Source organism: Streptomyces tropicalis, from assembly GCF_029269835.1.
GTDB classification, from domain to species: Bacteria; Actinomycetota; Actinomycetes; order Streptomycetales; family Streptomycetaceae; genus Streptomyces; species Streptomyces tropicalis.
Window position 1 is genome coordinate 1 of sequence record NZ_JARJBB010000022.1, and the last position, 57,671, is coordinate 57,671.

Consider the following 57,671-nt stretch of genomic DNA (forward strand, 5'->3'; position numbering starts at 1 on the left):
AGGCGCCGTACAGGGCGCGTTCGCGTTCGACGAGCAGGGGGTGCGGGTCGCTCGCGGTGACCAGTTCCCGCAGGGGGTGGCGGGCCAGGACCGCGCTCACCTCCGGCGTCAGCCCCGCAGCCAGCCGGGCCGGCGCGGGTCGGCTCTCGTCCCGCAGCGCCGCCACCGCCGCGCGCACCGCGGCGCGTCCGCGGTCCCCTTCCGGGATCCCGGCGGCCGCCCGCTCGTACAGGCGCGCCCCCTCCTCCAGGACCAGCTCCGTGTCCTGGCCCGCGGGGATCTTGATCCGGGCGTGGTGGCGCCAGGTCGTGACCGGGTCCGACCACGCCTCGACCGTGTACGTCCAGTCGCCGGGCTCGCCGGCGGTCACGGTGGCGCCCCAGCGGTCGGTGCCGGGGGCCAGCTCGCGCATCGGGGTCCACGGGCCCTCGCGGCCCTCCGGGTCACGCAGGACGACGTTGGCGGCGACGGCGTCGTGGCCCTCGCGGAAGACGGTCGCCGAGACCTCGAACTCCTCCCCGGCCACCGCCTTGGCGGGCCGGCGGCCGTGCTGCACGACCGGGCGGACGTCGAGGACCGGGATCCGTCCCACGGCGGTGCGGGGGGCGGCGGAGGATCGCTCCGCGGCCGGCGGACCGGCGTCCCGGGGGCGCGCGGAGGGCGCTCCGGGGCCGGGGGTGCTCGTGGTCGGGGGTGCTGCCGGGTGGTGCGTGGCGGGCATGACCGCTCCTGTCCGCGTCAACGAGGGTGTGGGCGGATGTGTGTGGGGAGGTGGGTCCTGCGGGTCAACCTGTGCGGCGTACCGGTGGAGCCTTCCCACCCTATTCGGGTGAGCAATCCGGCACTTTGTTAACTACCCGCGCGTATGTCTACGGACAAGTCCGGCCCGGCGCGGAGTGTGACGGAGCGTCGGCCTCCGGACCGCCCCGCGCAGCGGGTCCCGGCGCAGGTCCGTCCGGGGCACCCGGCGCCGCCCGTGCCGCCCCGCCGCCCGCGCCGGCGGTCCCCGCCGGGCTCCTGAACTGGCACAACTCGTCGACGCATCCGGCAGGTCGGGGGCGCGTAAACCCATTCAGGGGCGTGCACCGATGCCTTGCACGCCCCTAGTTCCGGTCCGATGCCGTCCCGGCACACCCACCGGCCCACCGCAGCAGGAGGGACGGGAGCGCAACCGGGGACATTCGGATTCTGTCCGAATCTCGCCCCGCGCACGGCGGGGGCGCGGACGGTCGCCCTCCGCCACTCGGCGTACCGGCACTGCCCCCCGCGGCGCAACGGGGGTGCGACGCGGTGGGGATGGGACGGCCGGGGCGCGCCGCCGGCGTGGGCCGGCGCCGCGCCGGTCACCCCGGCGCGCCCCGACCGCCGTCCGGGCGCCGGGCCGTTCCGGCCGAAGCCCGCCCCACGGCCCCGGCTCCCAGCGGTGGCCCCGCCGGCACCGGTACGGTGCTGAGTGACGGGACGCACAACGTCGTGCGTCCATCCAGCAATGCGCCGAGGTGGAATGTGAAGGCGATCCGTCGGTTCACCGTCCGTCCCGTTCTCCCCGAACCCCTCCGGCCGCTCAGCGGGCTGGCGCGCAACCTGCGCTGGTCCTGGCACGCCGAGACGCGCGACCTGTTCCAGTCCGTCGACCCGGAACGCTGGGTCTCCTGCGGCGGCGACCCGGTGCGCCTGCTCGGCAGCGTGCCCCCGGCACGGCTCGCCGAGCTGGCCCAGGACCGCCGCTTCCTGCGCCGCCTCACCGCGGCCGCCGACGACCTGCACGACTACATGAGCGGCGACCGCTGGTACCAGACCCGGTCCGCGCGGGCCGAGGAGCTGCCCGCGGCCGTCGCCTACTTCTCGCCCGAGTTCGGGGTCACCGCCGCCCTGCCGCAGTACTCCGGCGGCCTCGGCATCCTCGCCGGCGACCACCTGAAGGCGGCCAGCGACCTCGGTGTGCCCCTGATCGGCGTGGGGCTGCTCTACCGGCACGGCTACTTCCGGCAGACCCTGTCCCGGGACGGCTGGCAGCAGGAGCACTACCCCGTCCTGGACCCCAACGAGCTGCCCGTCTCCCTGCTGAAGGAGGCCGACGGCTCCGCGGCCCGGATCTCCCTCGCGCTGCCCGGCGGCCGGTCCCTGCACGCCCGCGTCTGGCGGGCCCAGGTCGGGCGGATCCCGCTGCTGATGCTCGACTCCGACATCGAGGACAACGACCTCGGCGAACGCGCGGTGACCGACCGGCTCTACGGCGGCGGCAGCGAGCACCGGCTGTTGCAGGAGATGCTGCTGGGCATAGGAGGGGTCCGTGCGGTGCGCACGTACTGCCGCCTCACCGGCCACCCCGAGCCGGAGGTCTTCCACACCAACGAGGGGCACGCGGGCTTCCTCGGCCTGGAGCGCATCGCGGAACTGTGCGACGGCGGGCTGGACTTCGACGCCGGTCTGGAGGCGGTGCGCGCGGGGACCGTCTTCACCACCCACACCCCCGTCCCGGCGGGCATCGACCGCTTCGACCGCGAGCTGGTCGCCCGCCACTTCGGCGCCGGTGCGGAACTGCCCGGCATCGAGGTCGAGCGGATCCTGCAGCTCGGCATGGAGACCTACCCGGGCGGCGAGCCGAACCTGTTCAACATGGCCGTGATGGGGCTGCGCCTGGCCCAGCGCGCCAACGGCGTCTCGCTGCTGCACGGGCGGGTCAGCCGGGAGATGTTCTCCGGGCTGTGGCCGGGCTTCGACCCCGACGAGGTGCCGATCACCTCGGTCACCAACGGCGTGCACGCCCCGACCTGGGTCGCCCCGGAGGTCTTCCGGCTCGGGGCCCGGCAGATCGGCGCCCAGCGCACCGAGGACGCGCTGTCCGTCGGCGGCTCGGACCGCTGGGACACCGTCGCCGACATTCCCGACCAGGACATCTGGGACCTGCGCCGGGATCTGCGCGAGCAGCTCGTGACCGAGGTGCGACGGCGGCTGCGGGCCTCCTGGCGGCAGCGCGGGGCGGGCACGGCCGAGCTGGGCTGGGTCGACGGCGTGCTCGACCCGGACGTGCTGACCATCGGGTTCGCGCGGCGGGTGCCGTCGTACAAGCGGCTGACACTGATGCTGCGGGACCGGGACCGGCTGATGGACCTGCTGCTGCACCCCGAGCGGCCGATCCAGATCGTGGTCGCCGGCAAGGCGCACCCGGCGGACGACGGCGGGAAGCGGCTGGTGCAGGAGCTGGTCCGGTTCGCCGACGACCCGCGGGTGCGGCACCGGATCGCGTTCCTCCCGGACTACGGCATGGCCATGGCGCAGAAGCTCTACCACGGCTGCGACGTCTGGCTGAACAACCCGCTGCGGCCGCTGGAGGCGTGCGGCACGTCCGGCATGAAGGCCGCGCTCAACGGCTGCCTCAACCTGTCGGTGCTGGACGGCTGGTGGGACGAGTGGTTCCAGCCCGACTTCGGCTGGGCGATCCCCACCGCGGACGGACTGGCCACCGACCCCGACCACCGCGACGACGTGGAGGCGGCCGCCCTGTACGACCTGCTGGAGCAGCGGGTCGCGCCCCGGTTCTACGAGCGGGGCCGCGGCGGGCTGCCCGACCGCTGGATCGAGATGGTCCGGCGGACGCTGACCCTGCTCGGGCCGAAGGTGCTGGCCGGCCGCATGGTCCGCGAGTACGTCGACCGCCTGTACACCCCGGCCGCGCACGCCCACCGCGCGATGGAGCCGGACGCGGCGCGCGAACTCGCGGCCTGGAAGGCGCGGGTGCGGGCGGCCTGGCAGGGGGTGAGCGTGGACCACGTGGAGACCACCGCCGCTCCGTCGACCGCGGAACTGGGCAGCACGCTCGGGCTGCGGGTCCGGGTCGGCCTCGGCGAACTCGGCCCGGGAGACGTCGAGGTGCAGGCCGTCTCCGGCCGGGTGGACGAGGAGGACCGCATCGCGGACGCCTCCACGGTCCCGCTGAAGCCCGTCGGCGGACCCGACGGCGAGGGCCGCTGGACCTACGAGGGCCCCCTCGCCCTGGACCGCACCGGCCCCTACGGCTACACGGTCCGCATCCTGCCGTCCCACCGTCTGCTGGCCTCCGGCGCGGAACCGGGCCTGCTGACGGTGCCGTCGGAGGAGGCGGGGGAGGGAGCCGGCGTCCTGATGCGCTGACCGCGGTCCGTCCGCCGGACCCGCGTGACGGACTTTGTCCACCGGGACCTGCCGGCGCGGCCGCGGTGCGTGGGACCCGGGCCTGCGCACGCCGGCCCGGGTCCCGTGCGACCTCGGTCCGCGTCCCGGCGGCGGGGTCGTGCGCACGCCCGTCCGGTCGGAGCGTCAGTCTTCGGACACGTCCGCGCACAGCCTGCGGAGCGCGGCGCCGCAGCGCCGGGCGTACGCGTGCTGCAGGCCCCGGCCCGCCGCACCGCCCGCGCGGGTGTACCACTTGGCCGGGCGGCTGAAGGCGGACACGGTCAGCCAGACCGTGCCGTCGCCGGTGCGGTCCACCACGAAGGACTCCTCGCCGCACTCCGGGTGGCCGGGCAGGGTGCCGTACGCCCACCCGGCGCGGCGCGCCTCGCCGGACGTCCAGACCACCCGGCAGGGCGCCTTGATCACGCCGGCCAGGGTGAGGGTGACGTCGACGCCGGGGGCGGCCCGCTCGGCGCCCGCGTCGACACCGACACCGATCGCACGGTGCATCTCCCAGGTCAGCAGGGCCTCCGACGCCCGCCGGAACACCTCCTCGCCCTCGCCGATGCGGGTGCGCACGTGCAGGTGGTGGTATCCGGGCGGGCAGGTGGAGGGGGCGTCGCGGGTCGCGCCCACCTCCTCGTAGGTGAAGTCCTCCGAAGACATGGGCCCCAGCGTAAAGCGGCACCCGGGGACGTTGCCGTCCCGGGTGCCGCTTGTCCCGACCAGCGTGTCGTCAGGCCACGTTCACCGCGGACCAGGCCTTGCCGACCGCGTTGTACTCGGTGCTGCCGGAGCCGTACAGGTCCTTCGCCGCGTTCAGGGTCGCCGTGCGGGCGGCCTTGTAGTCCGTGGACGAGGTCATGTACGTGGTGAGCGCCTTGTACCAGATCTGCAGCGCCTTGTCCCGGCCGATGCCGGTGACGGTGGAGCCGTCGGACGTCGGCGAGTCGTAGTCGACGCCGTTGATCGTCTTCTTGCCGCTGCCCTCGGACAGCAGGTAGAAGAAGTGGTTCGCGACGCCGGACGAGTAGTGCACGTCCAGGCCGCCCACGCTGGAGGACCAGGCGTCGGCGGAGCCGCCGTCCTTGCTGGGCTTGTCCATGTAGCGCAGCGGGGTGCCGTCGCCGTTGATGTTGATCTTCTCGCCGATGAGGTAGTCGCCGACGTCGGTGGTGTTCTTGGCGTAGAACTCGACGCCGGTGCCCATGATGTCGCTGGTGGCCTCGTTCAGGCCGCCGGACTCACCGGTGTACTCCAGGCCGGCGGTGTTGGAGGTGACGCCGTGGCTCATCTCGTGGCCGGCGACGTCGAGCGCGGTCAGCGGGTCGTTGTCCCCGGATCCGTCGCCGTAGGTCATGCAGAAGCAGCCGTCGTCCCAGAAGGCGTTGACGTACGCCTTGCCGTAGTGGACGCGGGAGTAGGCGCCGACGCCGTTGTTCTTGATGCCGTTGCGGCCGAAGGTGTCCTTGTAGAAGTCCCAGGTCTCCTGGGCGCCGTAGGCGGCGTCGGCGGCGGCGGTCGCCGCGTTCCCGTTGGTGCCGTCGCCCCAGGTGTCGCTGGACTGCGAGAAGAGCGTGCCGGTGCCGTTGGTCCCGTGGTTCAGGTTGTACGTCTTGTGGCCGCCGCGCGAGGCGTCGGTGAGCGTGTACGACGAACCCGACTGGCTCGACGTCAGGTTGACCTGGCCGCTGTAGTGGGTCTTGCCGACCCCGGTCTCGATGCCCTGGTACTGGAAGAGCTTCTTGCCGGTGGCGGCGTCGGTGATGACGTGCAGCTGGTTCGGGGTGCCGTCGTCCTGGAGGCCGCCGACGACGGTCTCGTAGGCGAGGACGGGCGTGCCGGTGGCCGCCCAGATCACCTTGCGCGGGGCGCGGTCGGCGCTGGACCTGGCCGAGCCGGCGGCCTTCGCCACGCCCAGGGCCTGCTTCTCGGCGGTGGCCGCGGCGATCTGGGGCTTGAGCGAGGCGAGCTTCAGGGGCGCCGTGGTCGCTCTGGTCACGCCCTCGGCCTTGCCTGCCTTCGAGGTGTGGACGATCAGGTCGCCGCCCAGGACCGGCAGACCGGCGTAGGTGCGCTCGTAGCGGGTGTGGACGGTGCCGTCGACGTCCTTGACGACGTCCTTGACGACCAGCTTCTCCTGGCCGCCCAGGCCTATCTTCTGCGCGGTCGCGGGTGCGCCGGCCTGCGCCTGCTGGATCAGCGTGGTGCGGGCGGCCGCGGAGAGCGTGGCCGGTGCGGCGGCCAGCGGGCTGCGGCCGGGGGCCGGCTGCGCGGAGGCCGTGCTGGTCAGGGCGGTGCTCAGGAGGGCTCCGGCGGCGACGGCGGTGGCCACGGCCAGAGTGGTGCGCTGGTGACGCGCGTAGCGGGGGGTCACACAAGCTCCTTGTGGGGGGAAGTCCGGTCGGTGTGGGGCCGGCCGGAACGGTTGTGGAGGTTGCTGTGCTCGTGCGGCGGTTCAGGAAGAGTGACACCCCAGGCGCGTACATGTCAGGGGGGTGAAGTGATGTTGACCAAAAAGGATCTGTCCGGTTTATGTTTCCGACATGTGAACGGGCGCCGCCCCGGGGTCCTTTCGACCTCCGGAACGGCGCCCTGTCGTACGGGCCCTGCGGGCTTACGGGAAGGTGATCTTCCAGTCGTCGATGTAGCCGGTGTCGTACGACGCCACGTCCTGGACGCGCAGTTTCCAGGTTCCGTTGGCCGTTTCGGTGGACGCGTTGACCGTGTAGGTCTGGTGCACGTCGGCCGCCGAGTCGGAGCCGCTGGAGTTCTTCAGCCGGTACGCCTTGCCCGACGGACCGACCAGGTCGACGACGAGGTCGCCGCGGTAGGTGTGGACGATGTCGACCGAAACCTGAAGGTTCGACGGGGCGTTGCCGGTGCGGCCGGTGACGGCGATCGACGAGGTGACCGCGGGACCGTTGTCGGGGATGGACACGTCGCTGCTGTTCTCGAACGTCGTGCCACCGCCCCCGCCGCCGCCACCGGAGCGCGAGCCGACCGCGATGGCCGCCCAGGCGTCCTGCACGGCCTTGTACTCGGCGCCGGTGGTGCCGTACAGCTCGCCGGCCGCGGCCAGCGTGCCGGTGCGGGCGGACGCGTAGTTGGTGGTCGAGGTGAACTTGGTGGTGAGCGCCCGGTACCAGATCTGCAGGGCCTTGTCGCGGCCGATGCCGGTGACCGGGAGACCGTCCGCCGTCGGCGAGTTGTAGCTGACGCCGTTGATCACCTTGGCGCCGCTGCCCTCGGACAGCAGGTAGAAGAAGTGGTTCGCCGGGCCGGACGAGTAGTGCACGTCCAGGTTGCCGAGGCCGGAGTACCAGCTGTCCTTGGACCCGCCGTCCTTGCTGGGCTTGTCCATGTAGCGCAGCGGGGTGCCGTCGCCGTTGATGTTGATCTTCTCGCCGATGAGGTAGTCGCCGACGTCGGAGCTGTTGTTGGCGTAGAACTCGACGCCGGTGCCCATGATGTCGCTGGTGGCCTCGTTCAGGCCGCCGGACTCGCCGCTGTAGTTGAGGCCGGCGGTGTTGGACGTGACGCCGTGGCTCATCTCGTGGCCGGCGACGTCCAGCGAGGTCAGCGGGTCGTTGTTCGCCGAGCCGTCGCCGTAGGTCATGCAGAAGCAGCTGTCGTCCCAGAAGGCGTTGACGTAGGAGTTCCCGTAGTGGACGCGGGAGTAGGCGCCGACGCCGTTGTTCTTGATGCCGTTGCGGCCGAAGGTGTTCTTGTAGAAGTCCCAGGTGACCGCGGCACCGTAGTGGGCGTCCGCGCCCGCCGTCGCCGCGTTCGACGTGGTGCCGTTGCCCCACGTGTCGCTGGACTGCGAGAAGAGGGTGCCGGTGCCGGAGGTGCCGTGGTTCAGGTTGTAGGTCTTGTGACCGCCACGGGCGCCGTCGGTGAGGTTGTACGTCGACCCGGACTGCGTGGTGGTCAGCGTCACCTGGCCGCTGTACTGGGTGTTGCCGACGCCGGTCTCGATGCCCTGGTACTCGTAGAGCTTCTTGCCGGTGGCCGCGTCGGTGATGACGTGCAGCTGGTTGGGGGTGCCGTCGTCCTGGAGGCCGCCGATCACGGTCTCGTAGGCGAGGACGGGCTTGCCGGTGGCCGCCCAGATCACCTTGCGCGGGGCCATGCCGGCGCCCGGCTTGGTGGCGCCCAGCGACTTGGCCTGCTGGAGGGCCTGCGTCTGGGCGGCGGCCTTCGTCACCTTCGGGGTGAGGGACGCGACCTTGACCGACGCGTTCGTCGCCCTGGTGACGTGCTGGGTGCGCCCGTTCGCCGTGTCGACGACGAGGTCGCCGCCGAGCACCGGCAGGCCGGCGTAGGTGCGCTCGTAGCGGGTGTGCAGGGCGCCGTCGGCGTCCTTGACGATGTCCTTGACGACCAGCTTCTCCTGGGCGCCGAGGCCTATCGCCTTCGCCGTCCGCGCCTTCGCGCCGTCGGCGTCGCGGAGCAGCTCCGCGCGCTGCGACGGCGTGAGCTTCACGGCGAGGTGGGCCGGGTTGGCCCTGCCCGCGGGGGCCTTGGCCGGGTCGGCGCTCGCGGCGCCCGACTGGACGGCCACGGCGACCAGGGCGGCGACGCCGGCCAGGGCGATGCCGGCCGTGCGGCGGTGGGTGCTGTGGGAGGTGCGTCTGCGAGAGGAACTGCTTCTCAACACTGACTCCTTCTGCGTGGCCGCGGGTCACACGGCCAGGGGGATCCGGACGGAGGTGGGCCGTCCGGGCAGAACTGGGGAATGCGGAACCAGATGCGGCAGTGCAGGCCGGGCACGGCGATGGAAATGTGGGGGTGCTGTGGGGTTGCTGTGCCGGTGGCCGTGGGAAGAGTGGCAGGAGATCGCGTGTCCTGTCAGGAGCGCGTCAGAAAGTTGGCCGGAAATCGTTCGTTGTCCGGTTGTTCATGTTCGGTATACGAACGGGTCACGGATCAAGGGGCGGCGTGGCCACCGGCCGTCCCGGAGGGGGCCGCACCGTCCGCGACGGGCTCCGGACCCGGATCCCCGGCGTCCTCCCCGTGCCAGGTGCGCCACAGCGCCGCGTACGCCCCGCCGGCCGCCACCAGCTCGTCGTGCGTGCCCAGTTCGCACAGCCGGCCGTCCGCCATCACCGCGACCCGGTCGGCGTCGTGGGCGGTGTGCAGGCGGTGCGCGATCGCGATGACGGTCCGCCCGCGCAGCACCGCGGCCAGAGCGCGCTCGGTGTGCCGGGCGGTCGCCGGGTCGAGGAGCGCGGTGGCCTCGTCCAGGATCAGCGTGTGCGGGTCGGCCAGCACCACCCGGGCCAGGGCGAGCTGCTGGGCCTGCGAGCCGTCGGTGCCGGCCCCCTCCCCGCCCAGCTCGGTGTCCAGGCCCTCCGGAAGCTCCCGCACCCACCCGTCGGCGCCGACCGCGGCCAGCGCCGACCACAACGCCTCGTCCCCGGCGGCCGGTTCGGCGATCCGCAGATTGTCGCGGACCGTGCCGAGGAAGACATGGTGCTCCTGGGTGACCAGGACGACCTGGCGGCGCAGCCGCTCCGGATCCAGGCCGGCGATCGACACCCCGCCCACCGTCACCGACCCGGCGCCGGGCGTGTCGACGCCCGCCAGAAGCCGGCTCAAAGTGGTCTTGCCCGCCCCGGACGGGCCCACCACGGCCAGCCGCTCCCCGGGGCGCACGGTCAGGTCGACCCCGCACAGCACCTCCGCGCCGCCGGGTGCGTAGGCGTAGCGCACACCGGCGACCTCGATCCGGTCGTCCGCCGGCTCCACCGCGCACGCGGCCGGCGCGGCGGTCCCGGAGGACCGGGCCAGGCCCTCCACACGGGCGAAGGAGGCGCCGCTGCTCTGCAGTTGCTCGACCCACATCAGCACCCGGTCCAGCGGCTCCGCGAGCTGCCGCAGGAACAGCGCCGCCGCCACCACGGCGCCCAGGCTCAGCACCCCCCGCGCGTGCAGCACCCCGCCCACCAGCAGCACGGCCGCCACCGGCAGCACGTACGCCACCTCCACCACCGGGAAGAACACCGTGCGCAGGCGCAGCGTGTACATGCGGGTGCGCCGGGACTCCTCCAGGGCGTCCCGGCTCGCCGCGGTCCGCCGCCGCTCCAGCCGGAACGCCTCCACGGTGCGCGCCCCCGAGGCGGTGGCCGCCAGCGACTCCGCCACCTCGGAGGTGGCCGCCCCCTCGGTCAGGTAGCCGTCCATCGCCCGGCGCAGGTACCAGCGCAGCCCCCACCAGATCGGACCCAGCCCGAGCACCCCGGCCAGTCCGAGCAGCGGGTCGATGGCGAACACCGCGGTCACCACGAACAGCGCCTGCACGGCGTTGACGAGCAGCTCCGGCGCGGCGTCGCGCAGGGTGGTGCCGATCGCGGCCACGTCGGCGGTGCCGCGGGCCGTCAGGTCGCCCGTGCCGGCCCGCTCCACGACCGCGGCGGGCAGTGCCAGCGCCCGCTCGACGAACTCCTCGCGCACCCGGGCCAGCGTGCGCTCCCCGAACCGGTGCCCCACGTACCGCGCCCATCGCGCCAGCAGCAACTGCACCACCGCGCAGGCCAGGATGGCGGGCGCCGTCCGGTCCACCACGGCCACCCCCTGTCCGGCCCGGACCGCGTCGACGATCCGCCCGAGCAGCCAGGGCCCGGCCAGCCCCGCCGCCGCGGCCAGTGCGTTCAGCGCCAGCATGGCCGCGAAGGCCCGCCGGTCCGCCCGCACCAGCCGCAGCGTCGCCCGCCGCACCTCGGCCGCACCGGCCACGGGCAGCCGTCCCGGTGTGTTCCGCCCCGGTGCGGACCGGCCCGGCGTCATCGGGCGGTCTCCGTGTCCCGTGCCACCAGCGCCCGGTACTCCGGCTCCGACGCGAGGAGTTCGCGGTGGGTGCCGGTGGCGGCGACCTTGCCGTCCACCAGGTGCAGCACCACCTCGGCCCGGTCCAGCACCAGGGGCGACGTGGTGGTGACGAGCGTGGTCCGGCCGTCGCGCGCCGCCCGCAGCCGGTCCGCCACCGCCGCCTCGGTGTGCGCGTCCAGCGCGGAGGTCGGCTCCACCGCGAGCAGCACCTCCGGACCCGCCAGCAGCGCCCGCGCCAGCCGCACCCGCTGCCGCTGGCCCCCGGAGAGGCTGCGGCCCTGCTCGGTCACGGCCGACCCGAGCCCCTCCGGCAGGCTCCGCACGACGTCGTCGGCGGCCGTCGCGTGCAGCGCCCGCGCCACCGCCGCCGCGTCGTGCTCCCGCCGGCCCGACACCAGCTCGCCGAGGGGGCCGGCGAACAGGGCCGCCTCGTGGTCGGCGACCAGGATGCGCGCCCGGACCTCGGCCAGCGGCACCTCGGCCAGCGGCACGCCGCCCCAGGTCACCGCCGTCGGCGCGTACCTGCCCAGCCGGTCCACGACCGCGGCCGCGTCGGCGGGGCGGGCGCAGACCAGCGCCGTCAGCAGGCCCGGCCGCACCCGCGCGCCGGACTCCGGGTCGTACAGCACCGAGGGCTCCGCCGGCGCCCGCCGGCCGGCCGGGTCGGGGGCGGGCGTCAGCCGCAGCAGCCGGACCACCCGGCGGGCGGCCACCACCCCGCGGCTGATGTCGTACCCCATCTGGACGAGGAACTCCACCGGCGCGGACAGGACCGCGACGTACCCGTACACCGACACCAGCTCGCCCACGGTGATCGCGCCGAGCGCGGCGAGCCGGGCCGCCTGCCAGGTCACCACGGCGAGGAACAGCGAGGGCAGTCCGACCGAGGACGACTGGATCCAGCTGGTCACCGAGCCCACCCGGTAGCCCTGCGCCCGCAGCCGCTGCGAGTCGCGGCGGAAGGCGTCGGCGACCAGCGCCTTGCCGCCCAGGCCGTTGAGGACGCGCAGGCCGCCCGCCAGGTCGCCGATCCGGGCGGTCAGCAGGCCCTGCCGCTGCCGGTACTCGCCCTCCGCCCCCTGGAGCCGCCCGAGGAGCGGGCCCACGACCAGCGCGATCGCCGGCACCCCGAGCAGCACCACCGCGGCCAGCTGCGGCGACACCGAGAGCAGCAGCCCGGCCACGACCGCGCACGCCACCACCGATCCCAGCCCGGGGCCCACCACGGTCAGCGCCTGGCTGATCGTCTTCACGTCGCCCACGCCGATGGTGACGACCTCCCCGGCCCCGCCCGGCAGCGCCGCGCCCAGCCGCACGGCCTGCTGGACGACGACCTTGACGGTGCGGAAGTTGGCGTCCATCCGGACCCGCGTCATCGTGCGGTGCCGCAGGACGCTCACGCCGGCGGCCGCCGCCCCCGCCGCCAGCAGGGCGCCGGTCCAGCCCGTGAGCGCGGCCGGGTCGCCGGGTGCCAGGCCGTCGTCGACCGCGCGGGACAGCAGGTACGGCGTCACGGCCAGCAGGGCCATCCAGGCCCCGCCCAGCACGGCTCCGGCCAGGCACCGGCCCGGCTGCCGCCGCACCAGCCACCACAGATAACCGGCTCCACCGCGGCACTCCGGGCTGCCGGGGTCCTCGTACGCGTCGATCATCCGTGCCCCCGTCGTCGTCCCCACCGGTCCCGGCGGTCCTGGCCGGTTCCCGCCGGTCTCCTGCCGGCCCTGCCCGCTCCCGGCCGGATCCCACGGCTCCGTGCTGCTCCCGGCCGGTCCGTGCCGCTCCTCGCGGGTTCCGGCCGGTCGCTGCCCGCTCCGTGCCGCTCCTCGCGGGGCCCGGGCCGGTCCCGGCCCGGTGGCGCGGGTGCCGCGGCGCGTCCGTCCCGCGCCGGCCGCTTCACGCGAGGCTGTCGCGCCAGGCGCGGTGCAGGTCCGCGAACCGGCCGGTACCCGCGACGAGTTCGGCAGGGGCGCCGTCCTCCACGATCCGGCCGTGCTCCATCACCAGCACCCGGTCGGCGATCTCCACCGTGGACAGCCGGTGCGCGATCACCACCGCCGTCCGGCCCGTCAGGACCGTGGTCATCGCCCGCTGCACGGCCCGCTCGCCGGGGACGTCCAGCGAGCTGGTCGCCTCGTCCAGGATCAGCACCGCCGGATCGGCCAGCAACGCCCGTGCGAAGGCGACGAGCTGGCGCTGGCCCGCGGAGATGCGGCCGCCGCGCTTGCGGACGTCCGTGTCGTAGCCGTCCGGCAGCGCGCGGATGAAGTCGTGCGCCCCGATCGCCTTCGCGGCCCGCTCGATCTCCTCGCGGGTCGCGTCCGGGCGGCCGACGGCGATGTTCTCGGCGACCGTGCCGGAGAACAGGAACGCCTCCTGGGTCACCATGACCACCCCGCGCCGCAGTTCGGGCAGCGTGAGGTCGCGCAGGTCCACCCCGTCCAGCAGGACCCGCCCGGCCGAGGGGTCGTAGAAGCGGGCGACGAGCTTGGCCAGGGTCGACTTGCCCGCGCCGGTGGACCCCACCACCGCGACGGTCTGCCCCGCCGGGAGGGTCAGGTCGAACCGGGGCAGCACCTCGCCGCCGGTGCGGTAGCCGAAGGACACGCCGTCGAGGACGACCTCGCGGCCGGGCTCCCGGGACCGCAGGGCGGGCAGCGGCCGCGGCCGGGAGGGCTCGGGCACGGACGGCGTCTGCGCCAGCAGCCCCGCGATCTTCTCCAGGGAGGCCGCCGCCGACTGGTAGGCGTTGAGGAACATCCCGAGCCGGTCGATCGGGTCGTACAGGCGGCGCAGGTAGAGCACCGCGGCCGCCAGCACACCCAGTGCCAGGGAGCCGTCGGCGACCCGGTACGCGCCCCAGAGCACGATCAGCGCGACCGCCGTGTTGGCCACCAGCCGGGAGCCGACCACGTACCGCGCCATCTCCAGGAGCGTGTCGCCGTTGGTCCGCTCGTGGCGCTCGTTCAGGACCCGGAAGGCGCGGTCGTTGACGGCCTCGCGGCGGAAGGCGCGCACCGGCCGGATGCCGTTCACCGTCTCCACGAACTTCACGATCACCGCGGCGATCGCCGTGGACCGGACCGCGAACACCCGCCCCGCCCGCCGCCGGTAGCGCCGCACGAGCAGGTACAGCGGCACGAAGGACGCCACCGCCACCGCGCCCAGGCCGGTGTCCAGCCACAGCAGCATCCCCGCGATGTACACGAAGGACAGCACCACCGTGACGAGTTCCTGGAGTCCCTCGTCGAGCAGTTCGCGCAGCGACTCCACGTCGGTCGTGGAGCGGGAGATGAGGCGCCCGGAGGTGTAGCGCTCGTGGAAGTCGACGCTGAGCGCCTGGGCGTGCCGGAAGATCCTGCCGCGCAGGTCCAGCAGCACGTCCTGGTTCACCCGGGCCGCGGCGACGATGAACGCCCACTGCAGGACGCCCGAGGTCAGCGCGCACAGCAGATAGCCGGCCGCCACCGCGACCAGCGGCCCGCGGTCGTGACCGCGGAGGGCCGGCACGGCGCGGTCGATGGCGTACGCCACCAGCAGCGGACCCGTCTGTACCGCCGCCTGCTGGAGCAGCAGCAGGACCGCGGTGCCGGCCACCCGGGCCCGCCGGGGCGCGAGCAGCGAGCGCAGCAGCGCGCCCGTGGCGCCCGGGGCACTCGGCAGGAGGTCCCGGTCGAAGGGGTCGCCCGCGGTCCCGGGCAGCGGCGGTCTCCGGTCGCCGCTGGTGGGGGCGGAGGTCGTGGGGGCCGTCATCGCCGGTGGTCCTCCTCGTCGCCGGAGAGCTCCGCCCCGCCCGACATCAGGTGGGCGTACTCGGCATGGGTGCGCAGCAGTTCGTGGTGGGTGCCGACGGCGGTGATGCGGCCGCCGGAGAGCAGGGCGACCCGGTCGGCGAGCAGGACCGTGGACGGGCGGTGCGCCACGATCAGGGCGGTGGTGCCGGCGAGGACCCGGCGCAGCGCGGCCTCCACCGCGGCCTCGGTGTGCACGTCCAGGGCGGACAGCGGGTCGTCCAGGACGAGGAACCGGGGGCGGCCGACGACGGCCCGGGCCAGTGCGAGCCGCTGCCGCTGACCGCCCGACAGGCTCAGTCCCTGCTCGCCGACCTGGGTCCCGGCGCCCTGCGGGAGCGCGTGCACGAAGCCGGCCTGCGCCACGGACAGCGCGCGCTCCAGCTCCGGCCCGCCCGCGTCGGCGCCGGCGCCCATCAGCACGTTCTCCCCGACGCTCGCGGAGAACAGGGTGGGCTCCTCGAAGGCGACGGCGACCCGGGCGCGCAGCTCCTCGCGGCTCAGGGCGGTGATGTCCTCGCCGTCCAGGGTGATGCGGCCCGCGGTCGTCTCGAACAGGCGCGGGACCAGGGCGGTCAGGGTGGTCTTGCCGCTGCCGGTCGCGCCGACCAGGGCGAGGGACTCGCCGCCGCGGATGTGCAGGTCGACGCGGTCGAGCACCGGAGGGGACCCGGCCGGGGCGTCGGGGTAGCGGAACCGGACGCCGTGGAAGCGGAGTCCGTCCGGCTCCGCGTCCCCGCCGGCGACCTCGGTGCCGGTGCCGTCCGGCTCCCCGCGGTCGTCCCGCTCCCCGCCCGCGCCCGGCTCCCCGTCCGCCGCCGTCTCCGGTGCGGCGTCCAGCACCTCGAAGTACCGCTCGGTGGCCGTGGCCGCCTCCTGACTCATCGCCAGCAGGAAGCCGATCGACTCCACCGGCCAGCGCAGGGCGAGCGCCGTCGACAGGAACGCCACCAGCGTGCCCGCCGACAGGTCCCCGTCCGCGACCTGCACGGTGCCCACCACCAGGGCGGCCGCGACGGCCAGTTCCGGCAGGGTCACGATGACCGCCCAGATCGACGCCAGCAGCCGGGCCTTGTGCAGCTCCGTCCCGCGCAGCGTCCGCGACAGCTCGTGGAACGCCCGCGCCTGGCTGCGGTGCCGCCCGAACCCCTTGATCACGCGGATGCCGAGCACGCTCTCCTCGACCACGGTCGTCAGATCGCCGACCTGGTCCTGCGCCCGCCGTGCCGCGGCCGCGTACCGCTTCTCGAAGACGGCGCAGCCCACCATCACCGGCACCGCGGGCCCGAGGACCACAAGGCCCAGCGTCCAGTCCTGGAGCAGCATGATCACCACGCCCACTGCGATGGTCACGCCGTTGACCAGCAGAAAGGTCAGCGGGAAGGCGAGGAACTGCCGCAGCAGCATCAGGTCCGTCGTGCCACGGGAGAGCAACTGGCCCGACGCCCACCGGTCGTGGAAGGCGATCGGGAGCCGCTGGAGGTGCCGGTACAGGGCCGCCCGCATCTCCGCCTCGACGTGCGAGAGCGGACGCGCCACCAGCCACCGCCGCAGCCCGAACAGCAGCGCCTCGGTCACGCCGAGCAGCAGCAGGTACAGCGCGCCGAGCCACACCCCGTGCGGGTCCCGGCCGCTCACCGGCCCGTCCACCAGCCACTTCAGGACGAGCGGGATCACCAGCCCCACGCAGGAGGCGACGACGGCGACGAGGGCGGCGGTGAACAGCCGCACCCGCACCGGCCGCACGTACGGCCACAGGCGCAGCAGCGTGCGGCCGGCCGAACGCCCGGCGGGGGTCCCGGTGGAGACAGGTGTGGTGGACATCGACAGCGAGCCTACGGACCGGCACTCGCCCCGCCCACCGAGTTTTGGACGGTCCCACCTCCGCCGCAGGTCCTACGACCGCGCCCACGACCTGCACCGTCGCCCGGCTCGATCCGCCCGCCCGGCCGCGGGGCCGTACCCCGGCATCGCCCGATCGGCGGATGGCGCCCCGAGCGGGTCGGCGGGTCCGTCAGCCCGTCACCCTGAGCAGCAGCACCGACCGCTCCGGCACGGTGATCGCGCCGCCCGAGCGGTGCCGTACGCCCGGTGCCCGGTCCTGCTCCTCCCGCGAGGTGTCCACGACCACCTCGTACCCCTCGGCCCACGGCGGCCCCGGCAGCACGAAGCCGGCCGGGCGCTCCCCGGCGTGCAGCACCGCGAGGAAGCTGTCGTCGAGGACGGCGTCCCCGCGTGCGTCCCGTCCGGGGATGTCCCGTCCGGAGAGGTACAGGCCGAGGGTGGCGGCCGGCGCGTACCAGTCCCGCTCCGTCATCTCCGTGCCGCGCGGGGTGAACCAGGCCAGGTCCCGCAGCCCGTCCGCGGAGTGCGCCCGCCCCGAGAAGAACGCCCGGCGGCGCAGCACGGGATGGTCGCGGCGCAGCCCGATCAGCCGCGCGGTCAGCTCGGACAGCGCCCGCCAGCCCGGCTCCCGGAGCAGGGTCCAGTCCAGCCAGCCGATCTCGTTGTCCTGGCAGTAGGCGTTGTTGTTGCCGTGCTGGGTGCGGCCCAGCTCGTCGCCCGCCACCAGCATCGGCACGCCCGTGGACAGCAGCAGCGTGGTCAGCAGGTTCCGCAGCTGGCGGCGGCGCAGCGCCCGCACCCGCTCGTCGCCGGTCTCGCCCTCCTCCCCGCAGTTCCAGGAGCGGTTGTCGTCCGTGCCGTCCCGGTTGCCCTCGCCGTTGGCGTCGTTGTGCTTGTGCCCGTACGACACCAGGTCCCGCAGCGTGAAGCCGTCGTGCGCGGTGACGAAGTTGACCGACGCGTAGGGGCGCCGGCCGCCCCAGGCGTACAGGTCGCTGGAGCCGGACAGGCGGTAGCCCATCTCCCGGACGTCCGGCAGGGCGTGCCGCCAGAAGTCCCGCACCGTGTCGCGGTAGCGGTCGTTCCACTCGGTCCACAGCGGCGGGAAGGCGCCGACCTGGTAGCCGCCCGAGCCGACGTCCCAGGGCTCCGCGATCAGCTTCACCCGGCGCAGCACCGGATCCTGAGCGATGACCGCCAGGAACGGCGACAGCATGTCCACGTCGTGCATGGAGCGGGCCAGCGCGGCCGCCAGGTCGAAGCGGAAGCCGTCCACGCCCATCTCCGTCACCCAGTACCGCAGCGAGTCGGTGATCAGGCGCAGCACGTGCGGCTGGACCACGTTGAGGGTGTTGCCGCAGCCGGTGTAGTCGGCGTACCTGCGCGCGTCCGGCTGGAGACGGTAGTAGCGCTGGTTGTCGATGCCCTTCAGGGACAGCGCCGGTCCGTACTCGCCCGCCTCGGCGGTGTGGTTGTAGACGACGTCGAGGATCACCTCGATGCCGGCCGCGTGCAGCGCGCGCACCATCCGCTTGAACTCGCCGACCTGTTCGCCGGTGGTGCCGGAGGCCGCGTAGGCGGCGTGCGGGGCGAAGTAGCCGATGGAGTTGTAGCCCCAGTAGTTGCGCAGGCCCCGGCGCAGCAGGTGGTCCTCGTGCGCGAACTGGTGCACCGGCAGCAGCTCCACCGCCGTCACACCCAGCCGCACCAGGTGCTCGATCGCCGCGGGGTGCGCCAGCCCGGCGTAGGTCCCGCGCAGTTCCCCGGGGATGCCCGGGTGGAGCCGGGTGAAGCCCCGTACGTGCAGCTCGTAGATCACCGAGTCCGCCCAGGGCGTCTTCGGGCGCCGGTCGTCCGCCCAGTCGTCGTCGTCGTGCACCACGACGCCCTTGGGCACGTACGGCGCCGAGTCCCGCTCGTCGCGCACGGTGTCCGCGACGGACTGGTCGGGCCAGTCCCGCAGGTGCGCGTACACCTCCGGCGGCAGCGCGAACTCCCCGTCCACCGCGCGGGCGTACGGGTCGAGCAGCAGCTTCGCCGGGTTCCAGCGGGCGCCGGTCCACGGGTCCCAGCGGCCGTGCACCCGGTAGCCGTAGCGCTGCCCGGGCCGCACGCCGGGCACGAAGCCGTGCCAGATCTCGTGCGTCAGCTCGGTCAGCCGGACCGCGGTCTCCTTGCCGTGCGCGTCGAAGAGGCACAGCTCGACCGCCTCCGCGCCGCCCGCCCACAGCGCGAAGTTGGTGCCCGCCACCCCGTCCGGGCCCACCCGGAACCGGGCGCCCAGCGGCGTCGGCGTTCCCGGCCACACCGGTGCGCCGGGCGGCGGCACGGCACGGCGCGCCCCCCGCACGACGGCGGCCGGGCGCTCCTCCCCGGTGGCGCGCCCGCCCGCCACCGCCTCCTGATCGGCTGCGCTCGACACCTGTCAGCCCCTTTTGTTCGGCTCGTCGGCCCCCGGGCACCCCGGCGGGTGCCGGGGACCGGCCCGCCCCGCCCCCCTCGCGGGCGCGGGCACGGCCGGCTTCCGGCACCGGCACGCCCCCTGCGGCTCGCTCACGGGGCTCGGCTCCCCGGTGTCGTCTCCCCACTGTTCTGCCCAGAGCGTGGGCCGCACTCACGTTTCCCGGGAGCGTGCCCGGTCGTTGGACAGGCCGTGAGGCACGTACAAGGGCGCGCACGGCGCGCGGGGGCCGCTCTGGCCGCCGTACTGACATGGGCAGGGCTCCTCGCCGGGGCCGCCGGCTGCACCTCCGGGGGCCCGGACGGCCTCGGGGACGTCTTCGGCAAGCCGCCGGCGGCCGAGGACGTCATCCGGGTCACCCCCGGCGACGGCGGCAGGGGCGTCCCGGCCGGCGAGCGGCTACGGGTGCAGACCGGCGACGGGCACCTGGAGTCCGTGAAGGTCGTCCGGTCGGTGGACGCCCAGGACACCCCGGTGGCCGGGCGGCTGACGGCGGACGGCCGGGAGTGGCGGCCGGACGACGACCGGCTCTCCCTCGCCGCGCGGTACACGGTCGACGCGGTCGCCGTGGACGGCCACGGCCGCCGCTCCGCCCGCCACACCACCTTCACCACCTACGTCCCCCAGCAGCGCTTCATCGCGTACGTCACCCCGGAGAACCGCTCCACCGTCGGCACCGGCATGATCGTCTCGCTCGAGTTCAGCCGGGAGATCACCGACCGCGCCGCCGTGGAGCGCGCCGTCCACGTCACCGCCAGCCCGGCGGTCGGGATCCGGCCGCACTGGTTCGGCAAGGACCGGCTGGACCTGCGGCCCGAGCACTACTGGCGGCCCGGCACCCGGGTGAGTGTCGAGCTGCGGCTGCGGGACGTGCAGGGCGCGCCCGGCGTCTACGGACTCCAGGACCGCAACTGGTCCTTCACCGTCGGCCGCAGCCAGGTCTCCCTGGTCGACGCTGCCGCGCACACCATGGAGGTCCGGCGCGACGGCGCGCTGGTGGCCACCGTCCCCATCACCGCCGGGGCGCCGAAGAGCACCACGTACAACGGCAAGATGGTGGTGATGGAGATGCTGGAGGTCACCCGCATGAACAGCCGCACGGTCGGCTACGGCGGCGAGTACGACATCCCGGACGTCCCGCACGCCATGCGGCTCACCGAGACAGGCACCTTCGTGCACGGCAACTACTGGTCCCACGACGTCTTCGGCCGGACCAACGTCAGCCACGGCTGCGTCGGCCTGAAGGACGTCCGGGGCGGTGCGTCGGACACCCCGGCGGGCTGGTTCTTCGACCGCAGCCTCGTCGGCGACGTCGTCGAGGTCGTCCACAGCGACGACGCGGTGGTCTCCCCCTCCAACGGCCTCGGCGGGTGGAACATGGGCTGGCGGGAGTGGACGGCGGGCAGCGCGGTCAAGTAGCCGTCGGGAGCGCCGGGTTGGAGACCCGGGCGACCGTTGGATTTGGGACTGAACGGTGACACACACCGGGCGCCGGAGCCCCTGACCGTGCGGTTAATATGCGGCCAAGCGCGCGTGACGCGGGCGGACGGCGTGGGGCTGCGGGCCCGACCGGGCCCGGCGAGGGGAGAAGACTTGAACGTGCGACCGATATCGGGGGCGTCGGTTGACGCGCGGAGGGGCCGCCACGGCCGCCGCGGACTCGCACTGGTGGCCGGAGGGCTGCTGCTCGCGGTGACCGCCTGCGGCGGGGGAGGGTCCGGCGACGCCAAGGCCAAGGGCTCCGGCTCCGCGCAGAGCAAGCAGTCGCAGGCCGTCGTCACCATCGCGCCGAGGACCGGGGCGAAGTCCGTCGACACCAGCGGCGCCCTGAAGGTCCGGGCGAGCAAGGGCCGGCTCACCCGGGTCACGGTCCAGGACGCCAAGGGCACCGCCGTACCGGGCGCGATATCCGGCGACGGCTCCACCTGGACGCCGTCCACCCACCTGGCCGCCGCCACCGCGTACACGGTGCACGCGGTCGCCGAGGACTCCGCCGGCCGCACGGCCGCCGAGGACTCCCGCTTCACCACCCTGACGCCGCGCAACACCTTCATCGGCGACTTCACCCCCGAGGACGGCTCCACCGTCGGCGTCGGCATGCCGTTCTCGCTCCGCTTCACCCGGGGCATCACGCACCCGGCCGACGTGGAGAACGCCGTCCGCGTCACCACCGAGCCGAAGGTGCCCGTCGCCGGCCACTGGTTCGGCAACGACCGCCTCGACTTCCGCCCCGAGCACTACTGGAAGCCCGGCACCAAGGTCACCGTCCGGCTCGCCCTCGACGGCGTCGAGGGCCGGCCCGGCGTCTACGGCAAGCAGGACAAGACCGTCTCCTTCACCATCGGCCGCAGCCAGGTGTCCGTCGTCGACGCCGCGAAGCACACCATGAAGGTGACGCGCGACGGCAAGGTGATCAGGACGCTGCCCGTCACCACCGGCAAGCCCGGCTACTCCACCTGGAACGGGCAGATGGTGATGAGTGAGAGGCTCACCGAGACCCGGATGAACGGCGAGACGGTCGGCTACGGCGGCGAGTACGACATCAAGGACGTCCCGCACGCCATCCGCCTGACGACCTCGGGCACCTTCATCCACGGCAACTACTGGGGCGGCGACGCCTTCGGCAACTACAACGCCAGCCACGGCTGCGTCGGCCTGCGCGACGTGCGCGGCGGCTACGACGGCTCGGCGCCGGCCGCCTGGTTCTTCGACCACTCCATGATCGGCGACGTGGTCGTGGTCAAGAACAGCCACGACCGGACCGTCGCCCCGGACAACGGCCTCAACGGCTGGAACATGTCCTGGAAGGAATGGACCGCCTAGGACCGCCGGGGGAGACCCCGACGCGCTGACGGGCCCGGTGTGACCGACCGCACCGGGCCCGCTGGCGTTAGTGCCCGTTAACCTGCCTGCATGACCGCAACTCTCGAAGTCGCCGAGGGCGTCGGCACGCTGCGCCTGAACCGCCCGCCCATGAACGCCCTGGACATCGCCACCCAGGACCGGATCAAGGAACTCGCCGAGGAGGCCACCCGCCGCGACGACGTGCGCGCCGTGGTGATCTACGGCGGCGAGAAGGTGTTCGCGGCCGGCGCGGACATCAAGGAGATGCAGGTGATGGACCACGCGGCGATGGTGGTCCGGGCCCGCGCCCTGCAGGACTCCTTCACCGCCGTGGCCCGCATCCCCAAGCCCGTGGTCGCCGCCGTCACCGGCTACGCCCTCGGCGGCGGCTGCGAACTGGCCCTCTGCGCCGACTACCGCATCGCCGCGGACAACGCCAAGCTCGGCCAGCCGGAGATCCTGCTCGGCCTGATCCCGGGCGCGGGCGGCACCCAGCGGCTGTCCCGGCTGGTGGGCCCCTCCCGGGCCAAGGACCTCATCTTCACGGGCCGTCAGGTGAAGGCCGACGAGGCGCTCTCCCTCGGTCTGGTGGATCGCGTGGTGCCGGCCGCCGAGGTGTACACCGAGGCCCACGCCTGGGCCGCTCGCCTGGCTCAGGGGCCGGCCATCGCGCTGCGCGCCGCGAAGGAGGCGGTCGACACGGGTCTGGAGACGGACATCGACACCGGCCTCGCCGTCGAGCGGAACTGGTTCGCCGGCCTGTTCGCCACGGAGGACCGCGAGCGCGGGATGCGCAGCTTCGTCGAGGAGGGCCCCGGCAAGGCGAAGTTCCTCTGACGTGCTCCGCACGCACCGCATCCCGTGCGAGCGATCGCGCCTGAGGTGACGTCGGGCGCGGACTCCCGGCGGGGCGGGTTAGGGGAGCCTTAAGCCGACCTTAAGCCTGCCTCGCCGGGGGAGTCCGTCGCAGGCCCGCGACGAGGCCGTCGGCCCAGCTCGGCCGGGCTGTCCGAGGATCCGAAGTGCCGTCGGCATATGCCGATCGGAAGGCGCGCAGTGGGGGCGCTCGGGGGGCGCATTCCACCGGAACGGCCCCGGAGGGTGCGGGGGGCGGCCATGATGGGGGCATGGCGGGGCTGGAGGGCATCGAGCAGCCGCGGGGACCGGCTCGTGCGATCGCGGCACGCTGGTCGCCCGCGGTCGAGGACGAACGGGCGCTCAAGGCACTGGAGTTGTACGGGAATCCGACGGAGGCGGAGGTCACGCTGCCGTCCCTCCCGGAGTCCGCGGCCATCGCCCGCCGGCTCGCCCAGGTCGTCGTCCTGCGCCAGTGGGGACTGACCCCGCGCATGACCGAGGACGCCGTCCTGCTGGTCTCCGAACTCGTCGGCAACGCCGTACGGCACACCGGGGCCCGCGCGTTCGGACTGCGCATGCGCCACCGCCGCGGCTGGATCCGCATCGAGGTCCGCGACCCCTCCCGGGGGCTGCCCTGCCTGATGCCGGTGCAGGAACTCGACGTCAGCGGCCGGGGGCTCTTCCTCGTCGACCGACTCGCCGACCGCTGGGGCGTCGACCTGCTGCCGCGCGGCAAGACGACCTGGTTTGAGATGCGGGTCGCCGACCGCTGACCCGCCCGGCCCGGATGCCGCGAACCGCCTCCCGATGACCGACGCCCACGCGACGGCCATACGTGTGAATCGCCCGTTTTCTTACCTTGCGCCCCTTAAATGGTGCGGGTGACCACGACCGACCGCCGCGGCGTGCTGCGGGCCGGAGCCGGGCTCGTCGCCGGGGGCGCGCTCGCCGCCGGATGCTCCTCCACCGGCCCCCGGCCCGACGCTCCGTCAGCCGGCGACTCAGCCCCCGCGCGCCCCGCCTCCCACCCGCCCCTCGCCGCGCCCGCCCCGCGCGCCTTCCCGCAGCAGCCCGAGCAGATCACCCACGGCCCCCGCGGCGCGTCCCGCGTCGCACTCACCTTCCACGGCCAGGGCGACCCCGCGCTCGCCCGCACGCTGCTCACCGAGGCCGAGAGGCACGGTGCCCGCGTCACCGTGCTCGCCGTCGGCACCTGGCTCGACGCGCACCCGGAGATGGCCCGCCGCATCCTCGACGGCGGCCACGACCTCGGCAACCACACCCAGCGCCATGTCTCCATCAACACCATGTCCGAGGCCGACGCCCGCGCGGAGATCGCCGGCTGCGCGGACCGCCTGCGGCGGATCACCGGCTCCATCGGGACCTGGTTCCGGCCCTCGCGCGCCCCGACGGCGTCCCCGCTGGTCGCCCGTCTGGCCCGCACCGCCGGCTACCCGCACGTGCTGTCGTACGACGTCGACTCCCTCGACTACACCCGGCCCGGCGCCGCCGCGATCACCCGCAAGGTCCTCGCCGAGGCCCGCGGCGGATCCGTGGTCAGCCTGCACTTCGGCTACCCGGACACCGCCGCCGCCCTCCCCGGCCTCCTCACCGAACTCGACCGCCGCGGCCTCCACGCGGTCACCACCACGGAGCTGCTGAGCTGATGCACCCCACCACCATCGCCCGTGTCCTGATCGCCGGCGCCGCCTGCCTCGCGCTGTCCTCGCTGGCCGCCTGCACCGGAGACCACGCCGACGAAGCCCTCGGCAGCAAGGCCCCGGTCCGGCCCCAGCCGCGGCGGCAGGCCGTCGACACCCTGCCCGGCATGCCGCCCGTCCTCGACCCGTCCGACGTCTACTCCGCCGACCGCCCCGGACAACTCTCCCCGGTGGTCAAGGACTTCCCCTCCCGGGTCTACGTCCCCAACACCATCTCCAACACCGTCACCGTCATCGACCCGGCGACGTACAAGATCATCGAGACCATCCCGGTCGGCCGCCAGCCCCAGCACGTCGTGCCCTCCTGGGATCTGAAGACCCTGTGGGTCAACAACGACCTCGGCAACAGCCTCACCCCCATCGACCCGAGGACCGGCAGGGCCGGGAAGCCGGTCGACGTGCACGACCCGTACAACCTGTACTTCACGCCCGACGGCAAGTACGCCGTCGTCATGGCCTCCGCGGACCGCCGGCTCGTGTTCCGGGACGCGCACAGCATGAAGGTCGTCAAGTCCGTCCCGGTCGACTGCTACGGCGTCAACCACGCCGACTTCTCCACGGACGGCCGCTACTTCATCGTCTCCTGCGAGTTCAGCGGCGAGCTGCTCAAGGTCGACACCGCGCAGATGAAGGTCGTCGGACAGCAGAAGCTGCCCTACCACGGCGCCATGCCGCAGGACGTGAAGATGTCCCCCGACGGCAAGCGGTTCTACATCGCCGACATGGTGGCCGACGGGATGTGGATCGTGGACGGCGCCACCTTCGGCAAGCCCGTGTTCCTGCCCACCGGCAAGGGCGCCCACGGGCTCTACGTCAGCCGGGACTCGCGCGTGATGTACGTCTCCAACCGCGGCGAGGGCACCATCTCCCTCTTCGACTTCGCCCACGACAAGCTCGTCGGCAAGTGGCACCTGCCCGGCGGCGGGAGCCCCGACATGGGCGGCGTCTCCGCCGACGGCAAGGTCCTGTGGCTGTCGGGGCGCTACAACTCCGAGGTGTACGCCATCGACACCCGCACCGGTCGCGAACTGGCCCGCATCAAGGTCGGCAGGGGCCCCCACGGACTCGCCGTCTACCCCCAGCCGGGCCGGTACTCCCTCGGGCACACCGGCATCTTCCGCTGACCCCGGGGGACGCGGCGGGCGCCCCGTCCGGTGGTCGCCGTCCGCCCGTCCCGACCGTGCCGTTAATCTGACCTGCGTCAGTACGACAGCAAGACAGAACATACGCGACACAAAGGGGCGGACCCGTGGCGGACATCGAGGCAGCACGCAAGGAGTTCCAGCGGATCGACGCGGACGGTGACGGATTCATCACCGCCGCCGAGTTCAAGTCCGCCCTCGCCCAGGGCGGCGACTGGAACGTCACCGACACGGTGGCGGAGGCGATCATCAGGACCCGCGACCTCAACGGCGACCAGGTCCTGTCGTTCGACGAGTTCTGGGCCTACCTGAACAAGTGAGTCCCGCGCCCAGGGGCGCCCGGCGGCCGGCCGCCGGGCGCCCCTGCGCCGTACCGGGCCCGCATCGCCGCCCGCCCGGGGGCCACCCGTTCGCCGCACCGGCGGAATAGCGCGGCGCCGGACGGGGTTGGGGCCGCTGCAACGCTGTGCACCCAGGACACCCACCCCGGAAGGGCGAGGCCACCATGAAGATCGGCATCATCGGCGCGGGCAACATCGGCGGCAACCTGACACGGCGGCTCACCGCCCTCGGCCACGACGTGCGCGTCGCCAACTCCCGCGGCCCCGAGACCCTGGACGCCCTGGCGAAGGAGACCGGGGCCACCGCGGTCCGGGCCGGCGAGGCCGCCCGCGGCGCCGAGGTCGTCGTCGTCACCGTCCCGCTGAAGGCGGTCCCGGACCTGCCGGCCGGACTCCTCGACGGGGCCGCCGCGGACGCGGCCGTGATCGACACCGGCAACTACTACCCGCAGGAGCGCGACGGGCGCATCGCCGCCATCGAGGACGACGGGCTCACCGAGAGCCGCTGGACCGAGGGCCACCTCGGCCACCCCGTCGTCAAGGCCTTCAACGGCACCTACGCCCAGGACATCCTGGAGCGGCCGCGCCCCGCCGGCGACCCCGGGCGCATGGCGCTGCCGGTGGCCGGCGACGACGCGGCCGCGAAGGCGAAGGTCCGGGCGCTGATCGACGAGCTCGGCTTCGACACGGTGGACTCCGGCGGCATCGACGACTCCTGGCGCCAGCAGCCGGGCACCCCGGTCTACGGCCTGCGCGCCGGCACGGCCGAGGTCACCCGGGCGCTCGCGGAGGCCGCCCCGGAACGCCCGGTCGACTTCCGCGGCTGATCAGGAGCCCTGCGCCCAGCTCTGCAGGGCCGCCTTGGTGGAGAAGTTCGCCACGTTGGTGTCCTGCGGCTCGTCGGTGTACTGGTGGAAGCGCCAGCTCGCCTCGATGCGCGGATGACCGGCGGACACGTAGTCCGCGATCCACAGGCCGTCGCCGGCGTAGGACGTCGTGTCGATACCCAGCCAGAAGCTGCGGTTGCAGTACAGCACCACCCGGTTGTGCGGCCGCAGCTGCTTCACCTTCCGGAGGAAGCTGTCCTTCTCCGCGTTGGAGGCGTGGGTGCCGTCGCCGGTGGTCTCCCAGTCGACGGCGAGGATGTCGCCCGCCTGCTCGGGGGCGTGCGCCACGAAGTAGTCGGCCTGGGCGGTGATGTCGCCGGGCCAGAGGAAGTGGTAGAAGCCCACGACCAGGCCGGCGTCCCGGCCGCGCTTGGTCTGGGCGGTGAGCTTGGAGTTGACGTACGAACGGCCCTCCGTCGCCTTGATGAAGACGAAGGAGAGGCCGTCCGTGCCGTACGAGGAGGACTGGAAGGCACTGACGTCGATGCCGCGCAGCATGGGAACTCCCTTGAGGTGCCGTGGGGGAGGAGTCGTTGTCTGAAGTTCTGCCCCACACACTTACGGGCGATCCCTGCCGCCTGTTCGCACGTCAGTCCCGTGCGGTGACCGATCCGAGGACGGACGCCGGCTTCGCGGACCAGTCCGACGTGATGAGGCTCGCATGGTGTCCGGCGAGCAGCGACAGGCGCGCGGCCACCTCGGCGTCGGTCGGATGCGTCGAGGAGATCGCCGGGGCGACGCCGGCCGCGTCGGTAGCGATCAGGATGTAGTGGTTCGCCGAGTAGAACGACGTGTCGTAGCCGTTGTCCAGGTAGGTGGCCGCGTCCCCGTCGAAGAAGACGAACCAGGGGCGGATGGAGGCGTCGTAGCGGGTGGTGCGCGGGTCGCCCGCCGCGGCCCCCAGCACCGCGGGGAAGGCCTGTGCCTCGGCGATGCGCCCGGCGGCGTACAGGCCGCGCAGGTGGTCGCCGTACTCCTGGTCGGTCCAGTAGTGGTCGAAGGGGTTGGCCTGCTCCACGGTGCCCGGGATCAGCTCGAACACGACCCTGCCGCGCAGCGCGTCCCGGGACGGCCAGGCGTCGGCCCGGGCGGCGGCGTCCGCCGAGGCGTAGGTGCCGCCCAGGAGGTCGGAGGGCGTGTAGACCATGCTGCCCAGCTTCTGCCGGACCAGGGTGTCGAACGCGGCCGGGCCGAGGCCGATGGTCTGGTTGAAGCCGTTCTTCATCTCCACCTTGAAGACGATCGGCCGGTGGTCGGGATGGAGCCGGTGCCAGGCGGCGATGTCGTCCAGGCAGCCGCCGAGGTCCTGGTTGCGGGCCTTGCCGTACAGCTCCTCCGGCGTCTTCGCCGCCGCGCAGTTGTTGTCGTCGCCGAACGGGTTGCTGTGGCTGACCCGCCACCGCCTGGTCAGCGGGTCGGTGTAGACGTCGATCTCCAGCAGCGAGGCGCCGGAGTCCAGCGCCTGTGCGAAATAGGGGTACTTGGCCTTGTCGTACGCGTTGTGCGTACCGATGGCCGTCGTCCCGGCGAACGTCGGCGACGCCGCCCGCGCGGCGCCCGGCAGCACCGCCACCACCAGAGCCGCACCCAGCAGCACCGCCGACCGTCTGATCCCACGCATCATCCGCACGTCCCCACTCCCCTGCTCCGCGGCCGAGTCGGCGGAAGACTAGGGGGGCGGGATCGCCGGGGGGTAGACGGGATTCGGTCGCGCGAAGGGCGGGGCACCGCCGGACGGCTCCTGCCGTTCGCAACGCAGCAGCCGAGCCCGGCACGGAGCAGTGCGGCCGTGGGCCCTGGTCCCCGCGCAGGGGCGCAGGCGGCGCACGGCACGACCGCCCGCCGTCAACGCGGGGGGATCATGCGAAATGCGCTGGTTGCCCAGGGCTCCTCGTCCGCAACGGGAAGTCGAAACAGCCTCCAGGGTGTCGGTCACGGACACCCCGGGCCGTCATTCCTGCACAAGGGGGCCAGCGGTGACGGTCGGCCTCCCGTACACACCGGGCGGTGCGGGAGGGCGACCACCGCGTGGACGAGAGGCCCCGACCGGGGCCTCCGGGCCGGAAGACCGGCTCAGCACTCGATGATGTTCACCGCCAGCCCGCCCCGGGCCGTCTCCTTGTACTTCACCGACATGTCGGCGCCGGTGTCCTTCATGGTCTTGATGACCTTGTCGAGGGAGACCTTGTGGGAGCCGTCGCCGCGGAGGGCCATGCGGGCGGCGGTGACGGCCTTGACCGCGGCCATGCCGTTGCGCTCGATGCAGGGGATCTGGACCAGGCCGCCGACCGGGTCGCAGGTCAGGCCCAGGTTGTGCTCCATGCCGATCTCCGCGGCGTTCTCCACCTGCTCGGGCGTGCCGCCCATGACCTCGGCGAGGGCGCCCGCCGCCATCGAGCAGGCCGAGCCGACCTCGCCCTGGCAGCCGACCTCGGCGCCGGAGATGGAGGCGTTCTCCTTGAACAGCATGCCGATCGCGCCCGCGGCGAGCAGGAAGCGGACCACGCCCTCCTCGTCGGCACCGGGGACGAAGTTGATGTAGTAGTGCAGGACCGCCGGGATGATGCCCGCCGCGCCGTTGGTGGGGGCGGTGACGACCCGGCCGCCGGCCGCGTTCTCCTCGTTCACGGCCATCGCGTACAGGGTGATCCACTCCATCGAGCGGGCCAGCGCGTCGCCCTCGGCGCGCAGCTGACGCGCGGTGACGGCCGCACGGCGGCGCACCCGCAGCCCGCCGGGCAGGATGCCCTCGCGGGTCATGCCGCGCCGCACGCACCCCTGCATCACCCGCCAGATCTCCAGCAGGCCCTCGTGTATCTCCTCCTCGGAGCGCCAGGCCCGCTCGTTCTCCAGCATCAGCGAGGAGATCGACAGGCCCGTCTCCCGGGTGAGGCGGAGCAGCTCGTCGCCGGTGCGGAAGGGGTACTTCAGCACGGTGTCGTCGAGCTTGATGCGGTCCGCGCCCACCGCATCCTCGTCGACGACGAAGCCGCCGCCGACCGAGTAGTACGTCTTGGTGAGCAGCTCGGCGCCGGAGGCGTCGTAGGCCCACAGGGTCATGCCGTTGGCATGGTAGGGGAGGGTCTCGCGGCGGTGCAGGACCATGTCCTGGTCGAAGTCGAAGGCGATCTCGTGCTCGCCGAGCAGGCTGAGCCGGCCGGAGGCCTTGATGGCCTCCACGCGCTCGTCGGCCCGCTCCACGTCGACCGTGCGCGGCGAGTCGCCCTCCAGGCCGAGCAGCACCGCCTTGGGGGTGCCGTGGCCGTGGCCGGTGGCGCCGAGGGAGCCGTACAGCTCCGCGCGGACCGACGCGGCCGGTTCCAGCAGGCCCTCGTTGCGCAGGCGGCGGACGAACATGCGCGCCGCACGCATCGGGCCGACCGTGTGGGAGCTGGACGGGCCGATGCCGATCGAGAACAGGTCGAAGACCGAGATGGCCACGGTGACTCCTCCATACGGATGGTGCTCAAAAGCTGGTGCTCGGGTGGTGCGGGTCGGGCGGGGCGCGGTGCGCCCCGGGGCGGGAACCGCGCCACCGGACGACTCCAGTGTGCGCGGTGCCCGCCCCTCGGCGGCTACGTGCCGAGCCCCGGGTACAGCGGGTGCCTGTCGGCCAGGGCGGTCACCCGGGCCTTGAGCGCGTCGGCGTCGTACGACGGCTTCAGCGCCTCGGCGATGACGTCGGCGACCTCGGCGAAGTCCTCGGCCGCGAAGCCGCGGGTGGCGAGGGCCGGCGTGCCGATCCGCAGTCCGGAGGTGACCATCGGCGGACGCGGGTCGTTCGGGATCGCGTTGCGGTTGACGGTGATCCCGACCTCGTGGAGGCGGTCCTCGGCCTGCTGGCCGTCCAGTGCCGAGTTGCGCAGGTCGACCAGGACCAGGTGCACGTCCGTGCCGCCGGACAGCACGTCCACGCCCACCGCGCGCACGTCGTCCTGCACCAGGCGCTCGGCCAGGATGCGGGCGCCTTCCAGGGTACGGCGCTGCCGCTCCTTGAAGTCCTCGCTCGCCGCGACCTTGAACGAGACCGCCTTGGCGGCGATCACGTGCTCCAGCGGACCGCCCTGCTGACCGGGGAAGACCGCGGAGTTGATCTTCTTGGCCAGCTCGGCCGTGGAGAGGATCACACCGCCGCGCGGGCCGCCCAGCGTCTTGTGGGTGGTGGTGGTGACGACGTGGGCGTGCGGGACCGGGTTCGGGTGCAGGCCCGCGGCCACCAGGCCGGCGAAGTGCGCCATGTCGACCATGAGGTACGCGCCGACCTCGTCCGCGATCCGGCGGAAGGCGGCGAAGTCCAGCTGCCGCGGGTAGGCGGACCAGCCGGCCACGATCAGCTTCGGCCTGGACTCCTTCGCCAGCCGCTCCACCTCGGCCATGTCGACCGTGCCGTCCTCGCCCACGTGGTAGGCGACGACGTCGTAGAGCTTGCCGGAGAAGTTGATCTTCATGCCGTGGGTCAGGTGCCCGCCGTGCGCGAGGTTCAGGCCCATGATCGTGTCACCGGGCTTGAGCAGCGCGAACATCGCGGCGGCGTTGGCCTGGGCGCCGGAGTGCGGCTGCACGTTGGCGTGCTCGGCGCCGAACAGGGCCTTCACCCGGTCGATCGCGATCTGCTCGACCACGTCGACGTGCTCGCAGCCGCCGTAGTAGCGGCGGCCCGGGTAGCCCTCGGCGTACTTGTTGGTGAGGACCGAGCCCTGCGCCTCCATGACCGCGGCCGGGGCGAAGTTCTCCGAGGCGATCATCTCCAGCGTCGACTGCTGGCGGTGCAGCTCGGCATCGACGGCGGCGGCGACGTCCGGGTCGAGCTCGTGCAGGGGCGTGTTCAGAAGGGACATCTGCGGGTGCGCTCCTCAGCCGGTGGTGTGGGCGTCGTACTCGGCGGCGGAGAGCAGGTCCGCCGGCTCGCCCGCGAGGCGCACCTTGAACAGCCAGCCGCCCTCGAAGGGGGCCGAGTTCACCAGCGACGGGTCGTCCACCACGTCCTGGTTGGCCTCGACGACCTCACCGCTGACCGGGGAGTACAGGTCGGACACCGACTTGGTCGACTCCAGCTCGCCGCAGGTCTCGCCCGCGGTCACCGTGGAGCCGGCCTCGGGGAGCTGGGCGTAGACGACGTCGCCGAGCGCGTTCGCCGCGAACTCGGTGATGCCGACCGTGGCGACGCCGTCCTCGACGGGCGACAGCCACTCGTGCTCCTTGCTGTAACGCAGCTGCTGGGGGTTGCTCATGGCCTGATTCTCCTGTACGCGGGGGAGTGGTGCTGAAGGGGGGACCGCCGGGTCCGCCGGACGGGCGGGCGGCGTGTGCAGAGGGTCACGCCCTGTGGGCGGAACGCGACCGGCGCCTGCTGGTGGCGCCCAGGGTCTACTTCTGGCGCTTGTAGAAGGGCAGCGCCACGACCTCGTACGGCTCGTGGCTGCCCCGGATGTCCACGCCCACGCCGGCCGTGCCCGGCGCCGCGTGCGCGGCGTCCACGTAGGCCATGGCGATCGGCCGGCCCAGCGTGGGGGAGGGAGCGCCGGAGGTGACCTCGCCGACCACCGCGCCGCCCGCGACGACCGGGTACCCGGAGCGGGGGACCCGGCGGCCCTCGGCGACCAGGCCGACCAGGACGCGCGGCGGCGTCGACGCGGCGCGCTCGGCGGCCGCCTCCAGCGCCTCGCGCCCGACGAAGTCGCCCTCCTTCTCGAACTTCACGACCCGGCCGAGCCCCGCGTCGAACGGCGTCAGTGAGGTCGACAGCTCGTGCCCGTACAGCGGCATGCCCGCCTCCAGGCGCAGGGTGTCGCGGCAGGACAGCCCGCACGGCACCAGACCGACGCCCGCGCCCGCCTCGGTCAGCGCCTGCCACAGGGCCACGGCGTGCTCCGGCTTCACGAACAGCTCGAAGCCGTCCTCGCCGGTGTAGCCGGTGCGGGCGATCAGCGCCGGCACACCCGCCACGGTGCCCGGCAGGCCCGCGTAGTACTTCAGGCCGTCCAGGTCGGCGTCCGTGAGCGCCTTCAGGATGCCGGGGGACTCCGGGCCCTGCACGGCGATCAGCGCGTAGGCGTCGCGGTCGTCGCGGACCCCGGCGTCGAAACCGGCCGCGCGCTCGGTGAGCGCGTCCAGCACCACCTGGGCGTTGGAGGCGTTGGCGACCACCATGTACTCGGTCTCGGCGAGCCGGTAGACGATGAGGTCGTCCAGGATGCCGCCGTCCGCCCGGCAGATCATGGTGTAGCGGGCGCGGCCCACGCCGACGGACGCGATGTTGCCGACCAGGGCGTGGTTCAGCAGCTGCGCGGCCTGCGGGCCGGTGACGGTGATCTCGCCCATGTGCGAGAGGTCGAAGAGGCCGGCCCGGGTCCGCACCGCGAGGTGCTCGTCGCGCTCGGAGCCGTAGCGCAGCGGCATGTCCCAGCCGGCGAAGTCGGTCATCGTCGCGCCGAGCGAACGGTGCACGGCGTCGAGCGCGGTGCGGCGGAGTTCGGTACTGCTCATCGGTCGGTCGTCTCCCAGGCTGGCGATGGGCACCCCCGCGCGAGCGGAACCGGGCGTGGGGATGGGCGAGGAACGTTCCTCCCCATCTGTCATCGGAACCTGAGAGGTTCGCCATGACTCCCGGTGGACGGGCGGACACGGCTTGCACCTTGGGTGGAGCCACTGCGGCAGCGGCCCGCTTTTCAGATGTGCCTCGCCCGCGCGGTAACGGGGCCTGAGAGATTCAAGGGAGGGACTTGCTCCTTCGGCGCCCCAGCGAAGGCTGCTGGGGACTCTCCCGCGCGGATTCAAGCGGCCGGTATGCAGTTGGCGCGCACATCATTGCACGCCCGGCCCGATCACGGCAGGGCCGCTTCCGTAACCGGTCTGTGGCGGTACGCGCACGAAATCCCGAAGCACCGTGCATTACCTTCTCTTTACAGTTGCGGGGGACGGCGACGGCGGCCCACCCCAGGGGAGGACGATCACGGTGGACAGGACGACGACGCGGGCGGCGACCCCCGCCCTGGCGCTGACCGAGCGCGGTCTCGCGCTGCCCCGCCGGGCCACGGCCCGCGGCCGGGGCGCCCGGCACCTCGCGCCCGTGGTGCGCGACCTGCGGGAGCGCTCCGGCCGCAGCCCGCGCGCCCTGCTCTTCGGCCCCCGGGACCTCGTCGTGGTCACCGGGCTGCCCGGCAGCGGCAAGACCACGCTGATGCACCGCGCGGTGCACGGGGTGCGGATCGACTCCCAGGACACCCGCGATCGCTGGGACGCACGGGCACCCCGCCTGCTGCCCTACGCGCTCTACCGCCCCGTGGTCCGCCTCGCCCACTACGCGGGGCTGCGCCGCGCACTGCGCCGCGGCGGCGGCATGGTGGTGCACGACTGCGGCACCCAGGCCTGGGTCCGCGGCTGGCTGGCCCGGGCCGCCCGCCGCCGCGGGGGCCGGCTGCACCTGCTCCTGCTGGACGTGGCGCCCGGCGCCGCGCTGGCCGGCCAGCGCGACCGGGGCCGCGGCGTCTCCCGCTACGCGTTCCTGCGCCACCGCAGGGCCGCCGCCCGGCTGCTGCGCGCGGTCGAGCGCGGGGAGCCGCCCCGCGGGTGCGCCTCCGCGACCGTGCTGGACCGGGAGGCGGCGGACGCCCTGGGGCGCATCGGCTTCACGGGCTGAACCGGCTTCGGGGGCTGAACCGGCCTCACGGTCCGGGGGCCGAGGGGAGCGGGGCGCACGGCTTCGGCCGGACATTCCGGGGCCCCGGCCCCGCCTCCCGGGCCCTCCGCTCCGGGCCTCCCGCCGCGGGCGGGCGGGAGAGCGGCGACATGGCCTAGCCTTTCCGGTCACAGCAGTGGTTACCAGCAGGCGGTAGGCAGATGGACTTCCCGGCGGACTTCCCCGCGGACCTTCCCGCGGACTTCCCGGCACAGGCGCACCCCCACCCGCACGGCGGATGGCCCGGCAACGAGCTGGAGGAGGTGCTGTCGGCCTCCCTCGGCGTCCCCGGTGCCGGAGGCCGGATCGTCGAGGTGCTGGGGCGCAGCTTCCTGTGGATCCCGCTGCCCAGCGGCGGCGGCCCGGACAGCGGCCCCCTCGACCTGCCCACCCTGGAGATCGAGGGCCAGGTGTACGTGCCGGTCTTCAGCTCCGAGGAGCAGTTCCGCCAGGTCGCCGGCGGGCACATGCCGTACACGATCGCGCCCGCCGTGGAGTTCGCCCGCGGCCTGCCCCCGCAGGTCGGCATCGCCGTCAACCCGGACGGCGTGGTCGGCATCCCGGTGCCGCCCGCGGCCGTGGCCGAGCTGTGCCGGACCGGGCGGACCCCGCTGGACGGGCCCACGAGCGGCGGCCGTGTCCGTCTCTTCGAACCCGACTGGCAGGAGGACCCGGTGGACTTCCTCGCTGCGGCCGCCGCGGAGTTCGCCGAGACCGGTGTGGTGCTCACCGCCCGCCGCTGCCTTGCCGCCGTCGAGACGGCCGACCCCGTCATGTTCATAGGCGTCGAACTCTCCCAGTGGGAGGGCGACCTGCGGATCCGCCCGATGGACGCCCTCGGCCGCGCCCTCGGCCGGGTCGCCGCCCCCTGGCCGGTCAACCTGGTCCTCCTCGACGTGGCCCAGGACCCGGTGGGTGCGTGGATGCGCGAGCGGGTCCGGCCGTTCTACCAGCACGGCGGGTGAGGACCGCAGGGCCGGCGGCGGGCGCGGGCGCGGACCGGCTCCCGTCCGGACCGCACCGGGCCCGGTCCGGGTCCCGGTCCCGCGCCGGGGTGTGCGCCGCCGTGCACCGTCCGCGCCCGCGGGACGAGGGCGGTCGGCAGCACCCGGACGGGCTTAAGCTAGTGCCCCAACAGGCAGCGTTCGCCCCGTCGCGACGCCCGGCGCGCACTCTCGCAGCACCAGCCGAAAGCCCGAGTACGTCCCGTACGAGGACGCCCGGCCGGCACGCCGAGAGCCCGCACCGGACGCCGCTCCTTGACGGGCACACGGTGCCCGCCGGGGCGCTAGGTCCACGGCTCGGTCGAGGGCGCATGAAGGGGCGGTACACACGGTGAGCGCTGGCACAGCCGCGGCCGGGCAGGTCGAGCAGACGCTGCGCCAGGTGACACCCGGGCGCTACGACGCCTACGAGGCGCTCCTGCGCGCGCTCGCCACCCCGTCGTCCGGCCAGGTCTGGATGCTGTTGTGGCACGGCCAGTCCGGCTCGCCCGACGCGCAGTACGGCCTCATGAAGGCCGACGGCCACGGCTACGCGCCCTGCGTGACCTCCGCCCAGGAGCTGTCCGCGAGCGGCTGGAACCGTTCCTACGAGGTGGTGGACGGACTCGACGTCGCCCGCACCCTCTACCCCGACCACTTCGGCCTCTGGCTCAACCCGCACGCGCCGAACGGCGGCGTCGGCATCCCCTGGCTCGACCTGCGGCGCATCGCCGCGGGCCTCGACCGGCAGCCCGCCGGGCCCCTGCGGATGACCGAACCGGCCATCGAGGTCCCGCAGTTCTACGCCCTGCTCACGCAGAACGCCCACCGCACCCCGGCGGTCCGCTCGCTGCGCCGCGCCTGGGTGCAGCCCGCGCTCGGCGCGCCGTACCTGGCCATCGGCCTGGACGTGTACGACACCACCCCGCCGGCCGTGGACTCGGTGCGCGCGATGATGCAGCAGTCCGTGGGCGCGGTCCCCGACGGCCTGCCGGTGTCCACCGTCGCGATGTCCGACGAGTACGACCCGGTCGCGATGTGGCTGCGCGCCAACGTCCGGCCGTTCTACGACCGCGACGCCCACGCGGCGCCCGTCCAGGCCCCGGCGGCCGGGTACGGCTATCCGCCGGTCCACGGCGGCTACTGAGCGACGGTCCCGGCCGGTCGCGCCGCCCGCGCCGGGCTGCCCGCCCATGCCGTCGTGCGACGGCCCGCAATGTCCGCGCCGCAGGGCCTTCTTCGCGCGTAGATCGGCCGGTACGACCCGGTTCCCGTCCGGTATGCCGTGAATCGTCCGCGTCCGCCCGGCGTTACAGGCCGTCCGGATAACGGAACCCCCCAGACCGCATCACGTTTGCGCATCCTTTCACTGTCAAGTCTGGCACCTGATCACCCCCGCGTTGAAGACTCCCGCTCCAAGGGGCGTTCGCCCTTGTGTACGACGGACTGATCATGCCGCCACCGCGGCAAGTGCGCCCGGCTGCCGCCGGTTGAGAGGGGTCCCTGCCTAATGACGGCACCATTGCACGAGCCGACCGCGGAAGCGGCCCCGAGCGCGGCCGACGAGGCGGCGGTAGCCACCTCCGGCGCCAAGGCCGTCCAGGGACGCTCCCTGGGGCGGATCGCCTGGGAGCGCCTGAAGCGGGACAAGCTCGCCCTCACGGGCGGCGTCGTCGTGCTCGTCCTCATCGTGATCGCGCTGCTCGCGCCGGTGATCGCCGGCGCGCTCGGCCAGGACCCCGAGGTCCACCACGAGACCCTCATCGACCCGCTGTTCAGCACCCCCAAGGGTTCGCTCGGCGGCATCAGCGGAGAGCACCTGCTCGGCGTCGAACCGGTCAGCGGCCGCGACATCTTCGCCCGCATCCTCTACGGGGCCCAGATCTCGCTGCTGGTCGGCTTCCTCTCCGCGGTGGTCGCCGTCGTCCTGGGCACGGTCCTCGGCATCCTCGCCGGCTTCTTCGGCGGCTGGATCGACGCGGTCATCAGCCGCGTCATGGACGGCCTGCTCGCCTTCCCCCAGCTGCTGTTCATCATCGCCCTGGTCTCGGTCATGCCGAACGCGATGCTCGGCCTCACCGGCACGGGCGTGCGCGTCTTCGTGATGATCCTGGTCATCGGCTTCTTCGGCTGGCCCTACATCGGACGCGTGGTGCGCGGCCAGACGCTGTCGCTGCGTGAGCGCGAGTACGTCGAGGCCGCCCGCTCGCTCGGCGCGGGACGCTTCTACATCCTCTTCAAGGAGCTCCTGCCGAACCTCGTCGCGCCCATCATCGTGTACACGACGATGATGATCCCGACCAACATCCTCACCGAGGCGGCACTCAGCTTCCTGGGCGTGGGCGTCAAGCCGCCCACGGCCTCCTGGGGGCAGATGCTTTCGAGCGCGATCGACTACTACGACTCGGACCCCATGTACATGGTGATCCCCGGCGTGGCGATCTTCATCACGGTTCTTGCCTTCAACCTCTTCGGCGACGGCGTGCGCGACGCGCTGGACCCGAAGGGCTCCCGCTGAACCGCCGTACCCCAAGCGACCCGTGGTCCCACACGGGGTCTCTCATCAACACCGGAGGATCCGAGATCGTGACTACCCAACGCACCTCAGGGCGGCGCAAGCAGGCCCTCGCCGCTGCCGCAGTGGTCGCCGGCCTGCTGACCACGGCGGCGTGCGGCGGCAGCAACGACGGCGGTTCGAAGAACGGAGCGGCCGGCTTCGACGCCGCCAACAAGAAGGTCGCCCAGGCGTCCCTGGTCAAGAAGGGCGGCACGCTGAAGTTCGGCGCCGCCCAGGATGCCGACTCATGGGACACCACGCGCGGCTACTACGGCTTCATGTGGGACTTCGCCCGCTACTACAGCCGCCAGCTCGTGACGAACAAGGCGGAGCCCGGCAAGTCCGGCGCCCAGGTCACCCCGGACCTCGCCACCGGTCTCGCCAAGATCACCGACGGCGGCAAGACCTACACGTACACGCTGCGTGACGGGGCCACCTGGCAGGACGGCAAGCCGATCACCTCCAAGGACGTCAAGTACGGCATCGAGCGCGTCTGGGCGCAGGACGTGCTGTCCGGCGGCCCGACGTACCTGAAGGACGTCCTGGACCCGGACGGCAAGTACCAGGGCCCGTACAAGGACAAGGCCGCGGACCACCTCGGTCTGAAGGCGATCGACACGCCGGACGACAAGACCATCGTCTTCCACCTCCCGAAGGCCAACTCGGACTTCGAGGAGATGCTGTCCCTGGTCTCGGCCTCCCCGGTCCGCCAGGACAAGGACACCAAGTCCAAGTACGGCCTGCTCCCCTTCTCCTCCGGCCCGTACAAGTTCCAGTCGTACAACCCGGGCAAGGACCTGACGCTGGTCCGCAACCCGCAGTGGAAGGCGTCCTCGGACCCGATCCGCAAGGCGTACCCGAACCAGATCACGATCAAGTTCTTCTCCAACGCCAACGACCTGGACCAGCGCCTGATCGCCGGCGACTACGACCTGGACCTCAACCAGACCGGTCTGTCGCCGCAGGGCCGCACCATCGCCCTCAAGCAGCACAAGGGCAACCTGGACAACCCGGTCTCCGGCTACATCCGCTACGCGGTCTTCCCGCAGAGCGTCAAGCCGATGGACAACATCCACTGCCGCAACGCCGTGATCTACGGCGCCGACCACGTGTCGATCCAGACCGCGCGCGGCGGCCCCGTCGCCGGCGGTGACATCGGCACCAACATGCTGCCGCCGTCCGTGCCGGGCTCCGAGGGCCAGTCCTACGACCCGTACCAGATCGCGGGGGCCAACAAGGGCGGCAACGTCGCCAAGGCCAAGGAGGAGCTGAAGGCCTGCGGCAAGCCCAACGGCTTCAGCACCACCATCGCGGTCCGCAACAACAAGCCGGTCGAGGTGGCCACCGCCGAGTCGCTCCAGGCGTCGCTGAAGAAGATCGGCGTCAACGTCCAGATCGACCAGTACGACGGTTCGCAGACCACCGGCATCATCGGCAGCCCTTCGAACGTGAAGAAGAAGGGCTACGGCATCATCATCATGGGCTGGGGCGCCGACTTCCCGACCGTCCAGGGCTTCGGTCTGCCGCTGTGGAACAGCAAGTACATCGTGCAGAGCGGCAACAACAACTACGCCCTGATCAAGGACAAGACGATCGACGGCCTGTTCAGCGACTACGTCAACGCGCAGGACGCCTCGAAGAAGGCCCAGATCGCCACGCAGATCAACCACAAGGTCATGGAGGGCGGCTACTACATGCCCTTCACCTTCGAGCGGTTCATCAACTGGCGCTCGAACCGGCTGGCGAACGTCTACACGTCGGACGGCTACAGCGGCATGTACGACTTCGTCAACCTCGGCCTGAAGTCCACGAAGTAATCCCGGCACACCCGCCGAACGGCACGAAAGGCAGGTGAAGGCCGGCGCGGCGTGACCGTGGGCCGCCGGAAGACCTCCGGCGGCCCGCGGTCCGCGGCGGGCCGTAAGCTGTGCTCGCTTACCTCATCAGGCGGCTGTTCGCCGCCGCAGTGATGCTCGCGGTCATCATCCTGGTGGTCTTCAGCATCTTCTTCCTCGTCCCCAAGTGGGCGGGCGTCGACATCGCCACGAGCTTCGTGGGCAAGCAGGCCGACCCGGCCGCGGTCAACGCGGTGCGGGAGAAGCTGGGCCTGAGCGACCCGATCTACTCCCAGGTCTGGGAGTTCTTCAAGGGCATCTTCGCCGGGCGCACCTACGCGGCGGGCGGCGACGTCACCCGCTGCGCCGCCCCGTGCTTCGGCTACTCCTTCCGCAGCGAGCAGGCCGTCTGGCCGGTCCTCACCGACCGATTCCCGGTCACGCTCGCCCTGGCGCTCGGCGCGGCGGTGCTGTGGCTGGTCTTCGGTGTCGCGGCGGGTGTGCTCTCCGCCCTCAAGCGGGGCAGCCTGTGGGACCGCAGTGCGATGGTCGTCGCCCTCGGCGGCGTCTCGCTCCCGATCTACTTCACCGGCCTGCTCTCCCTGGCGATCTTCAGTTACGGACTGAAGTGGATCGACGCGCAGTACGTGCCGATCGGCGACAGCTTCACCGGCTGGCTCGGAGGCATGATCCTCCCCTGGATCACCCTCGCCTTCCTGTACGCCGCGATGTACGCCCGGATCACCCGCGCCACCATGCTGGAGATCCTCGGCGAGGACTACATCCGCACCGCCCGGGCCAAGGGCCTGCGCGAGCAGACCGTCATCGGCAAGCACGCGATGCGCTCCACGATGACGCCGATCCTGACCATGCTCGGCATGGACCTCGGCGCCCTCATCGGCGGCGCGATCCTGACCGAGACCACCTTCAGCCTGCCGGGCCTCGGCCAGAAGGTCCTCGACTCCATCAAGACCCAGGACCTCCCCTTCATCCTGGGCGTCACCCTGATCACCTCCGTCGCGGTGCTGATCGCCAACCTCGTGGTGGACATCCTGTACGCCGTGATCGACCCCCGAGTGAGGCTCGCATGACCGAACTCAGCAAGAGCGGGGCGGCCGTGGGCGAGCCCACCGCCTCCTCGCCCGCCTCGACCTCCTTCCTGGAAGTGCGCGACCTGAAGGTGCACTTCCCCACCGACGACGGCCTGGTCAAGTCCGTCGACGGGCTCAGCTTCCAGCTGGAGCGGGGCAAGACCCTCGGCATCGTGGGCGAGTCCGGCTCCGGCAAGTCGGTGACCTCGCTCGGCATCATGGGCCTGCACACCGCCGGCCAGTACGGCAAGCGCAAGGCGCAGATCTCCGGAGAGATCTGGCTGGACGGCACCGAACTGCTCACCGCCGACCCGGACCACGTGCGCAAGCTGCGCGGCCGCGAGATGGCGATGATCTTCCAGGACCCGCTGTCCGCGCTGCACCCGTACTACACGATCGGCGCGCAGATCGTGGAGGCGTACCGCACCCACCACGACGTCGACAAGAAGACCGCCCGTCGGCGGGCGATCGAGATGCTCGACCGGGTCGGCATCCCGCAGCCCGACAAGCGCGTGGACGCCTACCCGCACGAGTTCTCCGGCGGCATGCGCCAGCGCGCCATGATCGCGATGTCGCTGGTCAACAACCCCGAACTGCTCATCGCGGACGAGCCGACGACCGCCCTGGACGTGACCGTCCAGGCGCAGATCCTGGACTTGATCCGCGACCTGCAGAAGGAGTTCGGCTCCGCGGTCATCATCATCACCCACGACCTGGGCGTGGTCGCCGAACTGGCCGACGACATCCTGGTGATGTACGGCGGCCGCTGCGTCGAGCGGGGCCCGGCCGAGAAGGTGTTCTACGAGCCCCGGCACCCCTACACCTGGGGCCTCCTCGGCTCGATGCCGCGGCTGGACCGCGACCAGCAGGAGCGCCTGATCCCGGTCAAGGGCTCCCCGCCCTCCCTGATCAACGTCCCGTCGGGCTGCGCCTTCAACCCGCGCTGCCCGTACGCCGACCTCCCGAAGGACAACGTCACCCGCACGGTCCGCCCCGATCTGACGGAGATCGGCGACCGGCACTGGGCCGCCTGCCACTTGACGCCCGAGCAGCGGGAGCGGATCTGGACCGAAGAGATTGCGCCGAAGCTGTGAGTGAGAACGCAGAGGACAACGCGGTGAGCATCCCCGCACAGAGCGACGGCACGGAGCCGGGGCCGGGCACGGCCACCCTGGCGAAGGACCCGGCGCCCGGCGAGGTCCTGCTGAAGGTCACCGGCCTGCAGAAGCACTTCCCCATCAGGAAGGGCCTCTTCCAGCGCCAGGTGGGCGCGGTGCGCGCGGTGGACGGCCTCGACTTCGAGGTGCGCTCCGGCGAAACCCTCGGCGTGGTGGGCGAGTCGGGCTGCGGCAAGTCGACCATGGGCCGGCTGATCACCCGGCTGCTCGAACCGACCGGCGGCACCGTCGAGTTCGAGGGCAAGGACATCACGCACCTCGGCGTCGGCGGGATGCGGCCGATGCGGCGCGACGTCCAGATGATCTTCCAGGACCCGTACTCCTCGCTGAACCCGCGCCACACCATCGGCACGATCGTCGGAGCCCCCTTCCGGCTCCAGGGCGTCGAGCCGGAGGGCGGGATCAAGAAGGAGGTCCAGCGGCTGCTGTCGGTGGTCGGCCTCAACCCCGAGCACTACAACCGCTATCCGCACGAGTTCTCCGGCGGCCAGCGCCAGCGCATCGGCATCGCCCGCGCGCTCGCGCTCAACCCCAAGCTCGTCGTGGCGGACGAGCCGGTGTCCGCGCTGGACGTGTCGATCCAGGCGCAGGTCGTGAACCTGCTCGACGACCTCCAGCAGGAGCTGGGCCTCACCTACGTGATCATCGCGCACGACCTGTCGGTCGTCCGGCACGTCTCGGACCGGATCGCGGTGATGTACCTCGGCAAGATCGTCGAGCTGGCGGACCGTGAGTCGCTGTACCGGGCGCCCATGCACCCGTACACCAAGGCGCTCATGTCGGCCGTGCCGATCCCGGACCCGCGGCGCAAGAACGCCAAGAGCGACCGGATCCTGCTGAAGGGCGACGTCCCCTCGCCGATCGCGCCGCCGAGCGGCTGCCGCTTCCACACCCGGTGCTGGAAGGCGACGGAGATCTGCCGCACGACCGAGCCGCCGCTCAAGGAGCTGAAGCCGGGGCAGCAGGTGGCCTGCCACCACCCGGAGAACTTCGAGGACCAGGCACCGCAGGACACCGTGCTGCTGTCGGCCGCGAAGGAGGCCGCGGAGCTGGTGGCCGACGAGGTGCTCGCGGAGTCGGCCGCGACCTCGGCGGCGGTCGCCGCGGAGGTCGGCGCACCGGAGCCCGAGTCGCCGGCCGCCGCACAGCCGGAGCCCACGGCCGCCCCGGACGCCGAGCCCGTCGCCGAGCCGAAGGCCGCGACGGCGGAGGCCGCGGAGGCGAGGGCCGCGGAGCCGAAGGCCACGGAGCCCGACGTCGCCGAGCCGAAGGCCGCGGAGGCTGCGGCGCCGGTCGCCGCGGAGCCCGAGCCCGTCGCCGAGCCGAAGGTACCGGCCGCGGAAGCGGACGGGGTCGACGCCCCGGAGTCCGAGCCGAAGGCACCGACGGCGAAGGCCGCCGAGCCGGAGGCCGCGGAGCCGGAGGCCGCGGAGGCGAAGGCCACCGAGCCCGAGGCCGACGGGCCGAAGGCCGCCGAGGCTGCCGCTCCGGTCGTCACGGAGCCCGGGGCACCCGCCGGGAAGCCCGCCGCGGTGCCGGAGGCCGCCGCCGAGGAGCCCGCGCCCCCGGCCGACTCCGAGGCGCCCGCGGCGCCCGCCGAGCCCGCCGGGAAGCCGGCCGCGGAGAAGCCCGCGGCCGGCGAGTCGGAGGCCGCCGCGAGGCCGGAGGCCGACGGCACGAAGTAGCCCGCCCGCGGGCCGCCGTACGGGACAGGAGTCAACCACCCGGTGCCCATGACAAGTTGGCAAAGTCATGTACATGGTTAATCCTCGGAGCGCACAGTCGACCCTGTCCGACCGACCGGCACGCTCGAAAGGGACGACCATGGCACTCTCCCGTTCGGCACGCGCGGCGGCCGTCGCCACAGCGGCGGCCTCCTTCCTCGTCGTCGCCGCCTCCTCGGCCCCCACCCCCGGGGCCGACGGCATCGGCGACACCTACTTCCCGCGCCTGGGCAACGGCGGCTTCGACGCCCGCCACTACGCCCTCGACCTGGCCTACGCCCCGGACACCGGCCGCCTCGACGGCCGTACGACGCTCACCGCCCGCGCCACCCAGAGCCTCTCCTCCTTCGACCTGGACCTGCAGAAGCTCGACGTCACCCGGGTCGAGGTGAACGGCAGACGCGCCCGGTTCACGCGCGACGGCGACGAACTGCGGATCACCCCGCGCGCCCCCCTGGCGAAGAACCGCACCTTCACGGTCGCCGTCACCTACGGCGGCGTGCCCGAACCCCTCGGCGGACCCATCGTCTTCGGCTCCAGCTACGGCTGGATGAAGACCGCCGACGGCGTCTTCGTCGCCTGCGAGCCCAACGCCGCATCCACCTGGTTCCCCTCCAGCGACCACCCCTCCGACAAGGCGACCTACGACATCCGCATCAAGGCCCCGAAGGGCCTGACCGCGGTGTCCAACGGGCGGCTGGTCGGCCGGTACGACCGCGGCACCTCGACGTACACGCACTGGCGCGAGAGCCGGCCCATGGCGACCTACCTGGCGACCGCCACGATCGGGAAGTTCGACGTGCGCACCGGGCGGACGCCCGGCGGCATCCCGATCTACGTGGCCATCGACCCGAAGCTGGCGAACAGCAACGCCGTCGACGTCTACGCGGTCACCGCCGCCGCCACCGACTACTGGTCCCGGGTCTTCGGGCCGTACCCGTTCGAGGAGACCGGCGCGATCGTCGACGACATGCCGGAGGCGGGGTTCTCGCTGGAGGTGCAGAGCAAGCCCGCCTACTCGGCGGTGCGCAACGAGACCACGATCGTGCACGAGCTGGCGCACCAGTGGTTCGGCGACTCGGTCTCGGTGGAGCGCTGGAAGGACATCTGGCTCAACGAGGGCTTCGCCACGTACGCCCAGTGGCTGTGGGCCGAGCACCAGGGCACCCGGTCGGCCCACGACTCCTTCCTCGCCGGCTACGACTCCCGCCCCGCGGACAGCTCCTTCTGGCAGGTGAAGGTCGCCGACCCGCAGCGCGACACCATGTTCGCCTCCGCGGTCTACCAGCGCGGCGCGATGACGCTCCAGGCCCTGCGCGAGCGCATCGGCGACCGCGCCTTCTTCCGGCTGCTGCCCGCCTGGACCGCCCAGCACCGCTACGGCAACGCGAACACGTCCGACTTCATCCGGCTCGCCGAGCGCGTCTCCGGGCAGCGACTCGACGACCTCTTCCAGAAATGGCTGTTCACCACAGGGAAACCCGCCCTCTGAGCCTTGCATAGCAAGGTCCGCACCCGATTCTGAGTAAGAATGTAGGGGTGCTACAGCAACTGTTCAGTCCCTCCGTCCAGCACACGCTCGACGTGATCGGCATCTTCGTGTTCGCCATCTCCGGCGCGCTGCTGGCCGTCCGCAAGAACTTCGACGTCTTCGGCATCGCCGTGCTCGCCGAGGTCACCGCGCTGGGCGGGGGGCTGTTCCGCGACGTGGTCATCGGCGCCGTGCCGCCGGCCGCCTTCACCGACCTCGGATACTTCCTCACCCCGCTGTTCGCCGCGCTCCTGGTCTTCTTCCTGCACCCGCACGTGGAACGCATCCAGGCCGCGATCAACGTCTTCGACGCGGCCGGCCTCGGCCTGTTCTGCGTGGCCGGCACGACGAAGGCGTACGCCTACGGCCTGAACCTCACCGCGTCGGCGACGCTGGGCCTGGCCACCGCCGTGGGCGGCGGCGTGCTCCGGGACGTCCTCGCCAACGAGGTGCCCTCACTGCTGCGCTGGGACCGCGACCTCTACGCGGTCCCGGCGATCGTCGGCGCCACCCTGGTGGTGCTCTGCATCCACTACGACGTGCTGACCCCGTTCACCAGCGGGTTCGCGGTGGTCACCGCCTTCGTCCTGCGCCTGCTCGCGATGAAGTACCACTGGCGAGCTCCGCGGGCCTGGAACCGCCGGTCGACGGTCCGGGAGGAGTAGGCGACCCCGGGTGCCGGCCGTGGGCCGGAGCCAGCTGCTGGGTGAGCCAGCGGAACACGGTGGGCACCTGCGGACGCCACAGCGCCATGCTGTGCCCGCCGGCGCTGCGCGGCAGGAAGACCACCCGCACCGAGGTCGGCGCCTTGGCGATCTGCTCCAGGGCCACGCCCGCCTGGTAGCCGTCGCCGGCCTCGCCCGACATGTACAGCGAGACGCGGGGCGGGACGCGGTAGTTGTGCAGCAGCACGTAGGGGTTGTTGGCGCGGCGCAGCTCCACGCTCTGCGCGGCCAGCGAGTTGCGCTCGCCGATCGGGTCGTTGTAGCCGGACAGGCTGACCGCGGCCCGGTAGCGGTCCGGGTGGGCGACGGCGAGCTTGGCGGCGCAGTGGGCGCCGGCCGAGTACCCCGCGGTCGCCCAGCCGTTCGGCGCCGACTCGGCCCGGAAGTTGTCCGTGATCATCTTCGGCACGTCGATGCTGAGCCAGCTGTCCGCGTTCACGGTGCCCGGGATGTTGGCGCAGCCGGTGTCGATCTTGGCGATCAGGTTGGTCCGCGGGGACACCAGGATGAAGGGGGCGACCCGGCCGCTCTTCATCAGCGGCAGGAGCTGCTCGTGCACCTTCAGCGAGCCGAACCACGCCTTCGCCGACCCCGGGTAGCCCGACAGCAGCTCCACCACCGGGAACTTCCTGTTGCGGTAGGCGGGCTCGTCGTACTGCGGCGGCAGCCAGACGTAGACCTCGGCGCTGACGCCCGACACCCGGCCCTTCAGCTGGGTGACGCGCACCCCGCCGGCCGCGCGCATCCCGGGGCCGTCGGCCGGGCCGAAGGCCTGCCGGACCTTGGGCAGCTTCCGGTAGGCGATGCCGCCGGTGCCGTCGGCGCCGAGGTTGGCGGCCTGCTGCACGTGGTTGCCCGTGCCGAGCAGATCGGCCCAGTTGTCGTACAGGTTGTTCGAGTTGTTCACCAGCACGAAGACCAGCGTCACGGCGGTGGCCTGGGAGAACAGCAGCATCAGCATCCGCACCGCGGTGCGCAGCGCCTGGGGGCCCCGCAGGCGCGACCAGAGGGCCAGCGGCAGGGCGAGCGCGACGACGGCCAGCGCGATGGTCGTGTACAGGAACGGAGTCCCGGTGAGGCTCATGCCCTGATAGAGGGGTCCCGAAGGCCCCTGGTTACGGACGAGTGGGGACACTTACCGAGAAATTGCCGGACACTCACCCGATGGGAGGCGGGCGTTCATGTGATCGACATACCCAAAAAGCTACCGCTTAGTAGTTTCCTGTTGTACCGTTCACGCATGCCAGAAGCAGCTTCCGTCCCGGTCGAGCGGGCCACGATCGGCGACAGCGAGTTCGACCGCGACACCACGGTCACCCGGCGCGCGCCGGGGGTCTACGACCTCGACCTCTCCGCGGGCTGGACGATCATCAGCGCGGTCAACGGCGGCTATCTGCTGGCCGTCCTCGGCCGGGCCCTCGCGGACGCCCTGCCGCACCGGGACCCGTTCACGATCTCGGCGCACTACCTCACCGCGTCCCAGCCGGGCTCGGCGGTGATCCGCACCGACGTCGTCCGCACCGGCCGCACCCTCTCCACCGGCCAGGCGTCCCTCTTCCAGTACGACGACGAGGGCCGCGAGGTGGAACGCATCCGCGTGCTGGCCTCGTACGGCGACCTGGACACGCTGCCCGACGACGTCCGCACCACGGCGCAGCCGCCCGCGATCCCGCCGCTGGACCAGTGCTTCGGTCCCGCGGACGGCCCCGCGCCGATCTCCGGCAGCTCCGCCATCGCCGACCGCCTGATGCTGAAGCTGGACCCGTCGACTCTCGGCTGGGCGCTCGGTGCGCCCTCCGGCAAGGGGGAGATGCGGGCCTGGTTCGGCCTCGCCGACGGGCGGGACGCCGACCCGCTCTCCCTGCTGCTCGCCGTGGACGCGCTGCCGCCGACCGCCTTCGAGATCGGCCTGTCCGGATGGGTCCCCACGGTCGAGCTGACCGTGCACGTCCGTGCCCGTCCGGCGCCGGGACCGCTGCGGGTGTCCATCACCACCCGCAACCTCGCCGGCGGCTTCCTGGAGGAGGACGCCGAGGTGTGGGACAGCGCCGACCGCCTGGTCGCCCAGTCCCGCCAGCTCGCCCGCGCCCGCCTGGCCTGACAGCGACCGGCGCCGCGCGGCTCCCGCCGGGGGCGCGTGGGGCCGTCGGCGTACGCGCCCCGGGGGCCGCTCCCGGGGCGCCGGAAGCGGCCCTCAGGGCGTGTCCGCAAGGCCGGGTCGTTCACCCGCAGGTCGGGTGTCGCGGCGTCCGGTGCGTGCTCCGGGGGTCCCCCTGCTCGAAGGGCTCGGGGGAGTGCCGGCCGGATGTCCTCGTACTGGCCGTGCTCGGACTTGCGGCCGGTGCGGCGAGACGGGGTTCCCCCCTGCTCGAAGAGCTCGGGGAGCGTGCCGGGCGTCGCGACGCGGGCGGGACCGTGCGGACGTGCTCTAGCCCGTCCAGTGGCTGCGGCCGATGCTGATCAGCCGCAACTGGCGCGTGGCCGTCCGGGTCACCTGCTCCCGCTCCCCGGGCGGGCAGTCCAGCGCCTCCAGGAACAGCGAGGCCGTGATCAGCATCTGGTCGACGTACAGGTGGGCCAGCATGAGCAGGTCCTCGTCGCTCCACCCGTCGGCCTCGGGGTCCTCGGCCAGCTCGGTCTTCACCTCCCGGGCGAACCGGAGCAACTGGTCCCGGATGGCCTCCCGCACCGGCTGCACCCCGCCGTGGCGCTCGCGGGCGATGAAGCGGACGTGGGCGGGGAAGGCGTCCACGTGACGGGCGATCAGCTCGACCGCGCGGACGATGCGCTCCTCGCTGTCGCCGGCCGTCGACACCGTCGTGCGGATCATCGGATGCAGGCTGCCCAGCGCCTCCTCGACCAGGGCCACACCGAGATCCGCGGTGGAGCGGAAGTGCCGGTAGAAGGCGGTCGGTGCGACGCCGACGGCACGCGTGACCTCGCGCAGGCCGAGGCTGCTCAGGCTCTGCTCCTCCAGCAGCCCCAACGCCGCGTCCAGGAGGGCCTGGCGGGTCTTCTGCTTCTGGGCCTGCCGGACGCCGAGGGTGTGACTCATGCCATGCAGTTAACAACTGTTCTCTGGATTTTCAAAGCCCCGGGACGCGCTAGACTCATAAGTCAGTGAACAAATGTTACTACAAGCGTTCACCGAAACTTCATGAGAGGCAACCCGGAAGCCTCGGATGAACGCAGGAGGGGGATCCCGTCCCATGCTGTTCCTCGTCGCCGCACTGCTGCTGCTCGGCATCGTCCTGGGTGCCGTGGCGCACGCGCCGCTCGGCTTCACCCTCGTCGCCGGTGCCGTGATCGCCGCCTGGCTGGCCGTCTTCGCGGTCCGCGAACACCTCGGCCGCCGGCGCGGCACCCCGGCCTCCTGACGCGGCGTCCCGCGACCGCCGCCCGACCGGCGCGCCGCGCACGCCCGTCTCGACCGCCGTGCCACGACCGACCCGTCCCGGTGGCCGCGCCCCCGCGCGACCGCCCCGTCCGTCCGACCCTCGGGAGCTGAACGTCATGCACCTCACCGCCCCTGCCACCGGCCGCCCCGGCACGCGCGACGCCGACGGCATGGCTGTCGCGTCCTTCATCCTCGGCCTGCTCGGCCTCCTCGTGCTCAACCTCTTCCTCGGCCCCATCGCCATCGCCCTGGCCGTCGCGGCCCTGTGGCGGGGCACGGCCCGCCGGGGCCGGGCCTACCTCGGTCTCGCCCTCGGGGTCGCCGACCTCGTCGTGCTCCTCGCCCTCATGCAGGCGGACAGCACCGTGTCCTGGAGCTTCTGAGCCGCCGTCCGCCGCACGCCGAGTCCGTGACCGCGCCCCCGGGGACGACGGGGCCGGCCATCGGCGTCCGGCCACCGCCCGGCACGGTCCACCGCCCGCGCCCGAGCCGCGGGGCAGGCCGGCGGCCGCCCGCCGCGGCAACCGCCGGACGGGGCCCCGGCACCCTGGTGCACGCCCCGTAGAATCGGCGTCACCATGGCTTACCTCGACCACGCCGCGACGACCCCGATGCTCCCGGAGGCGGCAGAGGCACTCACCGTCGCGCTGAGCGTCACCGGCAACGCCTCCTCCCTCCACGCATCCGGCCGCAGGGCCCGCCGTACGGTCGAGGAGTCCCGCGAGAGCCTCGCCGAAGCGCTCGGCGCCCGCCCCAGCGAGGTCGTCCTCACCTCCGGCGGCACCGAGGCCGACAACCTCGCCGTCAAGGGCCTGTACTGGGCCCGCCGCGCCGCCGACCCGCGCCGCACCCGCGTCCTGTCCAGCCCCGTCGAGCACCACGCCGTCCTCGACGCCGTGCACTGGCTCGGCGAGCACGAGGGCGCCACCGTCGAGTACCTCCCGGTCGACTCCTACGGCCGCGTCCACCCCGACGCCCTGCGCGAGGCCGTCGCCCGCGAGCCCGGCGACGTCGCCCTGGCCACCGTCATGTGGGCCAACAACGAGATCGGCACCGTGCTGCCGGTACGCGAACTGGCCGACGTCGCCGCGGAGTTCGACATCCCGCTGCACGCCGACGCGGTCCAGGCCTTCGGGCAGGTGCCGGTCGACTTCGCCGCCTCCGGCCTCGCCGCGATGACGGTCTCCGGGCACAAGATCGGCGGCCCGTACGGCATCGGCGCCCTGCTGCTCGGCCGCGAGTACGCCCCCGTGCCCGTCCTGCACGGTGGCGGCCAGGAGCGCCACGTCCGCTCCGGCACCCTGGACGTGCCCGCCGTCGCGTCCTTCGCGGTGGCCGGGCGGCTCGCCGCCGAGCGGCGCGAGCGGTTCGCCCAGGAGGTCGGCGCACTGCGCGACGCGCTGGTCGACGCGGTCCGCGCGGCCGTACCGGACGCGATCCTCGGGGGCGACCCGGTCGACCGGCTCCCGGCCAACGCCCACTTCACCTTCCCCGGTTGCGAGGGCGACTCGCTGCTGCTCCTGCTGGACGCCCAGGGCATCGAGTGCTCCACCGGCTCCGCCTGCACGGCGGGCGTCGCCCAGCCCAGCCACGTCCTGCTCGCCACCGGCGTGGACCCGGACCTGGCCCGCGGCACCCTCCGCTTCTCCCTCGGCCACACCTCCACGGCGGCCGACGTCGAGGCCGTCGCGGCGGCCATCGGGCCGGCGGTGGAGCGCGCCCGGGCTGCGGGCCTGAGCTGAGCCCCCCGGCCGAGCCGCTCCGGGCGGCGTACGCCCGCCGGGCCCGGGCCGCGGACGGGCCCGACCGCAGCAGAGCCCGCAGGCGGCGACACCGCCTGCGGGCACGAGAATGACCTACGAGACGGGTTCCCTTCGCCGGCATTGCCCGGATCAGGTAATGGGGGTCGCCTTCCGGTCCTCGGATCTTTTCGGTCCTCGGACCTTCCGGCCTCTCAGCCCGACCGTCGACGTCGGCACCGGCGGAAACCTGCGCCTCGCGCCAGAGTCGGCTACTCCGGTCGGACTCCCTCACTCGTCCCGTAGGCCTGAATTCAGGATAAAACGGATTCAACCGGGTGCAATGCCCTGGGCGATGATTTTTTCCGCGACCTCCCGCCGCCCGGTCACGCCGGGCCCGCCGCCGGCCCCGCCCGCCGCACCAGTCGCAGGTACCGGTCCCAGTCCCAGTGCGGCCCCGGGTCGGTGTGGTCGGTACCCGGCACCTCCGCGTGGCCGACGACGTGCCGCCGGTCGACGGGGATGCCGTACCGCGCGCAGACGCGTGCCGTGAGCCGTGCCGAACCCGCGTACATCGCGTCCGTGAAGGACGAGGGGTCCGCCACGAAACCCACGTGCTCGATGCCGACGCTCCGCTCGTTGTACTCCCGGTCGCCCGCGTGGAAGGCCACGTCCAGCTCCCGGATCATCTGCGTGACGCGCCCGTCCCGGCGCACCACGTAGTGCGCGGCCGCACCGTGCGCCGGGTCCCGGAAGACCTTCACCGCGCTCGCGTAACCGCCCTGCGTCACGTGGATCACGACCCGGTCGACCGCGTAGTCGTCGGGGCGGTCGGCCCGCCGGTAGTTGGCCGGGGACGCCGGCACCCACAGCGCGCCGCGGAAGTCGACCGCGCCGGCCGTCCGCGGCCGCTCCACCCCGGGCAGCCGCCACCACAGCCGGGCCAGCTCGTCCCGGCCCAGCACCGCGCCCCCCACCGCGGCCGCCGCCCCGCCGGCCAGCAGGGACCGCCGCTTCAGCCGCCCCGGACCGTCCTCAGTCGCCTCCACGCGCTCTTCAACGGACGTCCGGCCCGGCCGGTTCCCGCGGGCCCGTACCCTGGAGGGGCTATGACTGAGACCCCGCAGCGCCCCCTCCGCGTCCTCGCCGCCATGTCGGGCGGCGTCGACTCCGCCGTCGCCGCCGCGCGCGCCGCGGAGGCCGGCCACGACGTGACCGGCGTCCACCTCGCGCTCTCCGCGAACCCGCAGTCGTTCCGCACGGGCGCCCGGGGCTGCTGCACCATCGAGGACTCGCGCGACGCGCGCCGCGCCGCGGACGTCATCGGCATCCCCTTCTACGTGTGGGACCTCGCCGACCGGTTCCGCGAGGACGTCGTCGAGGACTTCGTCGCCGAGTACGAGGCGGGGCGCACCCCGAACCCGTGCCTGCGCTGCAACGAGAAGATCAAGTTCGCCGCGCTGCTGGACAAGGCGCTCGCCCTCGGCTTCGACGCGGTCTGCACCGGCCACTACGCACAGGTCGTCACGGGCGCCGACGGCTCCCGCGAGCTGCACCGCGCCTCCGACGCGGCCAAGGACCAGTCGTACGTCCTCGGCGTGCTGGACGAGCGGCAGCTCGCGCACGCGATGTTCCCGCTCGGGGACACGCTCACCACCAAGGACGAGATCCGCGCGGAGGCCGAGCGCCGCGGCCTGGCCGTCGCCCGCAAGCCCGACTCGCACGACATCTGCTTCATCGCCGACGGCGACACCCAGGGCTTCCTCGCCTCCCGGCTCGGCCGCGCCGAGGGCGACATCGTCGACGAGTCCGGCGCGAAGGTGGGCACCCACGAGGGCGCGTACGGCTTCACCATCGGCCAGCGCAAGGGCCTGCGGATCGGCACCCCCGCCCCCGACGGCAAGCCCCGCTACGTCCTCGACATCTCCCCGGTGAACAACACGGTGACGGTCGGCCCGTCCGACGCCCTGGACGTCACCGCCCTCACGGCCATCAAGCCGCGCTGGTGCGGCACCGCCCCGGACGGCCCCGGCGCCTACACCGCCCAGCTGCGCGCCCACGGCGGCGAGAGCCCCGTCACCGCCGAGCCGGTCGACGGCGGGCTGCGGGTGTCCTTCGCCGAGCCGGTGCGCGGCGTCGCCCCGGGCCAGGCGATCGTCCTGTACGACGGCACTCGTGTCGTCGGCTCGGCGACGATCGCGTCCACGGTCCGGGCGACGGCCGGCGCCGCCTGACCGGGCCGCCACCGGCGCTCTACGCCCCCGCGAAGAACTCCGCCAGCACCGGCGCCAGCACCTCCGGCTCCACCGCGTGCGTCTGGCCCTCCAGCGTCCGGTACGTCCCCTGCGGCACGAGCTGGGCGACCTGCTGGGCCACCACCCGCAGCCATCCCGGACTCGCACCGCCCGCGACCGCAAGCACCGGCACGGGCACCGACGCCAGCAGCTCCCGCGGTACCGGACCGCCGCCCATCACGGCGTCGTCGTGGGCGAGCGTCGGCGCGATCGCCTCCATCCCGGCCCACATGGGGGACTGCCGGGCGTTGGCGATCATCTCCGGAGCCAGCCCGGTGAGCCGCAGGAACAGCTCCACCGCGTCCCCGCGCCGGTCCCGGGCGAGGGCCGCGGTCAGGTCCCGGGTGTAGGCGGCACGCTCCTGCGCGCCGTCCTCACCGACCGCGTACGGCGGCTCGTACACGGCGACCTGACGCACCGGCAGCCCGGCCGCCGCCGCGCGCAGCGCCAGCGCGCCGCCCGAGGAGACGCCGTACAGGGCGGCCTCGCCGCCCTCCGCCTCGATCAGCGCCGCGAGGTCCTCGACCTCGCGCTCCACCGCGTACGGCGCGGTGTCACCGCTCGCGCCGCGCCCCCTGCGGTCGTACACGACGGTGCTGAAACGGCCCGACAGGGCCGCCGCCAGCGGCGCGGTGGTGGCGCCGGTCGACATCGCGCCGCTGACGAGGACGACCACCGGACCCTGTCCGGTGCGGTGGTGTGCGATCGGGGTGCCGTCACGGGAGAGGGTCTTGTTGTCCATGCTGGTGAAGACTGCCACGCGCGGCCCGACTCATCGGGGAGGCGCCCAGCCGTGGCCGGTCACACCTCCTCCACGTCGTAGAAGCAGAGGTGGTCCTTGATCCCGGCCACCCCGGGCTCGGGGTCCGGGTAGGACCAGACGAGGTCCGCCCGCCCGTCCACCGACCAGTACGAGGCGGTGCCCTTGAAGGGGCAGTGCGTGCGCGTCTCCGAGACGGTCAGCAGGTCCAGGCGCACGTCCTCGGCGGGGAGGTAGTAGCGGACGGGGCAGCCGGTCTCGCGCAGGATCAGCGGGCGGTCGCTCTCGGCGAGCACCCGGCCGTCGTGGACGGCGCGCACGCGCCGGGTGCCCTGCTCGACGGTGATGGTGTGTCCCTGTGTCATACCGGGGAAACCACGCGAGGGCCGCCGCTTCTTCCCCCGTACCGTGGGACGCATGAACATCTGCGTCTTCCTCTCCGCCGCCGACCTCGACGACCGCTACACGCGCCCCGCGCGGGACTTCGCGCGGCTGCTGGGCAAGGGCGGCCACACCCTCGTCTGGGGCGGCTCCGACACCGGTCTGATGAAGGTGGTCGCGGACGGCGTGCACGACGCGGGCGGACGGCTCTCCGGCGTCTCCGTCGACTTCCTGTCGGCGAAGGCGCGCCCCGGCACCGACGACATGGTGATCGCCAGGGACCTCGCCGAGCGCAAGCGGCTGCTCCTGGAGAAGGCGGACGCCGTGGTCATCATGGTGGGCGGCACCGGCACCCTCGACGAGGCCACCGAGATCCTGGAGCTGAAGAAGCACGGCCGCACCGACAAGCCCGTCGTGCTGCTCAACACGGCGGGCTTCTACGACGGCCTGCACACGCAGTTCCGCCGCATGGAGGAGGAGGGCTTCCTGCCGCGCCCGCTGGCCGAGCTGATGCGCTTCGCCGACGAACCCGCCGACGCCATGGCGTACCTGGAGGAGTCGCTCGGCCACCGCTGAGACCGGGGTGCGAGCATGGCGGGCATGGCTACTCATGTGATCACCGGGGCCGGTTCCGGCATCGGCGCGGCCGTGGCCCGCCGCCTGCACGCGCGCGGGGACGAGCTGGTGCTGCACGCGCGCAACGCCGGCCGGGCCAAGGAGCTCGCGGCGCAGTTCCCCGGCGCGCGGACCCTGGTCGGCGACCTCGCCGAGCCGGACCGGCTCAGCTGGGCCTTCTCCCACCAGACGCTCCCGGACCGGGTGGACTCGCTGCTCCACGTCGCGGGCGTCGTCGACCTCGGCCCGGTCGGCGAGCTGACCCCGAAGACCTGGAGGCACCAGCTCGACGTGAACCTCGTCGCCCCCGCGGAGCTGACCCGCCACTTCCTGCCCCAGCTGCGGGCCGCCCGCGGCCACGTCGTCTTCGTCAACTCCGGCGCCGGACTGGCCGCGCACGCCGACTGGGCCGCCTACGCCGCGTCCAAGCACGGCCTGAAGGCGCTCGCCGACTCCCTGCGCCAGGAGGAGCACGCCCACGGCGTGCGCGTCACCTCGGTCTACCCCGGGCGCACCGCCGGCCCGATGCAGGCCAAGGTGCATCAGCAGGAGGGCAAGGAGTACGACCCCGGCCGCTGGATCGACCCCGAGTCGGTCGCCACGACGATCCTGACGGCGCTCGACCTGCCGCGGGACGCCGAGATCAACGACCTGACGGTGCGGCCGGGCCGCTGACCGGCCGTAGGCTTCCCGGGTGAGTGAAAACAGCCAGTCCGCCTTCGGCGCCGCCACCGGGATCGGTTCCCTGCCCGGTGGGGACGCCAGGGAGGCCGCCAAGACCGCGACGGGGACCTTCGAGGACTTCCCCTTCCTGCCCGAACTGCCCGCGCGCGGGCCCGGCGCCGACATGCTCGGGCGGACCGCGGGCCTGCTCGTCGAGCTGTACGCGCGCGTGGAGCCCAGCGGCTGGCGGATCGGCGACCGGCCCGGACGGGACACCCGGCGGGCGCGGTCCTGGCTGGTGGAGGACCTCGACGCGCTGGAGGAGTTCACGCAGGGCCACCAGGGCCCGTTGAAGGTGCAGGCCGTCGGCCCGTGGACGCTGGCCGCCGGCCTGGAGCTGAGGAACGGCGAGGCCGCGCTCTCCGACCCCGGTGCCTGCCGCGACCTCGCCGCCTCCCTGGCCGAGGGGCTGCGGCTGCACCTGGCCGAGATCCGGCGCCGGGTGCCCGGCGCCCGGCCGGTCCTCCAGCTCGACGAGCCCTCCCTCACCGCGGTGCTGCAGGGCCGGGTGCGGACCGCGAGCGGCTACCGCACCCACCGCGCCGTGGACCGGCAGGTGGTCGAGGCGACCCTCCGCGAGGTCCTCCGGGTGCACGGCGACGGCCCCGTCGTCGTCCACTCCTGCGCGCCGGAGGTGCCGTTCGCGCTGCTGCGCCGGGCGGGCGCCGCCGGCATCTCCTTCGACTTCTCCCTTCTCACCGAGCGTGACGACGACGCGATCGGTGAGGCCGTGGAGTCGGGCACCCGGCTGTTCGCCGGTGTCGTCCCCACCACGGACGGCCCGTTGTCAGACCCTGCCGGTAGCGTCATGGGTGTCAGGACGCTGTGGCGCAGGCTGGGACTGCCTCCGGGGCTTCTCACGGAGTCGGTCACGCTCACTCCGGCGTGCGGGCTCGCAGGGGCGTCCCCCGCGTACGCCCGCCGGGCGCTCGCCCACTGCGTCCGGGCGGCGAGATCCCTCGCGGACAACCCAGAGTAACGGGAGGACCACACGGTGGCCGGCGACAAGCAAGCGGATACGACGGTGCCCGCCGAGGCACGGGAGAAGCACGCGCGGCTCGCGGAGCAGGTCGAGGAGCACCGCTTCCGGTACTACGTGAAGGACGCCCCGGTCATCAGCGACGCGGAGTTCGACCGGCTCCTGCGCTCCCTGGAGGCGCTGGAGGAGGAGTTCCCGGAGCTGCGCACGCCCGACTCGCCGACCCAGAAGGTCGCCGTGGCGTACGAGACCGACCTCGCCGAGGTCGAGCACCGGCAGCGGATGCTCTCCCTGGACAACGTCTTCGACGACGAGGGCCTCGCCGCCTGGACGGAGCGCGTCGCCAAGGACGTCGGCACCACGGACCACCACTTCCTGTGCGAGCTGAAGGTCGACGGCCTCGCGGTCAACCTGACCTACGAGGACGGCCGGCTGGTCCGCGCGGCCACCCGCGGCGACGGCCGCGTCGGCGAGGACATCACGCCCAACGTCATGACCATCGCCGAGATCCCGCACCGCCTCGACGGCGACCGCGTCCCGCGCCTGGTGGAGATCCGCGGCGAGGTCTACTTCCCGATGGAGGCGTTCCAGGGCCTCAACGCGCG

48 protein-coding genes and 2 riboswitches (1 of these 50 running past the window's edge) are annotated in these 57,671 nt (G+C 73.1%); of the genes, 28 read left to right on the top strand and 20 right to left on the bottom strand.

The annotated features are described in order from the left end of the window. Window positions 1-721, bottom strand: a 721-nt coding sequence (locus P3H78_RS28020; RefSeq protein ID WP_276111970.1) for a maltotransferase domain-containing protein, incomplete at its 3' end; no start/stop codon positions are given. Between the two features lie 785 nt (window positions 722-1,506). Here P3H78_RS28020 and P3H78_RS28025 point away from each other — a divergent pair. Then, window positions 1,507-4,134 (top strand): glycosyltransferase family 1 protein, encoded by a 2,628-nt coding sequence (locus P3H78_RS28025; protein ID WP_276111971.1) that lies wholly within the window; start codon window positions 1,507-1,509, stop codon window positions 4,132-4,134. A gap of 165 nt (window positions 4,135-4,299) precedes the next feature. Here P3H78_RS28025 and P3H78_RS28030 read toward each other — a convergent pair whose 3' ends face one another. The 8 genes from P3H78_RS28030 to glgX form a co-directional block, all read right to left on the bottom strand. Then, entirely contained in the window at window positions 4,300-4,821 is a 522-nt protein-coding gene (locus tag P3H78_RS28030) for a DUF1990 domain-containing protein (protein ID WP_276111972.1), read from the bottom strand. Window positions 4,822-4,891: 70 nt separating this feature from the next. After that, complete coding sequence (locus P3H78_RS28035; RefSeq protein ID WP_276111973.1) at window positions 4,892-6,532, bottom strand: M4 family metallopeptidase; 1,641 nt, start codon at window positions 6,530-6,532, stop codon at window positions 4,892-4,894. A gap of 240 nt (window positions 6,533-6,772) precedes the next feature. Next, a complete protein-coding gene (locus P3H78_RS28040) occupies window positions 6,773-8,815 on the bottom strand; it encodes a M4 family metallopeptidase (protein WP_276111974.1) in 2,043 nt (680 codons plus the stop codon). A 272-nt stretch (window positions 8,816-9,087) separates the two neighbouring features. After that, window positions 9,088-10,947, bottom strand: a complete 1,860-nt coding sequence (locus P3H78_RS28045) for an ABC transporter ATP-binding protein (protein WP_276111975.1) — start codon at window positions 10,945-10,947, stop codon at window positions 9,088-9,090. After that, window positions 10,944-12,641 (bottom strand): ABC transporter transmembrane domain-containing protein, encoded by a 1,698-nt coding sequence (locus P3H78_RS28050; RefSeq protein ID WP_276112032.1) that lies wholly within the window; start codon window positions 12,639-12,641, stop codon window positions 10,944-10,946. The genes P3H78_RS28045 and P3H78_RS28050 overlap by 4 nt, the downstream gene beginning before the upstream one ends. Before the next feature lie 241 nt (window positions 12,642-12,882). Next, complete coding sequence (locus P3H78_RS28055) at window positions 12,883-14,739, bottom strand: ABC transporter ATP-binding protein (RefSeq protein WP_276111976.1); 1,857 nt, start codon at window positions 14,737-14,739, stop codon at window positions 12,883-12,885. Further along, window positions 14,736-16,601, bottom strand: a complete 1,866-nt coding sequence (locus P3H78_RS28060) for an ABC transporter ATP-binding protein (RefSeq protein ID WP_276111977.1) — start codon at window positions 16,599-16,601, stop codon at window positions 14,736-14,738. Before P3H78_RS28060 ends, P3H78_RS28055 begins: the two co-directional genes overlap by 4 nt. Window positions 16,602-16,791: 190 nt before the next feature. After that, on the bottom strand, window positions 16,792-19,044 hold the full coding sequence (gene glgX, locus P3H78_RS28065) for a glycogen debranching protein GlgX (RefSeq protein WP_276111978.1): 2,253 nt from the start codon (window positions 19,042-19,044) through the stop codon (window positions 16,792-16,794). Window positions 19,045-19,275: 231 nt separating this feature from the next. Here glgX and P3H78_RS28070 point away from each other — a divergent pair, with 231 nt between their 5' ends. The 8 genes from P3H78_RS28070 to P3H78_RS28105 all read left to right on the top strand — a co-directional run bounded on the left by P3H78_RS28070 (window position 19,276) and on the right by P3H78_RS28105 (window position 26,816). Further along, on the top strand, window positions 19,276-20,502 hold the full coding sequence (locus P3H78_RS28070) for a L,D-transpeptidase (protein ID WP_276111979.1): 1,227 nt from the start codon (window positions 19,276-19,278) through the stop codon (window positions 20,500-20,502). Window positions 20,503-20,676: 174 nt separating this feature from the next. Then, window positions 20,677-21,906 carry a L,D-transpeptidase gene (locus P3H78_RS28075; RefSeq protein ID WP_276111980.1) on the top strand — a complete coding sequence of 410 codons (1,230 nt, stop codon included), beginning with the start codon at window positions 20,677-20,679 and terminating at the stop codon, window positions 21,904-21,906. 90 nt (window positions 21,907-21,996) lie between these two features. Then, on the top strand, window positions 21,997-22,764 hold the full coding sequence (locus P3H78_RS28080) for an enoyl-CoA hydratase/isomerase family protein (protein ID WP_276111981.1): 768 nt from the start codon (window positions 21,997-21,999) through the stop codon (window positions 22,762-22,764). A 290-nt stretch (window positions 22,765-23,054) separates the two neighbouring features. Next, window positions 23,055-23,558 (top strand): ATP-binding protein, encoded by a 504-nt coding sequence (locus P3H78_RS28085; protein ID WP_313884430.1) that lies wholly within the window; start codon window positions 23,055-23,057, stop codon window positions 23,556-23,558. Between the two features lie 99 nt (window positions 23,559-23,657). Continuing rightward, window positions 23,658-24,452 carry a polysaccharide deacetylase family protein gene (locus tag P3H78_RS28090; RefSeq protein WP_276111983.1) on the top strand — a complete coding sequence of 265 codons (795 nt, stop codon included), beginning with the start codon at window positions 23,658-23,660 and terminating at the stop codon, window positions 24,450-24,452. Continuing rightward, window positions 24,452-25,630, top strand: coding sequence for a YVTN family beta-propeller repeat protein (locus tag P3H78_RS28095; protein WP_276111984.1), 1,179 nt, complete (start codon window positions 24,452-24,454; stop codon window positions 25,628-25,630). Before P3H78_RS28090 ends, P3H78_RS28095 begins: the two co-directional genes overlap by 1 nt. A gap of 125 nt (window positions 25,631-25,755) precedes the next feature. Next, a complete protein-coding gene (locus P3H78_RS28100; protein ID WP_276111985.1) occupies window positions 25,756-25,968 on the top strand; it encodes an EF-hand domain-containing protein in 213 nt (70 codons plus the stop codon). A 185-nt stretch (window positions 25,969-26,153) separates the two neighbouring features. Beyond that, window positions 26,154-26,816, top strand: coding sequence for an NADPH-dependent F420 reductase (locus P3H78_RS28105; protein ID WP_438828056.1), 663 nt, complete (start codon window positions 26,154-26,156; stop codon window positions 26,814-26,816). Here P3H78_RS28105 and P3H78_RS28110 read toward each other — a convergent pair whose 3' ends face one another. The 6 genes from P3H78_RS28110 to gcvT form a co-directional block, all read right to left on the bottom strand. Further along, entirely contained in the window at window positions 26,817-27,374 is a 558-nt protein-coding gene (locus P3H78_RS28110) for a glycoside hydrolase family 25 protein (protein ID WP_276111987.1), read from the bottom strand. Window positions 27,375-27,465: 91 nt separating this feature from the next. Further along, window positions 27,466-28,497 (bottom strand): phosphatidylinositol-specific phospholipase C domain-containing protein, encoded by a 1,032-nt coding sequence (locus P3H78_RS28115; protein WP_438828057.1) that lies wholly within the window; start codon window positions 28,495-28,497, stop codon window positions 27,466-27,468. A 452-nt stretch (window positions 28,498-28,949) separates the two neighbouring features. Continuing rightward, window positions 28,950-30,317, bottom strand: a complete 1,368-nt coding sequence (locus P3H78_RS28120; RefSeq protein WP_276111988.1) for an L-serine ammonia-lyase — start codon at window positions 30,315-30,317, stop codon at window positions 28,950-28,952. Between the two features lie 134 nt (window positions 30,318-30,451). After that, window positions 30,452-31,714 (bottom strand): serine hydroxymethyltransferase, encoded by a 1,263-nt coding sequence (gene glyA / locus P3H78_RS28125; RefSeq protein ID WP_276111989.1) that lies wholly within the window; start codon window positions 31,712-31,714, stop codon window positions 30,452-30,454. 15 nt (window positions 31,715-31,729) lie between these two features. Continuing rightward, window positions 31,730-32,107 carry a glycine cleavage system protein GcvH gene (gene gcvH, locus P3H78_RS28130; RefSeq protein WP_276111990.1) on the bottom strand — a complete coding sequence of 126 codons (378 nt, stop codon included), beginning with the start codon at window positions 32,105-32,107 and terminating at the stop codon, window positions 31,730-31,732. Between the two features lie 136 nt (window positions 32,108-32,243). Next, window positions 32,244-33,362 carry a glycine cleavage system aminomethyltransferase GcvT gene (gcvT, locus tag P3H78_RS28135; protein ID WP_276111991.1) on the bottom strand — a complete coding sequence of 373 codons (1,119 nt, stop codon included), beginning with the start codon at window positions 33,360-33,362 and terminating at the stop codon, window positions 32,244-32,246. A 76-nt stretch (window positions 33,363-33,438) separates the two neighbouring features. Next, window positions 33,439-33,554: riboswitch (glycine riboswitch) on the bottom strand. Beyond that, window positions 33,555-33,652: riboswitch (glycine riboswitch) on the bottom strand. A gap of 173 nt (window positions 33,653-33,825) precedes the next feature. Here gcvT and P3H78_RS28140 point away from each other — a divergent pair. The 10 genes from P3H78_RS28140 to P3H78_RS28185 all read left to right on the top strand — a co-directional run bounded on the left by P3H78_RS28140 (window position 33,826) and on the right by P3H78_RS28185 (window position 46,118). Beyond that, window positions 33,826-34,515 (top strand): AAA family ATPase, encoded by a 690-nt coding sequence (locus P3H78_RS28140; protein WP_438828058.1) that lies wholly within the window; start codon window positions 33,826-33,828, stop codon window positions 34,513-34,515. Between the two features lie 200 nt (window positions 34,516-34,715). Further along, a complete protein-coding gene (locus tag P3H78_RS28145; protein WP_276111993.1) occupies window positions 34,716-35,519 on the top strand; it encodes an enhanced serine sensitivity protein SseB in 804 nt (267 codons plus the stop codon). A gap of 370 nt (window positions 35,520-35,889) precedes the next feature. Further along, complete coding sequence (locus P3H78_RS28150; RefSeq protein ID WP_276111994.1) at window positions 35,890-36,684, top strand: enhanced serine sensitivity protein SseB C-terminal domain-containing protein; 795 nt, start codon at window positions 35,890-35,892, stop codon at window positions 36,682-36,684. Window positions 36,685-37,047: 363 nt separating this feature from the next. Further along, window positions 37,048-38,055 carry an ABC transporter permease gene (locus tag P3H78_RS28155; RefSeq protein ID WP_276111995.1) on the top strand — a complete coding sequence of 336 codons (1,008 nt, stop codon included), beginning with the start codon at window positions 37,048-37,050 and terminating at the stop codon, window positions 38,053-38,055. A gap of 68 nt (window positions 38,056-38,123) precedes the next feature. Further along, a complete protein-coding gene (locus tag P3H78_RS28160) occupies window positions 38,124-39,911 on the top strand; it encodes an ABC transporter substrate-binding protein (protein WP_276111996.1) in 1,788 nt (595 codons plus the stop codon). A 110-nt stretch (window positions 39,912-40,021) separates the two neighbouring features. Beyond that, the gene (locus P3H78_RS28165) at window positions 40,022-41,020 is read left to right on the top strand and encodes an ABC transporter permease (RefSeq protein WP_276111997.1); all 999 of its coding nucleotides are present in this window, start codon (window positions 40,022-40,024) and stop codon (window positions 41,018-41,020) included. Beyond that, entirely contained in the window at window positions 41,017-42,114 is a 1,098-nt protein-coding gene (locus tag P3H78_RS28170) for an ABC transporter ATP-binding protein (protein ID WP_276111998.1), read from the top strand. Before P3H78_RS28165 ends, P3H78_RS28170 begins: the two co-directional genes overlap by 4 nt. A gap of 23 nt (window positions 42,115-42,137) precedes the next feature. Continuing rightward, window positions 42,138-43,883 (top strand): ABC transporter ATP-binding protein, encoded by a 1,746-nt coding sequence (locus P3H78_RS28175; RefSeq protein WP_438828059.1) that lies wholly within the window; start codon window positions 42,138-42,140, stop codon window positions 43,881-43,883. Between the two features lie 139 nt (window positions 43,884-44,022). Continuing rightward, window positions 44,023-45,414 (top strand): M1 family metallopeptidase, encoded by a 1,392-nt coding sequence (locus tag P3H78_RS28180; protein WP_276111999.1) that lies wholly within the window; start codon window positions 44,023-44,025, stop codon window positions 45,412-45,414. A gap of 47 nt (window positions 45,415-45,461) precedes the next feature. Further along, entirely contained in the window at window positions 45,462-46,118 is a 657-nt protein-coding gene (locus P3H78_RS28185; protein ID WP_276112000.1) for a trimeric intracellular cation channel family protein, read from the top strand. On the opposite strand, the gene P3H78_RS28190 is transcribed toward P3H78_RS28185, so the two are convergent. Further along, complete coding sequence (locus P3H78_RS28190) at window positions 46,027-47,262, bottom strand: alpha/beta hydrolase (RefSeq protein WP_276112001.1); 1,236 nt, start codon at window positions 47,260-47,262, stop codon at window positions 46,027-46,029. The genes P3H78_RS28185 and P3H78_RS28190 overlap by 92 nt on opposite strands. 156 nt (window positions 47,263-47,418) lie before the next feature. Between P3H78_RS28190 and P3H78_RS28195 the strand changes: the two genes are divergently transcribed. Next, window positions 47,419-48,279 carry a thioesterase family protein gene (locus P3H78_RS28195; RefSeq protein ID WP_276112002.1) on the top strand — a complete coding sequence of 287 codons (861 nt, stop codon included), beginning with the start codon at window positions 47,419-47,421 and terminating at the stop codon, window positions 48,277-48,279. Window positions 48,280-48,606: 327 nt separating this feature from the next. On the opposite strand, the gene P3H78_RS28200 is transcribed toward P3H78_RS28195, so the two are convergent. Then, window positions 48,607-49,233 (bottom strand): TetR family transcriptional regulator, encoded by a 627-nt coding sequence (locus P3H78_RS28200; protein WP_276112003.1) that lies wholly within the window; start codon window positions 49,231-49,233, stop codon window positions 48,607-48,609. Window positions 49,234-49,387: 154 nt separating this feature from the next. On the opposite strand from P3H78_RS28200, the gene P3H78_RS28205 reads away from it, so the two are divergent. From P3H78_RS28205 to P3H78_RS28215, 3 genes are all read left to right on the top strand, one after another. Further along, the gene (locus P3H78_RS28205; RefSeq protein WP_276112004.1) at window positions 49,388-49,555 is read left to right on the top strand and encodes a hypothetical protein; all 168 of its coding nucleotides are present in this window, start codon (window positions 49,388-49,390) and stop codon (window positions 49,553-49,555) included. 136 nt (window positions 49,556-49,691) lie between these two features. Further along, window positions 49,692-49,958, top strand: coding sequence for a DUF4190 domain-containing protein (locus tag P3H78_RS28210; protein WP_276112005.1), 267 nt, complete (start codon window positions 49,692-49,694; stop codon window positions 49,956-49,958). 195 nt (window positions 49,959-50,153) lie between these two features. Further along, window positions 50,154-51,317 carry a cysteine desulfurase family protein gene (locus P3H78_RS28215; protein ID WP_276112006.1) on the top strand — a complete coding sequence of 388 codons (1,164 nt, stop codon included), beginning with the start codon at window positions 50,154-50,156 and terminating at the stop codon, window positions 51,315-51,317. A 383-nt stretch (window positions 51,318-51,700) separates the two neighbouring features. Here P3H78_RS28215 and P3H78_RS28220 read toward each other — a convergent pair whose 3' ends face one another. Beyond that, complete coding sequence (locus tag P3H78_RS28220) at window positions 51,701-52,363, bottom strand: N-acetylmuramoyl-L-alanine amidase (protein ID WP_276112007.1); 663 nt, start codon at window positions 52,361-52,363, stop codon at window positions 51,701-51,703. Window positions 52,364-52,423: 60 nt separating this feature from the next. On the opposite strand from P3H78_RS28220, the gene mnmA reads away from it, so the two are divergent. Continuing rightward, the gene (mnmA, locus tag P3H78_RS28225) at window positions 52,424-53,548 is read left to right on the top strand and encodes a tRNA 2-thiouridine(34) synthase MnmA (protein WP_276112008.1); all 1,125 of its coding nucleotides are present in this window, start codon (window positions 52,424-52,426) and stop codon (window positions 53,546-53,548) included. A 19-nt stretch (window positions 53,549-53,567) separates the two neighbouring features. On the opposite strand, the gene P3H78_RS28230 is transcribed toward mnmA, so the two are convergent. Both P3H78_RS28230 and P3H78_RS28235 read right to left on the bottom strand, forming a co-directional pair. After that, window positions 53,568-54,350 (bottom strand): alpha/beta fold hydrolase, encoded by a 783-nt coding sequence (locus P3H78_RS28230; RefSeq protein ID WP_276112034.1) that lies wholly within the window; start codon window positions 54,348-54,350, stop codon window positions 53,568-53,570. A gap of 59 nt (window positions 54,351-54,409) precedes the next feature. Next, window positions 54,410-54,733, bottom strand: a complete 324-nt coding sequence (locus P3H78_RS28235; protein WP_276112009.1) for a DUF427 domain-containing protein — start codon at window positions 54,731-54,733, stop codon at window positions 54,410-54,412. Between the two features lie 52 nt (window positions 54,734-54,785). On the opposite strand from P3H78_RS28235, the gene P3H78_RS28240 reads away from it, so the two are divergent. The 4 genes in view from P3H78_RS28240 to ligA are tightly spaced (at most 19 nt apart) and all read left to right on the top strand, a layout consistent with a single transcriptional unit that may run on beyond the window. Further along, the gene (locus P3H78_RS28240; RefSeq protein ID WP_276112010.1) at window positions 54,786-55,325 is read left to right on the top strand and encodes an LOG family protein; all 540 of its coding nucleotides are present in this window, start codon (window positions 54,786-54,788) and stop codon (window positions 55,323-55,325) included. A gap of 15 nt (window positions 55,326-55,340) precedes the next feature. Further along, on the top strand, window positions 55,341-56,039 hold the full coding sequence (locus P3H78_RS28245) for an SDR family oxidoreductase (protein ID WP_276112011.1): 699 nt from the start codon (window positions 55,341-55,343) through the stop codon (window positions 56,037-56,039). A 19-nt stretch (window positions 56,040-56,058) separates the two neighbouring features. Then, window positions 56,059-57,066, top strand: a complete 1,008-nt coding sequence (locus P3H78_RS28250) for a methionine synthase (RefSeq protein WP_276112012.1) — start codon at window positions 56,059-56,061, stop codon at window positions 57,064-57,066. Window positions 57,067-57,081: 15 nt separating this feature from the next. Beyond that, window positions 57,082-57,671 carry the beginning of an NAD-dependent DNA ligase LigA gene (ligA, locus tag P3H78_RS28255; protein WP_276112013.1) on the top strand. 1,603 nt of this gene lie beyond the right edge of the window, so only the first 590 of its 2,193 coding nucleotides appear in the window; the start codon lies at window positions 57,082-57,084; its stop codon lies beyond the right edge, outside the window.

What these genes read in the sequence shown, in the direction of transcription:
- P3H78_RS28085 (WP_313884430.1), top strand. Translation starts at nt 23,055, where the DNA reads ATGGCGGGGCTGGAGGGCATCGAGCAGCCGCGGGGACCGGCTCGTGCG.
- P3H78_RS28050 (WP_276112032.1), bottom strand. Translation starts at nt 12,641, where the DNA reads ATGATCGACGCGTACGAGGACCCCGGCAGCCCGGAGTGCCGCGGTGGA.
- P3H78_RS28095 (WP_276111984.1), top strand. Translation starts at nt 24,452, where the DNA reads ATGCACCCCACCACCATCGCCCGTGTCCTGATCGCCGGCGCCGCCTGC.
- P3H78_RS28240 (WP_276112010.1), top strand. Translation starts at nt 54,786, where the DNA reads ATGAACATCTGCGTCTTCCTCTCCGCCGCCGACCTCGACGACCGCTAC.
- P3H78_RS28215 (WP_276112006.1), top strand. Translation starts at nt 50,154, where the DNA reads ATGGCTTACCTCGACCACGCCGCGACGACCCCGATGCTCCCGGAGGCG.
- P3H78_RS28245 (WP_276112011.1), top strand. Translation starts at nt 55,341, where the DNA reads ATGGCGGGCATGGCTACTCATGTGATCACCGGGGCCGGTTCCGGCATC.
- P3H78_RS28200 (WP_276112003.1), bottom strand. Translation starts at nt 49,233, where the DNA reads ATGAGTCACACCCTCGGCGTCCGGCAGGCCCAGAAGCAGAAGACCCGC.
- P3H78_RS28155 (WP_276111995.1), top strand. Translation starts at nt 37,048, where the DNA reads ATGACGGCACCATTGCACGAGCCGACCGCGGAAGCGGCCCCGAGCGCG.
- P3H78_RS28080 (WP_276111981.1), top strand. Translation starts at nt 21,997, where the DNA reads ATGACCGCAACTCTCGAAGTCGCCGAGGGCGTCGGCACGCTGCGCCTG.
- P3H78_RS28110 (WP_276111987.1), bottom strand. Translation starts at nt 27,374, where the DNA reads ATGCTGCGCGGCATCGACGTCAGTGCCTTCCAGTCCTCCTCGTACGGC.
- P3H78_RS28190 (WP_276112001.1), bottom strand. Translation starts at nt 47,262, where the DNA reads ATGAGCCTCACCGGGACTCCGTTCCTGTACACGACCATCGCGCTGGCC.
- P3H78_RS28045 (WP_276111975.1), bottom strand. Translation starts at nt 10,947, where the DNA reads ATGACGCCGGGCCGGTCCGCACCGGGGCGGAACACACCGGGACGGCTG.
- P3H78_RS28180 (WP_276111999.1), top strand. Translation starts at nt 44,023, where the DNA reads ATGGCACTCTCCCGTTCGGCACGCGCGGCGGCCGTCGCCACAGCGGCG.
- P3H78_RS28030 (WP_276111972.1), bottom strand. Translation starts at nt 4,821, where the DNA reads ATGTCTTCGGAGGACTTCACCTACGAGGAGGTGGGCGCGACCCGCGAC.
- P3H78_RS28105 (WP_438828056.1), top strand. Translation starts at nt 26,154, where the DNA reads ATGAAGATCGGCATCATCGGCGCGGGCAACATCGGCGGCAACCTGACA.
- gcvT (WP_276111991.1), bottom strand. Translation starts at nt 33,362, where the DNA reads ATGAGCAGTACCGAACTCCGCCGCACCGCGCTCGACGCCGTGCACCGT.
- P3H78_RS28230 (WP_276112034.1), bottom strand. Translation starts at nt 54,350, where the DNA reads ATGGACAACAAGACCCTCTCCCGTGACGGCACCCCGATCGCACACCAC.
- P3H78_RS28235 (WP_276112009.1), bottom strand. Translation starts at nt 54,733, where the DNA reads ATGACACAGGGACACACCATCACCGTCGAGCAGGGCACCCGGCGCGTG.
- P3H78_RS28090 (WP_276111983.1), top strand. Translation starts at nt 23,658, where the DNA reads ATGGTGCGGGTGACCACGACCGACCGCCGCGGCGTGCTGCGGGCCGGA.
- P3H78_RS28210 (WP_276112005.1), top strand. Translation starts at nt 49,692, where the DNA reads ATGCACCTCACCGCCCCTGCCACCGGCCGCCCCGGCACGCGCGACGCC.
- gcvH (WP_276111990.1), bottom strand. Translation starts at nt 32,107, where the DNA reads ATGAGCAACCCCCAGCAGCTGCGTTACAGCAAGGAGCACGAGTGGCTG.
- P3H78_RS28115 (WP_438828057.1), bottom strand. Translation starts at nt 28,497, where the DNA reads ATGCGTGGGATCAGACGGTCGGCGGTGCTGCTGGGTGCGGCTCTGGTG.
- P3H78_RS28145 (WP_276111993.1), top strand. Translation starts at nt 34,716, where the DNA reads ATGGACTTCCCGGCGGACTTCCCCGCGGACCTTCCCGCGGACTTCCCG.
- mnmA (WP_276112008.1), top strand. Translation starts at nt 52,424, where the DNA reads ATGACTGAGACCCCGCAGCGCCCCCTCCGCGTCCTCGCCGCCATGTCG.
- P3H78_RS28195 (WP_276112002.1), top strand. Translation starts at nt 47,419, where the DNA reads ATGCCAGAAGCAGCTTCCGTCCCGGTCGAGCGGGCCACGATCGGCGAC.
- P3H78_RS28060 (WP_276111977.1), bottom strand. Translation starts at nt 16,601, where the DNA reads ATGTCCACCACACCTGTCTCCACCGGGACCCCCGCCGGGCGTTCGGCC.
- P3H78_RS28205 (WP_276112004.1), top strand. Translation starts at nt 49,388, where the DNA reads ATGCTGTTCCTCGTCGCCGCACTGCTGCTGCTCGGCATCGTCCTGGGT.
- P3H78_RS28170 (WP_276111998.1), top strand. Translation starts at nt 41,017, where the DNA reads ATGACCGAACTCAGCAAGAGCGGGGCGGCCGTGGGCGAGCCCACCGCC.
- P3H78_RS28055 (WP_276111976.1), bottom strand. Translation starts at nt 14,739, where the DNA reads ATGACGGCCCCCACGACCTCCGCCCCCACCAGCGGCGACCGGAGACCG.
- glyA (WP_276111989.1), bottom strand. Translation starts at nt 31,714, where the DNA reads ATGTCCCTTCTGAACACGCCCCTGCACGAGCTCGACCCGGACGTCGCC.